Raw genomic sequence first — 56,318 nt, forward strand, 5'->3', positions numbered from 1 at the left:
ACCCGGCCAGCCGATGTCGCGCAAGGCAACGCCCCACGGAAACAGGAACGCGGTTTCAAGATCGAAAATAATGAACAGAATAGCGACAAGATAATAGCGCACATCGAACTTCATCCGCGCGTCTTCGAACGCTTCGAAGCCGCACTCGTAGGGCGCGTTTTTTTCTGTGTCAGGCTTGTTGGGACCGAGAATTTTACCGATGCTGACGAGAGCGATACCCAAACCGGTGCCCACGACGAGGAACAGCAAGACGGGATAATAGGCTGAGAGATTCACGACTATCCTCAAATCGGTTTGATCTGGTGTGCCGGCCAGGACGACTGCCCAACCGATTTTCAACTAAAGACGAATGATACGTAAGAACCCTTACATATTCACTCGCCAGAAGTGACAATGCCAGCCGAAGCAATGCATGCGGCTGGCATTGGATAACTTTTTTGGTGCCGACGGCGAGACTCGAACTCGCACAGCTTTCGCCACTACCCCCTCAAGATAGCGTGTCTACCAATTTCACCACGTCGGCACTGTCTTGCAATCCGGTAAATCAACTTCTAATTGCCGGGAATCGCTTCGAGAACAAAATTATAACTGGGTTAAGCAGTTTGTTCAACGCACAAAAGGTGCCTAAAGCGAAAATTATTTCGGAACGTCGGAGCCAGGGGCTGACGATGCAACCGGTGCCGAACTCGCGGCTGCAGCCGACGCGCCAAGGGTCGTGTTTGCAGCAGGCGCCGTTACCGAAGCCCCGCCCAGCACGCCTGCCGAAGCTGCAGGCTTGTAGCTTCCGAGGTAGGTCAGCGTCAACGTCGAGATGAAAAACACCGCTGCGAGGACAGCGGTTGTACGCGACAGGAAGTTCGCCGAACCGGTTGCGCCGAACAAACTGCCCGACGCGCCGCTGCCGAAAGCTGCACCCATATCGGCGCCCTTGCCGTGTTGCAGCAAAACCAGCCCGATAACGCCAAACGCCGACAACAACTGGACGACAATAATCAAAGTCTTTAAATACAGCATTCCGTTCACCCGACTCTTTAATGTTCGCGCGACACTTCTGTGCCCCGCCTTTAATGCTTACATACTCGAAAGCTTAAACTCGGTTATCAAACCGATCCGTTTTGTGCCGCCTGGCAGATCGCAAGGAAATCATTCGACTTCAGCGATGCGCCGCCAATCAATCCGCCATCAATGTCCTGCTGAGCAAACAATTCTTTCGCATTTTCCGGCTTGACGCTGCCGCCGTAGAGCACCGGCGCCTTCGCCGCACCTGCACCCTTCGATGCGAGTTGCGAGCGCAGGAAAGCGTGAACTTGCTGCGCCTGCTCGGTCGTCGCGCTTTTTCCTGTACCGATCGCCCAGACGGGTTCATATGCCACGACAATCTTTGCCGCTTGTTCTTGGCTCAGCACAAGCAGCACAGCTTCGAGTTGCGTTCCGATCACTTGTTCGGTCGAACCGTTTTCGCGTTGCTCCAGCGTCTCACCCACGCACACAATGGGCGTAAGACCGGCTTCCAGAGCGCGCTGCGCTTTCACCGCGACCAGGTCCGAATGCTCATGATGATAAGCACGCCGCTCGGAATGACCAACGATCGCGTAGGTTGCGTCGAAATCGGCAGCCATGCCGGCTGCGACTTCGCCCGTATAGGCGCCCTGCTTGTGAGCCGAGACATCCTGCACGCCCCACGCGACTTTCGAGCCTGCCAGCAACGCCTGCGCTTGTGCAAGGTATGGCGCCGGTACACAGATGCCCGTACGGACGTCGCTCGACAATCCAGCGGCGCCCGTGGCAACTGCTTGCAGCAAGGCCGCGTTCTCAACGAGCCGACCGTGCATCTTCCAGTTTCCCACTACCAGCTTTGCGCGTTTGGCTTGTTCTTTCGGCATTTGTCTCGTCATAGCAGCGAGGCTGCCGATCAGTAGGTGGAAAGGAACCAGAAAAATCAACCGGAAACGGAACTTTTGGACGCGTCGCCCCAGTACAACATGCGATTTTACTGTGCCTGGCAGAAAACGGTCAAACGCGTAAATCTCCCTGACAGCTTATTTCAGCTCCGTGCCGCGCTGGCGATCAGGCAACCTGGCTCCAGTCGAGCACGATTTTGCCGATATGCGTGCTGCCTTCCATCAGTTCGTGCGCTGCGGCGGCCTGATCGGCGGGGAAAACCTGGTGAATCACGGGCTTGATGCGTCCTGCCTCGATCTCCGGCCACACCTGCTCTTTCAACTGCACCGCCACCTTGCCCTTGAACGCAACCGCACGCGGGCGCAAGGTCGAACCCGTGATCACGAGACGACGGCGCAACACTTCATTCAGGTTGATCTCGGCTTTCGACCCGCCAAGCGTTGCGATGACAACCACGCGGCCGCCATCAGCCAGTGCTTTCAGTTCACGGGGAAGATAATCGCCCGCGACCATGTCCAGGATCACGTCCACGCCGCGGTCATTTGTGAGCGACTTCACGACATCGACGAAATCTTCCGTCTTGTAGTTGATCGCGCGCTCCGCACCGAGCTTTTCGCAGGCCTGGCATTTTTCATCGGACCCGGCTGTCACGAACACACGATGACCAAGCGCCTTGGCAATCTGGATGGCCGTCACGCCGATACCGCTCGATCCACCCTGGATCAGCAGCGTCTCCTCGGCGCCGTTCTCGCCCTTGCCCAGGTGCGCGCGCTCGAACACGTTGCTCCACACGGTAAAGAACGTTTCCGGCAACGAAGCCGCTTCGATATCCGTCAAACCCTCCGGCACGGGCAGGCACTGCTCGAGCGGCGCGCACGCGTACTCGGCATAACCGCCGCCCGCGAGGAGCGCACATACGCGATCGCCCGCTTTCAGACCGAATGGATTGTGCTTCGGATCGAAGTCCCCGCGCACGATCTCACCCGCCACTTCCAGCCCCGGCAGATCAGATGCACCCGGCGGCGGCGCATAGCCGCCCTTGCGCTGGAATACATCCGGACGATTCACACCCGACGCTGCAACCTTGATCAGCACTTCGCCGGCCTTCGGTTCCGGCATTGGACGCTCGCCCAGCTTGAGAACGTCGGGCGCGCCAAATTCGGTGATTTCGATCGCTTTCATCTGCAGATTCCTTAAAGTCGGACTTCGTGAAACAGCGACGTAACCTCATGGCTTTGCAGGCTCGAATAACCGAACCTGCAAAAACATGCTTCACATTCGAACCATCACATTCGAAAACGGCCGGCACGCAAGCTTCTCGCGCCGGCCATTCCAACTTACCGCATTACTGCGGTTGCGTCGGCTGGATCGGTTGAATCGGCTCGCCGCCTTCAGCCAGCAGTGCCTTGGCCGACAAACGCACACGACCCTTTTCGTCCGTCTGGATGACCTTGACCTTAACGACCTGGCCTTCCTTCAGGTAGTCGTTGATGTCCTTGATGCGCTCGTTGACGATTTCAGAGATGTGCAGCAGACCATCCTTACCCGGCAGGATGTTGATGATCGCGCCGAAGTCGAGCAATTTCAGTACCGGACCTTCGTAGACCTGACCCACTTCCACTTCGGCCGTGATGTTCTCGATACGCTTCTTCGCTTCCGCCATGCCTTCGCTGCTCGTGCTTGCGATGGTCACCACGCCGTCATCGGAAATATCGATGGTCGTGTTGGTTTCTTCGGTCAACGCACGGATCACCGAACCGCCCTTGCCGATCACGTCGCGGATCTTTTCCGGATTGATCTTCATGGTGATCATGCGCGGCGCGTAGTCCGACAGGTTCGTGTTCGTGCCCGGGACCGCGGTCGTCATCTTGCCGAGGATATGCATGCGGCCTTCCTTCGCCTGCGCGAGCGCGACCTGCATGATTTCCTTCGTGATGCCCTGGATCTTGATGTCCATCTGCAGTGCCGTCACGCCTTGCGCCGTGCCTGCGACCTTGAAGTCCATGTCGCCCAGGTGATCTTCGTCGCCCAGGATGTCCGTCAGCACCGCGAACTTGTTGCCTTCAAGGATCAGGCCCATCGCGATACCCGCGACGTGCGCTTTCATTGGAACGCCGGCGTCCATCAGCGCGAGACAGCCGCCGCAGACCGAAGCCATGGACGAAGAACCGTTCGATTCCGTGATTTCCGATACGACGCGGATGGAATAACCGAATTCGTCGGCGCTCGGCAGCACTGCCACCAATGCGCGCTTCGCCAGACGGCCGTGACCGATTTCACGGCGCTTCGGCGAACCGACGCGGCCCGTTTCGCCGGTCGCGAACGGAGGCATGTTGTAGTGAAGCATGAAGCGTTCGCGATACTCGCCTTCGAGCGCGTCGATATTCTGTTCGTCGCCCTTCGTGCCGAGCGTCGCCACGACAAGCGCTTGTGTTTCACCACGCGTGAACAACGCCGAGCCGTGCGTGCGCGGCAGCACGCCTGTGCGGATTTCGATGGGACGGACGGTGCGCGTGTCACGGCCATCGATACGCGGTTCGCCGTTCAAGATCTGCGTACGAACGATCTTCGCTTCGATGTCGAACAACACATTGCCGATGGTCGCCTTGTCAGCCGGCGCTTCGCCACGGGCAGCGGCTTCTTCGGTCAGCTTGGCAGTCGTCGATGCATACACTTCCTTCAGCTTGGCGCTGCGAGCCGACTTGTCGCGGATCTGATAAACCGACAGCAATTCGGCTTGAGCCAGCTCGGCCACGCGCGCGATCAGCGGTTCGTTCTTCGCAGCCGGCGCCCAATCCCATTCCGGCTTGCCACCTTCAGCGACCAGTTCGTGGATTGCATCGATTGCGACCTGCATCTGGTCGTGACCGAACACCACAGCGGCCAGCATGACTTCTTCGGTAAGCTGTTGCGCTTCCGATTCCACCATCAGCACCGCGCGTTCCGTACCGGCGACGATCAGGTCGAGCGCCGATTCCTTCATCTGCGGACGCGTCGGGTTCAGCACGAATTCGTTGTTGATGTATGCAACGCGGGCAGCACCCACCGGGCCGTTGAACGGCAAACCGGAGATGGCCAGAGCCGCCGACGCGCCGATCAGCGCGGGAATGTCGGCGGGCACATCCGGATTCAGCGACAGCACGTGGATGACGACCTGGACTTCGTTATAGAAGCCTTCCGGGAACAGCGGGCGCAACGGACGGTCGATCAGGCGCGAAATCAGCGTTTCGCCTTCCGACGGACGGCCTTCGCGACGGAAGAAACCACCCGGGATCTTGCCGGCTGCGTAGGTCTTTTCCAGATAATCGACGGTCAGCGGGAAGAAGTCCTGGCCCGGCTTTGCCGTCTTCGCGCCGACAACCGTCGCGAGCACCACGGTATCTTCCACATCGACGATCACGGCGCCGCTTGCCTGGCGCGCGATTTCACCTGTTTCCAGGCGAACGTTGTGTTGTCCCCACTTGAATTCCTTGACGATTTTCTTAAACATTCTCACTCCTTCTTCGTTATGCCCCGCGGCTTTCTGATGTGTTGTCGTGCTTGCCGGACCATCCGGAACGCCCGCACACACCGATAAAAACCGCGAAGCCAAGCGATGACCGGAACCGCGCAAGAGAGGGGTGTATGTCATTCCAACGCAACACGACACGCGATGCGCATGACGCGCTGGAATGACACAAAGCTCTGCCGCGAGGCCCGGCCCTGTAGTCGAATCGGTTTCCGATCCGGATTGGCTTTAATGCAAGCCTTCGATATTTCCCGCCGTTTTCCTGCTTGCGCGCGCGTACAGAGCGCGCCGTTCAAAAACAAAATGCCTGTATCAGCAAACTGACACAGGCATTTCGTTGTGAACGCTAGCCGCTTACTTGCGCAGACCCAGCTTTTCGATCAGCGAGCGATAACGGTCAGCGTCTTTGCCCTTCAGGTAATCGAGCAGCTTGCGACGGCGGCTCACCATGCGCAGCAGGCCGCGGCGGCTGTGGTGATCTTTCGTGTGGGCCTTGAAGTGAACGGTCAGTTCATTGATACGGGTCGTCAGCAGTGCGACTTGCACTTCAGGCGATCCGGTGTCATTTGCGGCGCGCGCATATTCTGCGACGACGTCGGACTTCTTTGCATGAGCAACTACGGTAGACATTTGATTTTCCTTTGATACGGACAGGCGGTCACGGAAGAAGGGCCGTGCCGTGGGTTTTCTGCATCTTTTCCTTGGCCTGAAAACCGGCTTCGGATTTCCTTGCCGGACGCATTTGAACCAGGATTGAGGCCCGGCCTTACATACGGCAAGTCGCGAATTATAGCACAGCGATTTTGCCCGTCGACACGGTCACGCCCGGCGGATGTATTTGCGCAATAGGCCGGGTCCCAAGCTTCTCTTAAGAGGCGGGACGTTTCATCTGGCAGGTTGTCGGCATTGCGGTATTGGCTGCAGGGACCTTCAGCAAGGTCCGAAAGCCAAAGCCCGAGCCTTCGTTATCGAAGCGCACGCCCGGCGTGCCCGACTTGTCCATCTCCATGACATACAAGGGTTGGATCAACTGATGATCTGCGGCGCGCATTTCCGTGGTTTGAAAACCCGTGTCGAGTTTCATGCCTTCCAGCGCGTGGGCGACTGCGGTCGGATCGGCGCTGCGGGCCTTTTGCATTGCGTTGGCGAGCATTTCGATCATCAGCGGCATGCGCAGGAAAAGGTAATCGTCGGCGGGAGCCGGAAAACGGGTCCGGAACGCACCGTAGTAAGCGTCCGACGCCGCGCCGCCCGCGTTTGGATGCCAGTCCGCCACCGCGACCACGTGTTTCACGCCGGCTTCGCCCAGCGCGGCAGGCGCGCCGAGACTGTTGCCGTAGAACGTGTAGAAGTGCGTGTCGAGGCCCTGCTCCCGCGCCGCTTTCACCAACAGCGTCAGGTCATTGCCCCAGTTGCCGGTGATGACGGCGTCGGCGCCGCTCGAACGGATCTTCGCGATGTACGGCGCGAAATCCTTTACGCGCCCGGCCGGAATGAATTCATCGGCGACGATTGCTATGTCCGGACGGCGCTCCTTCAGCGCGCGGCGCGCTTCGCGGCTGACATCGTGGCCGAAGCTGTAGTCTTGATTGAACAAATAGACCTTTTTCACCGATGTCTCGCGCTGGATGACATCGGCCAGCGCGTTCATGCGCATGCCCGCGTGGGCATCGAAGCGGAAATGCCAGAAGCTGCAATCCTCGTTGGTGAGGGCGGGATCATCGGCGGAATAATTCAGGAAGACCACCCGATGTCCAGGATCGCGGACGTTCTGCTTGTTGATCGCATCGACGAGCGCGGCGGCCACTGCCGAGCTATTTCCCTGCGTCACAAAGCCAATCCCCTGGTCTATCGCCGCGCGCAGTTGCACAAGGCTCGCTTCGCTGCTGCCTTTTCCGTCGAGCACGACAAGCTGCAAGGGATGCTTGCCATCGGGCAAAACCACGCCGCCATTGGCGTTCACGCGCTCCACGCCGAAGCGCAAGTTACGCTCGACGGACGCGCCCGCGTTGGCAAACGGGCCCGACATGCCTTCGATCATCGCGATGCGGATCGGCGCGAGATCGGCTGCCAGGGCCGGCGCAGCGAAAATACTCCCGAGAACGCCCACAACCACCGCCTTACTGCATTTCGCCAGCAAATCACGAAAACTCATACCGCCCATCCAAGATAAAAGCCGAACCGCGGATCATAGGCTGCAGGGTACGGCACGCGCAACATCTCGCCTGAATCCGCGATGAAATGGAATACCGGCACGGGTCCGCGCGTTTTCCTGAACAAGCGGGCGCGGACTGGACCGTGCCCCATGTCAAAATAACTACCACAGCAAAAACCCACGATAAATTGTGGACACGCACACGAAGGAGGCTTCAATGTTGATCAGTTCGATACGAAAACCGGCCGCAATGATTCTGGCCCTGTTGCTGACGGCGTGTGCGCAGCCGTGGCAGAACTATCAGGCGGGCGCGGATTCATCGACGGTGACAGCGCGCCTCGGTCCGCCAAAAGAGGTCTATGACCTGCCGAACGGCGGCAAGCGCCTGATGTGGCCGACCCAGCCGCTAGGCGAAGTGACGACGGCGGCGGACATCGATGCATCGGGGAAGATCGTGAACGTGCGTCAGGTCCTCGATGAAAACGAGTTTTATAAAGCGCAGATCGGCACATGGACGCGCAAGGACGTTCTGCTCAACTTCGGGCGGCCGGTCGAGACGTCCTACTTTCCGCTCATGAAGCGCGAGGTATGGACGTATCGGTACATGGAGGCGGGTTACTGGTACATGATGTTCAGCTTCTATTTCGATGACCAGGGCATCGTGCGCCTGACACAAAAAACGCCGGACCCGCTGCACGACCCCGATCGCCGGAACTTCTTCTGAAGACCTCACAGACACACGCCTCTCGCGCCCATCGGGCGATTTATTTCTCGTCCGAAAAAAATGCCGCCGCCGAACGCGGCATTTTTTTATGGCTGGACGTCCGGAACCTTTTCATAGAAAGTAATTCGTAAGCTTACGACTACGTTGTGTCAGTGAATCGGAAAATCGTTTCGTTGTAGATCGCCTACCATTACGTTTTTGGAGCTGGATTGGACTACACCCCATGACTCGACCCAAACGCATGCTTGTTGAAAACGTTGGCTGGGCGGCAGAAACCGCCGCCAGCGACCCGCCTTTCTTCGAAACCCTCGCGCAGGGACAAAGCCCGACCGTGCTGTGGCTTGGCTGCTCCGACAGCCGCGTGCCGGCCGAAACCATCACGCACTCGAAGCCCGGCGATCTGTTCGTCCATCGCAACATCGCGAACCTGTTTTCCGCCGACGACGACAACACCATGAGCGTCCTCGAATACGCGGTAAACGTGCTGAAAGTGGACGATGTGATCGTCTGCGGACATTATGGATGCGGCGGCGTGCGGGCGTCGTTGTTGCCCATGTCGCCCGCCCTTCCCCACGTCAACCGCCGCATTGCGCCGCTGTGCGCGCTGGCGCAAAAACACAGCGGCGAACTCGACGCCATCGAGCCCGGCGATGGCCGCATCGACCGGCTTGCTGAACTGAGCGTGCTGGAACAAGTTCGCGCGATCCGGCGCGTGTCGACCGTACGCGACGCCGAGCGCCCACCGCGCGTTCACGGCTGGATATTCGGCCTGCGCGATGGCCGCATCAAAGTCCTTTCATCCGGCGATCCGGCTGACGCAGAGGCTGAACCTGCCCCGAGCGCCGTCCAATATATGACCGAAACAGCCGGCGACTAGCCGGCGAGACTCTCCCTGCATAAAACCTCTTCTGTGCGACGCCCCTCGGGACATCGCATGGTTCAACTCGCGCCCCAAAAAGCCTATGAACCTACGCCAGACGTTTGCCAATTTCCCTCGCGACATGTTCGCTGGGACCGTCGTTTTCCTTGTCGCCATGCCGCTTTGCCTTGGCATTGCCAACGCTTCCGGCGTCGAGCCGTTCGCAGGGCTGCTGTCAGGCATTATCGGCGGGCTGGTGGTGGCGCTTTTGAGCGGATCGCAACTGAGCGTGAGCGGCCCGGCGGCGGGACTCGTCGTGATCGTCGTCGATGGCATTGCCAAGCTCGGCAGCTTTTCCACCTTCCTCATGGCCGTGATGCTGGCGGGCGCGATCCAGTTCGGCTTCGGCATGCTGAAGGCCGGGCGCTTCGCGGCGTACGTGCCGTCATCGGTGATCAAGGGAATGCTCGCGGCAATCGGCTTGCTGCTCATCATCAAGCAAGTGCCGCTCGCCGCCGGTTTCGCCAACGATGGCGCCCACGTCGCCGCGGCAGCGCCAGGCACGATCGCCACACCCTTCGGCGCGATGTCGCTCGCCGCGTGTCTGGTGGCCATTGTGTCTATCGCGATCCTGGCAAGCTGGGAAACGAAGGCCATGCGCCGCTTCGCGTTCGTACGCGCGGTGCCCGCGCCGCTTGCCGTGGTCGTGCTCGGCATCGCGATCACGCTTGCGCTCGATTTCGCTGCGCCGGGTTTTGCGCCGCCGGCGGAGCATCGGGTTTCACTGCCATCGCTGGCGACGTTCGCCGCGTTGAACGCCGCGCTCGACTGGCCCAACTTCGAGCAACTCATCAATCCCGATGTCTGGCGGCTCGCGATGACGCTTGCCATCGTGGCGAGTCTCGAGACCTTGCTGAGTCTGGAAGCTGTCGAACAGATCGATCCCAAGAAGCGTACCGCGCATCCGGATCGCGAACTGAAGGCGCAGGGCATCGGCAACATGATGGCGGGCGCGATCGGCGCGTTGCCCATCACCTCCGTGATCGTGCGCAGTTCGGCCAACGTCCACGCGGGTGCGCAAAGCCGATGGTCGGCCGTCATTCACGGCGTTCTGCTGCTGGCGAGCGTGTTCGCGCTGACGGCGGTGATCAACCTCATTCCGCTTGCCTGCCTCGCCGCGATCCTGATCTTCACCGGACTGAAGCTCGCTAAGCCGTCGCTGTTCAAGGCCGTCGCGAAACAGGGTTTCGAGCGGTTTGCGCCATTCATCGTGACGATTGCCGGCGTGCTGATGACCGATCTGCTGATCGGCATCCTGCTGGGGATTGCGTGCAGCATCGCGCTTGCGATCCACGCGAATCTGCAGCGGCCGATCACCATCGCGCAGCACGACGATCACTTCCTGCTCTCGTTTCGCAAGGACGTGTCGTTTCTCGGCAAGGTGTCGCTCAAGCATCACCTGAAGCAGATTCCCGACAACGCAACGTTGATCGTCGATGCAAGCCGCGCGGATTTCATCGATCAGGATGTGCGTGAACTCATCGATAAATTCATCGCCGATGCCCCCGCCCGCGGGATTCACGTCGAGTGCCGTCAGCTCGAACGCGCGGCGCGGGAACGGCACGGCTTTCAGCAGCGCATGGCGCTTTTCAGACGGGCTTTCCGCTAATTAACATCGCAACGAAAAACGGCCCTCGCTTCTGGCGAGAGCCGTTTTCAATCAGCGAGGCGGCTGGATCAAGCGCCTTGCTGTGTGTGCATCAAAATCACGAAAGCTGCGGGTTGAGCTTTTCGACTTTCGAATGGAGCTTGTTGAGCGCGGCAAGATACGCTTTCGCCGATGCCGCCACAATGTCCGGGTCCGTGCCCACGCCATTGACAATCCGGCCGCTCTTCGACAAGCGCACGGTCACTTCGCCCTGAGCCTGCGTGCCCGTGGTAATGGCGTTAACCGAATACAGCACCAGCTCGGCGCCGCTCGTCACTTTCGATTCGATCGCGTGAAGCGTCGCATCCACCGGACCGTTACCACGCGACTCGCCGTGCACTTCGATGCCATCGACAGCAAACACCACGCGTGCATGCGGCTGCTCACCCGTTTCCGAACGCTGAGCCAGCGACACGAAGCGGAACGTTTCCTTCGCCTGCATTTCCGCCGACTCTTCGGAGACGATCGCCATGATGTCTTCGTCGAAGATTTCCGACTTGCGGTCGGCGAGTTCCTTGAAGCGCACGAACGCTGCGTTCACGTCCGTTTCCGACTCCAGCGTCACGCCCAGGTCTTCGAGGCGCTGCTTGAACGCGTTGCGGCCCGACAGCTTGCCGAGCACGATCTTGTTCGTTGCCCAGCCTACGTCTTCGGCGCGCATGATTTCGTAGGTATCGCGCGCTTTCAACACGCCATCCTGGTGAATGCCCGATGCATGCGCGAACGCGTTTGCGCCCACCACAGCCTTGTTCGGCTGCACGACAAAACCCGTGATCTGCGAGACAAGCTTGGACGTCGGCACAATGTGCGTGGTGTCGATACCCAGTTCCAGCCCGTAATAATCCTTGCGCGTTTTCATCGCCATCACGACTTCTTCCAGCGCCGTGTTACCCGCGCGCTCGCCGAGACCGTTGATGGTGCACTCGATCTGACGCGCGCCGCCGATATGCACGCCAGCGAGCGAATTGGCGACGGCCATGCCAAGGTCGTCGTGGCAATGCACGGACCAGATCGCCTTGTCCGAATTCGGCACGCGTTCGCGAATGGTCTTGATCAGGTTGCCGTAACCTTCCGGCACGGCATAACCCACGGTGTCCGGAATATTGATGATGGTCGCGCCTTCGTCGATCACCGCTTCCAGCACGCGGCACAAGAAGTCGAGATCCGAGCGGCTGCCGTCTTCCGGCGAGAATTCCACGTCGTCCGTGAACTTGCGCGCGAAACGCGTGGCGAGACGAGCCTGCTCGTAGACCTGATCGGCGCTCATGCGCAGCTTCTTTTCCATATGCAGCGCGGACGTCGCGATGAACGTATGAATGCGGAAGTGATCGGCGGGTTTGAGGGCGTCGGCGGCGCGCTGGATGTCTTTGTCGTTGGCGCGGGCGAGCGAGCAGATCGTGCTGTCCTTGATCAGGCCGGCAATAGTGTGGATTGCATCGAAATCGCCGTTGGAACTGGCTGCAAAGCCCGCTTCGATCACATCGACTTTCATCCGTTCGAGTGCTTTTGCGATGCGGATCTTCTCGTCTTTCGTCATCGACGCGCCGGGGGATTGCTCGCCATCGCGAAGCGTCGTGTCGAAAATGATGAGTTTGTCTGCCATGTTCGGGCTCCAGTGGGGAATTTTGGATTGATTAAAACGGTGGAGAAAGGCGATATGGAATTCGGGTGTTCGCGCCACCGCTGGCGTCGAAAACCACGAACGAGCAGACGGGAGGCGGGAAGCTTAGCGCGGCAGGCGCGCTAGTAGCGGTAGCGCACGTAGCGGCGCACCGGCTAGGGACAACGAGAGGAGATGGGCGAAAAAATTCATTCGCAAACTATAACTACATTTTTGAGCGCGTGCAATTGGGCTTTCCGATCGGGGCGATTGGTGCCTGGTTCGGTGTTCAGTTCGACCTTCCTGCAGTCGAAAAAAACGCGCACCGGCTGTAAGGACCGATGCGCGTTGATATCAATGCGCTTTTTCCGATGACCGGGCCGGATTCGGCCGGCCTCGCAAACTCATGTATCCCCACCAGGCGTAGCCCGAAAAGCCGTAGAGAACGAAGAGTCCGAACAGCATCAACGGCGGATCGGACGATACCAGCACGAACGCCACAACCACCAGCAATACGCCGGCGAACGGGACGCGGAACCTGACATCCAGCGCCTTGCCGCTGTAGAACGGCGCGTTCGAGACCATCGTCACGCCTGCATAGATGGTCAGCGCGAATGCCACCCAGGGCAGCCAGACCAGCTTGAGCGGCACGCGGTTATCGGTGGCGAGCCACACGAAACCCGCGATCAACGCCGCCGCAGCCGGGCTCGGCAAGCCCTGGAAATAACGTTTGTCGACCACGCCGACGTTCGTATTGAAGCGCGCCAGACGCAAAGCCGCGCCCGAGCAATACACGAAAGCCGCGAGCCAGCCCCATCGGCCAAGATCCTTCAGGATCCATTCGTACATCACCAGCGCGGGCGCAACGCCGAACGACACCATGTCGGACAAGCTGTCGAACTGCTCGCCAAACGCGCTCTGCGTATGCGTCATGCGAGCGACACGGCCATCCATGCCGTCGAGCACCATGGCCACGAAGATCGCGATGGCGGCGATTTCGAAGCGCACGTTCATTGCCTGAACGACGGCGAAAAAACCGCAAAACAGCGCGGCGGTGGTGAATGCATTGGGCAGCAAGTAAATGCCGCGTTTTCTAAGGAACTGTTGCCGCTTCGCACGCCTCGTTTCGAGCACGCCGAGGTCCTGCGCCGATTTGTTGCGTCGAAACGCCCGCGGGGGTGTTGTCGTGCTTCGTGTCCGGCGCGGTTTGAGTGCCGCCATCGAGTCCTCCGTTGTGCAGCCTGGTTTTACCGCTTATCTATGCTTACTCTGCAAACTCGGCAAGAATCGTGGACGACGCCGATACCTTCTCCCCAATCGCCACGCGCGGACGGCTTCCAACCGGCAAATACACGTCGACACGCGATCCAAAACGGATAAAACCATAGCGCTGGCCACGATTGAGCGGCTCGCCCACGTGGACATAGCACAAAATGCGCCGCGCGATCAGGCCGGCGATCTGCACCGACGTCACCGTATGGCCCGCCGCGGTCTGGATCACGATGGCGTTACGTTCGTTCTCGGTCGATGCTTTGTCGACGGCCGCGTTCAGGTACGAACCCGGGAAATACTCGACCTTGCTGATCGCGCCATCCACCGGCGAGCGTTGCGAGTGGACATTGAACACGTTCATGAACACGCTGATCTTGAGCGCTTCGCGGTTTGCGTATGGGTCATGCGCCGTTTCCACAGCGACGATGCGGCCGTCCGCGGGGCACAGCACGGCATTCGCCTGAACCGGGATGGGGCGCGCGGGATCGCGGAAAAACTGCACGACGAAGATCGCAAGCAGCCAGAACGGCCAGGCAAACCCAAAGCCGCCGATGGCCTGGATCAACACGGCAATGACAACCGCAATGGCAATAAACGGCCAGCCTTCGCGCGCGATGATCGGATGTGGATAGTTCATGAACGAGTTCTATATTTTAGTAAAACCGTAGGATAGCAAAAGCCGTCCGGCGCCAAGCGACCCCGGACGGCTTTCGGTCTTCACTAAGACCGGCAAACAACACCGGTCGTTCAAGCGATATCAGGCAATATTTAGTTCTTCGACTGATCGACCAGCTTGTTTGCGGCAATCCACGGCATCATTGCGCGCAGTTTGGCGCCAACCGTTTCGATCTGGTGCTCGGCCGTGAGGCGGCGGCGCGATTGCAGCGTCGGCGCGCCCGCACGGTTTTCGATGATGAAGCTCTTCGCGTATTCACCCGTCTGGATGTCCGTGAGAACCTGCTTCATCGCTTTCTTCGTTTCAGCCGTCACGATCTTCGGACCCGTTACGTACTCACCGTATTCGGCGTTGTTCGAGATCGAGTAGTTCATGTTGGCGATACCGCCTTCATAGATCAGGTCGACGATCAGCTTCAGTTCGTGCAGGCATTCGAAGTAAGCCATTTCCGGCGCGTAGCCGGCTTCCACCAGCGTTTCGAAGCCGGCCTTGATCAGGTCGACCGTACCGCCGCACAGAACAGCCTGTTCGCCGAACAAGTCGGTTTCGGTTTCTTCGCGGAAATTCGTTTCGATGATACCGGCACGGCCGCCGCCGTTAGCCACCGCGTACGACAAGGCCACGTCGCGCGCCGAGCCCGACTTGTCTTGCGCCACTGCAATCAGGTGGGGAACGCCGCCGCCTTGTGCGTAGGTGCCGCGAACCGTGTGACCCGGCGCCTTCGGGGCGATCATGATCACGTCCAGATCGGCGCGCGGGATGACCTGGCCATAATGCACGTTGAAGCCGTGAGCGAATGCCAAAGCAGCGCCTTCCTTGGCGTTGTCGTGCACTTCGTTCTTGTAGACTTCAGCGATCTGCTCGTCCGGCAGCAGCATCATGACGACGTCTGCGCCCTTCACGGCTTCGGCCACTTCCTTGACCTTCAGTCCGGCCTTCTCAGCCTTGCTCCACGATGCGCCGTTCTTGCGCAGGCCGACCGTCACGTTCACGCCGCTGTCCTTCAGGTTCAGCGCGTGTGCATGGCCTTGCGAGCCATAGCCGATGATCGTGACCTGCTTGCCCTTGATGAGGGAGAGATCGGCGTCTTTGTCGTAGAAAACTTTCATGTCGGTTCCTTTGCCTTGAATAGATTCGTTGATTCGTTTAAGGGGTACTGATAACTGCGAGTTCGTTGCGGCGAGTCTCAAACCTTCAGAATGCGCTCGCCCCGGCCAATGCCAGAACTTCCGGTGCGCACGGTTTCGAGAATCGCCGTCGCATCAAGCCCCTGAATAAAGGCGTCGAGCTTGTCGCTCGCGCCTGTCAGTTCCATCGTGTAGCTTTTTTCGGTGACATCGATGATCCGGCCGCGGAAGATATCCGCCATCCGCTTCATCTCTTCCCGCTCCTTGCCGACTGCCCTTACCTTGATCAGCATCAGCTCGCGCTCGATGTGGGCGCCCTCTGTCAGGTCGACCACTTTCACCACCTCGATCAGGCGGTTCAGGTGCTTCGTGATCTGTTCGATCACGTCGTCCGAGCCAATGGAAACGATGGTCAGCCGCGACAGCGAACTGTCTTCGGTCGGCGCCACCGTCAAGGTCTCAATGTTGTAGCCGCGTGCGGAAAAGAGCCCGACGACACGCGATAACGCGCCCGGTTCGTTTTCCAGCAGCACGGAAATGATGTGTCTCATGATTTGCGTTCCCGATTAATCCAGTTGGATGGCGTGTTCTCGTCAGACCCGCGCGCAATCGAACGTCTTTTGTGAAGACGGGCGCGCGCGAATCCGCACAGGAAACAGCCGTTATAGATCTTCCGATCCGAGCAGCATTTCCGTGATGCCCTTGCCTGCCTGGACCATCGGAAAGACGTTTTCGGTGGGATCTGTCTGGAAGTCGAGGAATACCGTGCGATCCTTCAGGCGCAATGCTTCTTTCAACGCCGGTTCGACATCGCGCGTATGTTCGATGCGCATGCCTACATGGCCGTACGCTTCGGCGAGCTTCACGAAATCAGGCAGCGCGTCCATGTACGAACTGGAATAACGCTTCTTGTATTCGATCTGCTGCCACTGGCGAACCATGCCGAGATAGCGGTTGTTCAGCGAGATGATCTTGATCGGCGTGTTGTACTGCTTGCACGTCGACAATTCCTGGATGCACATCTGGATCGAGCCTTCGCCCGTGATGCACAGCACTTCGTCGTCCGGATGTGCCATCTTCACGCCCATGGCAGCCGGCAAACCGAAGCCCATGGTGCCGAGCCCGCCCGAGTTGATCCAGCGGCGCGGCTCGTTGAACCGGTAGAACTGCGCGGCCCACATCTGGTGCTGGCCCACGTCCGAACAGACGTACGCTTCGCCGCCGGTGAGCTCCCAGGCTTTTTCGACCACATATTGCGGCTTGATGATCTCGCTCTTGCGGTCGAACTTGAGGCAGTCCTTCGAACGCCATGCTTCGATGTCCTTCCACCAGTCGGCAAGCGCCGCGGTATCGGGGCCATGGTCGGCCGTCTGCAATTGCTCGATCAGTTCCTTCAGCACTTCCTTCACGTCGCCGACGATGGGGATATCGACCTTCACACGCTTGGAAATGGACGACGGATCGATGTCGATGTGAATGATCTTCTTCGCGTGCGACGCAAAATGCTCCGGATCGCCGATCACGCGGTCATCGAACCGCGCGCCGATCGCGATCAGCACGTCGCAATGCTGCATGGCCATGTTGGCTTCGTACGTGCCATGCATGCCGAGCATACCGAGGAACTGCTTCTTGTCCGCGCGATACCCGCCGAGACCCATCAGCGTGTTTGTGACCGGATAACCGAGCAGATCGGCGAACTGGTTCAGCTCGCGCGCCGCATTCGCCAGGATGATGCCGCCGCCGGTATAGATATACGGACGCTTGGCCGACAGCAAAAGCTGCACGGCCTTGCGGATCTGGCCCGAATGGCCTTTGGTGACCGGATTGTACGAACGCAGCGAGACGGATTTGACCGGCTCGTATTTGCACGGCGTCTTTGAAACGTCTTTCGGAATGTCGATCAGCACCGGGCCGGGACGGCCTGTGCGCGCGATATAAAACGCTTTCTTGATGGTGGAGGCCAGTTCACGCACGTCCTTCACGAGGAAGTTGTGCTTCACGCACGGGCGTGTGATGCCGACCGTGTCGCACTCCTGGAACGCATCCTGGCCAATTGCCGCAGTCGGAACCTGACCGCTGATGACGACGAGCGGAATGGAGTCCATGTAAGCCGTGGCGATACCGGTCACCGCGTTGGTGACGCCGGGGCCCGAGGTCACGAGGCACACGCCGACGTTGCCGGTGGAACGCGCATAGGCGTCGGCGGCATGAACCGCGGCCTGTTCGTGGCGCACGAGGATATGCTGGATCTGGTCCTGCTTGTACAACTCGTCGTAGATATAGAGTACCGAGCCGCCGGGATAGCCCCAAATGAACTCGACGTTCTCGTCAGCCAGCGCGCGCATGAGCACGGTGCCGCCAATGGATTGCGCTTCGAGTGGGGAAGTCGTATCCGACGTGGAGAATTCCGCGCTGGGCATATTCATACATTCACCTTTCGAATTTTCGGCAAAAAATTGATTGGGTGCTCTCTGCCGGGCTTATGGCTCGGGTTCAAGCGGCGCGTCTAAATGGGAAGCGGGCTTCTTGGGCTCGCCTCAAAGAGACAGTTCACTGATGATGCGAGTCGGAAACGATAGCCCGAGGCAATAAAGACAGTCAAGCAAAAACTTCTTGGACCCCAACCGGAATGCGCTGAAAAGGGGTGAAAAAAGGCTCGGAACTCTCCGAAATGATGCGGAAAAGTCTGCTTCTCGGGCCGCCGTCTGAGGCATTTCCTCGCTGTTCACCCAAAAGTTTGTTAGCATCCGCAGGTTTTTAACCTCTCACCAACCCTTATCGACGCACACTCGTTGCGCCGGGCCTCACGGATGGCATCAGACAAGGAACTCGCCGATTTTCTGGCGGGCGTCGAAAGACGCGCGTTCAAGCAGACGGTGTACACCGTACGTGACGACGACGCGGCGCTCGACATCGTTCAGGATGCGATGATCAAGCTCGCCGAAAAATACGGCGACCGCCCTCCGGCTGAATTGCCGCTTTTGTTTCAGCGTATCCTGCAAAATGCAACGCACGACTATTTCCGGCGCCAGAAGGTCAGGAATACGTGGGTGAGCCTGTTTTCGTCGTTCGGGAACGCAGACGACGACGAATTCGACCCCCTCGAAACCTTCGAATCGCAGGATGGCACGGTCGGTGCGGAGAGCAGCGAAAGCCGGCTCGAGCGCGAACAGGTGCTCAATCTGATCGACGCGGAAATCCAGAAATTGCCAGCACGTCAACGGGAAGCGTTTCTCATGCGTTACTGGGAGGATATGGATGTCGCCGAAACCGCCGCTGCAATGGGCTGCTCTGAGGGCAGCGTAAAAACGCATTGCTCGCGGGCCACGCATGCGCTGGCACACGCGCTGAAGGCGAAAGGAATCACGCTATGAGCAACGCTCTCGATCAGAAAGAAGCCGAATTCGCGCTGAAGGTACGCCGCGCGCTCGACGAAAGTATTACAACGCTACCTGCCGCGTCGCTCGACAAGCTCGCGGCGGCCCGGCGGACGGCGCTCGCCCGCAAGAAGCCGGAAAAAGTCGCAGTGCCGGTTTTTGCCCCGGCGCTCGCAGGTGCGGGCATGGCGCCAAGCCTCGGCGGCCCGGTTCCCGGTCCGTCAGGCAAACGCGGCCGCTTTTCGCGGTTGGCGCTTGCGTGGCCGTTGCTGGCGCTTGCGATCGGACTGGCGGGTATTGCTTATTGGGAAGATCAGCAGCGTACCGCCGAACTCGCCGATATCGACGCGGCCATGCTGAGCGACAACCTTCCGCTCGACGCCTATCTCGACCACGGTTTCAACGCGTACCTGACGCGTAATCATTAAGTCTGCAGGAGTTATCGGGTGAGTTACAAGCGCGGCCTCGCGATTGTCTTTGGATGCGCAATTGCGGGACTCGTCGCGTTTGCCGCCACCTATCCGCGATTCTACTCGGCCGCTTCCGCGGTTACCGTTGCTGCCGCGCCTTCCGGCGCGAGCGCGGCGGACGTGTTGTCCCCGCTTTCATCGCTCTCCCCCGACAGCCCTCTCGCCTGGAATCGGCTCACCGAAACCCAGCGAACCGCACTCGCGCCCTTTGCAAAACAATGGGATCAGTTCAGCGAAGAGCGCAAGCTGAAGTGGATGAAGATCGCGTCGCGGTATCCCAAGCTCTCGCCCGAAGGGCAAAAGCGCTTGCACGAGCGGATGGCCGAATGGGTCCGCATGACGCCGGACCAGCGCAAGGTCGCGCGGGAAAATTACCAGGTCTCCAAGTCCGTGCCGGTTGAAAAGCGCGAACGCGCCTGGGATGCGTATCAGAAGCTTCCCGAAGAGCAAAAGAAGAAATTGGCGGCAGCCGAGAAACCTCGCCGGCCGACCGTCGTCAGCGCGCCGCCCTCCGGAAAAACCGAAGTCAAGGACATCAACCGGCTGATTACCGGCCGGGACCACTGGCATGCGTCCGACGCTATGGGAGCAGACATCGGCACGCCTGCGTCTGTAGCGCCCGCCATTCCGAGTGCGGCCAGTTTTGTTCCCGCCACGCCGATTCCGGTTTCGCCTCAGCAGGCACCATCGATCTTCAACGGTTCCTGAGCCATGGTGAGTGCTTCCTTCGAGTCACTCGCCGCAGCCCCATTGGTCGCGCCCAAGTTGCGCCGCCGCCTCGCCACCATGGTCTACGAGGGCGTGATCCTCTTTGGGATCGTGTTCATCGCCGGATACCTGTTCAGCACGCTCACGCAGCAACGCAACGGACTCACCCATCACAACCTTTTGATGACGTGGATCGGGATCGTGCTCGCGATTTATTTCGTCTACTTCTGGACCCATGGCGGCCAGACGCTGCCCATGAAGACGTGGCGCCTTAAAGTGGTCGATGCCCGCGGCGCCAAGGTCTCGACGGCGCGCGCCGTGTTGCGGTTCGTTTTAGCCTGGTTATGGTTCTTGCCGCCGCTTGCGCTGCATCCGTTGCTCGGCTTGAGTGTGCCCGTCACGCTGTGTCTGTGCGCCGGGTGGATCGTGCTATGGGCAGCGGCCGTATGGCTTGATCCGTCGAGACAGTTCCTGCACGACCGGATGGCAGGCACGCGCGTGGTGGCTGTGTCGCCGACGGTCCCTGCTTGATCGATGGCCCGGCGCCTTCGTCCTTACTCCAAATCAACTCAGCCAGTCCGGATCATTGTTCAACGCCATATGCAGGTTGTCGTTGAAGTGATGCACACGAAAACCTTCCTGCGCGAATAACGTGTCCAGCGCGCGTCGCGTGTAAATGGTGATGTGGCCATTACGCGGCGCGATGTACCAGTGGTCCATACCGCGTGGCGGCACGTGATCGATGGTCAATGTCGAGAACAGCAGCACGCCGCGCGGACCCAGTAGCCCCAAGGCTTCCCGGACGGTCGCGACCGGCTCCGGTGTGTGTTCGAGCACTTCGAAAGCGCTGACGAAGTCGAAGGAATCGGAGGGCGGCGGCGCATCGGCCGCGTCCATCGGGTCCCAGCTCCGGGCGTCCAATCCACCTTTTCGTAACAGTCCCGCCAGCTTTCCATTCCCGCCGCCGTAGTCCAGGCATTTCAGGTCTTTGCCCTTCTTGACGAAATCAACAATGAAGGCGGCGTTACTGGCCGGCCGCGCAGCGACATAATCAGGGTCGATCAGCACGTAGTCGTCGTTATAGATGTGCTGCACGTATTCGGCCTTGCTCCAGTCGTCGAACGCTCGTGTGAAGACAAGACCGCATTCATTGCATCGGTGGTAATAGATCGGCACGCCCGTGAGCGGCAGATAGTGGCCGCGCGCTTCTTCACAACTCTTTTGAAAATCGGTGACACCGTAAAGAGGCGCCTGCGCGTTGCAGATCTTGCAAGTCGATACGCATTCGACGGGACGTACCGTTACGTTAAGCATTAGTTAGGATTCCGCTGGAAACCAGCGAGTATAGAGTCGAATGTCGCTCCATTAGGCGACCGCGTGCGCAGTTTTTACAGATCCTGCAATAGATGCAACAACTGTGTATCGGACACCCGATCAAAAAGAAGTTTTTGTGACTGTCATGGCACCGTCACGCTGGCATGGCGCAATGGGCTCACTGCAACCCGTTGCGCGTGCCCATGGCCACCAAATCGTCTGCGAGTAACCTCAGTGATCTGTTAGGCGTTACCCTCCGCGATGCAGAAGCCATTGCGTTTCGCACCGGCGCCGCGCCATCTGCACCACCCGAAACGACCGGCGCGAACCTCGCGCCACAAGGCACTTCACGTCTCGACGATGCCCCCGCCGACCATCGGTACCGCACCATCTGGCTCTCCGATATCCACCTCGGCTCCGGCGGCTGCCAGGCGAACTACCTGCTCGACTTTCTTCGCTACAACGACTCGGAATACCTGTATCTGGTCGGCGACATCATCGACGGATGGCAGCTTCGCAAAGGCTGGTTCTGGCCGCAGGCGCACAACGACGTGATTCAAAAGATCCTGCGCAAAGCCCGCAAAGGCACGCAGGTGGTCTACATCCCCGGCAATCACGACGAAGCCGCGCGCCAGTTCTGCGACCTTGCATTCGGCGATATCCACGTGCGCCAGGAAGCTTTCCACACCACGCTTGCCGGCAAGCGCTTGTGGATCGTTCACGGCGATCTCTTCGATGGCGTCATCCAGCACGCCAAGTGGCTCGCCTACCTGGGCGACACGCTCTACACGATCATCCTCTTGCTCAACCGCTGGTTCAATCGCGTGCGCAGCCGCTTCGGTTTCAACTACTGGTCGCTCTCGCAGTATCTCAAGCATCAGGTCAAGAACGCGGTCAATTTCATCTCGAAGTTCGAATCCGTGATGACCGATGAAGCCCGCCGGCGCGGCTGCGATGGCGTGGTCTGCGGGCACATTCACAAAGCGGAGATTCGCGATATAGACGGCGTTCTTTATTGCAACGACGGCGACTGGGTCGAGAGTCTGTCGGCGCTCGTCGAGACGTTCGAAGGCGAACTGAAGATCGTCTATTGGACCGTATTGCGCGCACCAGAACACCACGCACAAAAGGCCGGGGCAACCGCCTGAGCATTTCACTTAACCGAGAGGCCATCGAATGAAAATCATGATCGTGACCGATGCTTGGGAACCTCAAGTCAACGGCGTCGTGCGGACACTGAAGAGCACGAGCCGCGAACTGACGGCTTTGGGGCACCGCGTGGAGTTGCTGACGCCGCTCGAGTTCAAGACCATACCGTGCCCGACGTATCCCGAGATCCGGCTGTCCTTGCTGCCGCGCCGCCGGGTGGCGCAGCGCATCGAAGAATTTGCTCCCGATGCGCTGCATATCGCAACGGAAGGTCCGCTCGGCATGGCGGCGCGCGCCTTTGCCATACGCAACAAGCTGCCCTTCACGACCGCGTATCACACGCGCTTTCCTGAGTATGTACAGGCGCGTTTCGGCATTCCGCTTGGCGTGACGTACAAGTTCCTGCACTGGTTTCACAAGCCGTCGCAAGCGGTGATGGCGCCGACGCCCGTGGTGAAAACCGACCTCGAGAAGTTCGGTTTCACGAACGTCGTGCTGTGGACACGGGGCGTGGATCTGGATATCTTCCAGCCGATGGACTCGAAGGTTCTCAACACCACGCGCCCGATCTTCTTGTACGTGGGACGCGTGGCGGTCGAGAAGAACGTCGAGGCATTTCTGAAGCTCGACTTGCCCGGTTCGAAATGGGTGGCGGGCGAAGGTCCTGCGCTCGCCGAGCTAAAATCGCGCTATACCAACGTGAACTATCTCGGCGTGTTGTCGCAGGCTGAACTCGCGAAGGTGTATGCAGCGGCAGACGTCTTTGTGTTCCCGAGCCGCACGGACACCTTCGGGCTGGTGCTGCTCGAAGCCATGGCATGCGGCACGCCGGTGGCGGCGTATCCGGTGACGGGTCCTATCGATGTATTGGGAACAGATGGACCCGGCGCACTCGATGAAGACCTGCAGGAAGCCTGCCTGCGAGCGCTTAAAATAGAACGTGCCGATGCGCGCGCGTGGGCGGAAAAGTTTTCGTGGCGCGCGGCATCGGAGCAATTTGCTTCGCATCTGAAACCGCTCGGCACACGCGGCGCGACGCAGGAACAGGCCGCCGCGTAGAGAGGTAACGCGCAACGCCAACGCAACATCAACGCATCACCACCGAAGCCGCAATGTGAAAGCCAAACCTTCAGTACAAGCGGACTCATTGCTCTATGCTCATCGCGAACCCTTCGACCAGGAAGAGGACGCCGGCGAACCATTGAGCCCCGACGACATGCTTGCCCCGCTGCCCTTCAACCCTTACAAGGGCAATCGCGGCCTGACACGCGCCTGGCACGCGATGAAAAACTCGCTGAACGGCTTTCGTGTGGCGATCCGCGAGGAAAGCGCGTTCCGCCAGGAACTGACGCTCGCGGCCATTCTCTTGCCATGCGGGATTTTCGTGCCGGTTACGCCGGTCGAACGCGCGGTGTTGATGGCATCCGTGCTGCTGGTGTTGATGGTGGAGCTGCTTAATTCGAGCGTGGAAGCGGCCATCGACCGAATTTCGCTGGAGCGCCACGAACTGTCCAAACGCGCGAAAGACTTTGGCAGCGCGGCGGTGATGGTTGCATTGCTCGTGTGCCTGCTGACCTGGGGGCTGATAGTCGGCCCGCTTCTGTGGCAATGGACCCTAGCATTGTTTTAAGCCCGCGCCCGACTCCGACCCGTCCGGGAACCACCCGTTTATAATCGTCCGATATACAAGATAGCCTCCGGTTCCGGGGCTCGAAGCGCTGCCGTCCAGGCGACGCTCAGCCGGAGCCGGTCAACCAGGTCGGACGACATGGAAGCAAAACCTCCCCGCCGCACCCGTGAGCGCATTCTCGAACTGTCGCTGAAGCTCTTCAACGATATCGGGGAGCCGAACGTCACGACCACGACCATCGCGGAAGAGATGGAGATCAGCCCGGGCAATCTGTACTACCATTTCCGCAACAAAGACGACATCATCAACAGCATCTTCGCGCAGTTCGAGCAACTGATCGAAAAGCGGCTGCGATTTCCGGACGACCATCGTCCGACCATCGACGAAATGTGGTCTTACCTGCAGTACATGGCGGATTTCCTTTGGCAGTACCGTTTCCTGTACCGCGACCTGAACGACCTGCTCGCCCGTAACCGCACGCTCGAAACCCATTTCAAGCAGATCATCACGCACAAGGTCAACTTCGCGCAGCAGCTCTGTGACGCGCTTGTCACCGACGGCGAAATGGTCGCGACGCCCGCGGAAATCAAGGTGATCGCGACCAACATGGGGATCATCGCGACGTACTGGCTGTCGTATCAGTTCGTCATGAACCCGCGCAAATACAACGAGCAGGACACGATTCGCGCGGAATTGCATCAGGCAAGCCTGAATATCATCTCGGTGATGGCGCCGTATCTACGCGGCCGGTCACGGCAGATTTTCGATGACCTCGTGTCGGGGAAAATGCCTGAGCGCGTCTTTGCCGACTACCGCGCGCCGAAGGAAGACGGCGCGCCCAAGGAACCCCTCTAATGAAAGCAGTTTGCGTATATTGCGGCTCCTCGAACGGAGCCCGCCCGATCTATGCCGAAGCCGCCAAGGCGTTCGGCCGCGCATTGGTTGAAGCGGATCTCGCGCTGGTCTACGGCGGCGGGAGCGTGGGACTGATGGGCACGATTGCCGACGAAGTGCTCGCGCACGGCGGCCGCGCGATCGGTGTGATTCCCGAATTGCTGATGAACAAGGAAGTCGGCCATAAAGGGTTGACCGAATTGCACGTGGTGCCCGACATGCATCAGCGCAAGAAGAAAATGGCTGATCTGTCGGATGCGTTCGTATCGATGCCAGGTGGCGTCGGCACGTTCGAAGAGCTGTTCGAGGTTTATACGTGGGCGCAACTTCGATACCACGACAAGCCGGTCGCGCTCCTGAACATCGACAACTATTACGACCCGCTTCTTGCCATGTTGCGGCATACCGTAGAAGAAGGTTTCATGCGCGCACCGTTTCTCGACATGCTTCAGGTCGCGTCCGATCCGGTGAAGCTGATCGGCGCGCTCAAGGCTTATACGCCGCCGACGATCGATCGCTGGCCCGAGAAACGCGACGCTGTCTGAACGAGGACATTGAATATGTCGAAGGTTGTTTTGATCACGGGCGGCAGCCGCGGTATCGGGCGTTCTGCCGCATTGTTGTGCGCCGCTCGCGGCTGGTCTGTCGGCGTGAATTACGCGACGAACCGCGCCGCGGCCGATGACACCGTCACCCGCGTGCAGGCCGCGGGTGGCCGCGCAATCGCCATAGAAGGCGACGTGAGCGTGGAAGCCGATGTCATCGCCGTGTTCGATGCCATGGCGAAAGCCTTTGGCCCGATCGATGGCTTCGTGAACAATGCGGGGATCGTCGCACCGGGCTCGGCGCTGGCCGACATGGACGTGGACCGCATGAAACGCGTCTTCGATACCAATGTGCTCGGCGCCTACCTTTGCGCGCGTGAAGCGGCGCGGCGGATGTCGACAAAGCGCGGTGGTACTGGCGGGTCCATCGTCAATATTTCGTCAGCGGCGGCGCGGCTCGGATCGCCTAACGAATACGTGGATTACGCGGGCTCGAAAGGCGCCGTCGATACGCTGACCATCGGCCTTGCAAAGGAGCTTGGTCCGGAAGGCGTGCGCGTGAACGCCGTGCGCCCCGGCTTGATCGATACCGAGATTCACGCGAGTGGCGGCAAACCCGATCGCGCGGCGCAATTGGGCGCGCTGGCCCCGCTCGGCCGTCCCGGCACCGCCGATGAAGTCGCGGAATCGATCGTGTGGCTGTTGTCGGATGCGTCGTCTTATGTGACGGGCGCGTTGCTGGATGTAGCCGGCGGACGGTAGGTCCCTGCGGTTTCAGAAGCCGCGATTCATTTTCAACCACTCAAGCTCTTCGGCCGTCGACTCGCGGCCGAGGATCGCATTTCGATGTGGAAAGCGTCCGAATGTCTCGATCACTTCAGCGTGAAGGATTGCGTACTTCAACCCTGATTCGATGTCCTTATCGCGGGTTTCATCGAAGAGGATTTGATGGAGGCGCACGGCTTCTCGCTGGCTTTCGAGGTTCTCGTCGTGCTCGAACGGCATGGCGACGAACATGCGGTGACAGGGTGTCGGCAAGCTGCGTTCTTTGCCTGTATCGACCAGTTCCCGGGCGAGCTTCAGCGCCATCATGTCGCCGGAAAACGCGCGCTGCGTTCCGCGAAAACAATTGCGCGTGAACTGATCGAGCATCACGATCAACGCCAACGCGCCGGGCGGCGTGGCCTGCCACGATGCAAGTTCTCCCCTCAACGCCGATTCAAGCATCGGGCCGAAACGCTCACGGAGTGAGGCATCGAAAGCGGGGCTTTTCTTGAACCACTGCCTGCGCGCATGGCCGAATCCGGGCGAATCCGGCGTGCCGAACCAGGCGTCCAGCACTGCCTGAGCGTCAGGATCAAGGGTACTCATGGGCGTTGCCTTTGCGCTCAGCCCGGACGATTGCGCATCCAGTCGGCGGTATCGAAGAAAGAGGTGAGGAGGCGCTCGCGCATGATCTCGGTGAGGCCGATGTCCTCCATTGCCCATGCCATGCAGCGCAACCACTGATCGCGTTCCGGCGATGCAATCGCAAAAGGCAGATGCCGTGCGCGCAGACGCGGATGGCCAAACTTGGCTATGTAGTAATCGGGGCCGCCCATCCAGCCGCACAGGAACCAGAAGAATTTATCGCGAGAATTGTCGAGCGTGGGCGGATGCAAACCGCGCAGCACGGCGAATTCCGGCTCCAGGTCCATCAGGTCGTAGAACCGGTCGACGAGCGCGCGGACACGCTCCTCGCCGCCAATCAGTTCGAATGCCGTCGGTTGCGGCGTTTCTTGAGTCGTTGCGTCGGAAGTTGCTTCGGTCATGCGTATCTTTTGAAAATATCTCAGGCATCGCGCAGCGATTGCAGCGCCGGACGCGACAGCACGCGGCGCAGGCTCAACCAGCCACCGAGCCCCGAACAGACCACGCCCGCAGCAATGCCGGCCGGCACGAGCCATGGATTGAAGTCGATGTGAAATTCGAACACGCGCGTCGCAAGCAAAAAGCCGATGCCTTGCGCACCGAGCGCCGCCATCAGGCCGCTTAACGCACCCACCGCGATGAACTCCGCCGTCTGCACCGAGCGCACCTGCTTGTGCGAAGCGCCGAGCGCGCGCAGCAGCGCGGACTCGCGCATGCGTTCGTCGCGCGTACCGGCGAGCGCGGCGTACAACACGAGCACGCCTGCTGCCAGCGTGAAGATGAAAAGGAACTGCACGGCGCCAATGACCTGTTCCAGCACGCGCTGGATTTGCGCGAGGATCGGCGCGGTATCGATGGCGGTCACATTCGGATACTGCCCGACCAACCCGTCGATCAATCCCTGCTGCCCCGGCGGCAAATGGAAACTCGTGATGAACGTGGCGGGCAGGTCGCTGATGGACGGCGGCGGCATCAGAACGAAGAAGTTCACCTTGAACGAATTCCAGTCGACCTTGCGCAGACTCGTGACCGGCCCTTCCACATGCATGCCGGCGACATCGAAACGCAACGTGTCGCCGAGCTTCACGCCTATGGTCTTGGCGAGGCCCTGTTCTATCGATACTTGTGCCTTGCCGTCCGTGCCGTACCAATCGCCGCCAACCAGACGGTTATCGCTTGGCAGCTCCGTGGTGTACGACAAGTTGAATTCGCGGTCGACCAGCCGTTTTGCATCGGCTTTCTCGTAGTTGTCGGGGCTGACCGCTTTGCCGTTGACGGCGACGAGACGGCCTCGCACCATCGGCGACAGGGCGGCATCGGCCTGGCCATGCTGTTGCAGATAGCTCATGACGCCGGCGCGCTGGTCGGGCTGGATATCGATGAGAAACTGATTCGGCGCATCGGGCGGAGTGGATTGCCGCCATCCGGCGATCAAGTCGCTGCGTGTCATGGCAATCAGCAACAGGCACATCAAGCCGATACCCAACGCCGTGATCTGCAACGCGCTTGCGCCACTGCGCCGTTCAAGCGATGCGAGTGCATAACGCCAGCCCACGCCCGCGCCCACGCGCTCGCTGCGAACGAAGCGCGCCGCCGCCCAGAGCGCCACACGCGCAACCAGGCCGAACACGAGCAAGCCGCCCGCAAAACCGCCGGCAACGATCCCGCCCAGCTTCCATTCGCCCGCCGCGACAACAAGCAATCCGGCGAAGAGCAGCACGCCAACGGCATACGCAATCCACGCGATCCGGCCTGCATCGCCGAGTTCGCGGCGAATCACGCGTACCGGCGGCACGCGTGTCAGCGGCAACAACGGCGGCACCGCGAAGCCGAGCAGCAGTACGAGTCCGGTCGCCACGCCCTGCACTGCCGGCCAGATGCTGGGCGATGGCAATTCGACATCGACGAGTGTTCCGAGCCAACTGAGCAGCACCAGATGCCCACCGAAGCCGAGCACGACGCCAACCACGCTGCCCAGCACGCCCACCAGCAAGAACTCGCCTATGAACAACGATCGCAACGTCGCCTGGCTGACACCCAGGCAGCGCATCGCGGCGCAACCATCAAGATGACGACGCGCGAACCGGTGCGACGCCATCGCGATCGCGACCGCTGCAAGCAGTGCGGTCAAAAGCGAAACCAGCGTAAGAAAGTGACTTGCCCGGTCGATCGTCTGGCGCACCTGCGGCTGGCCGTCCTGCAGCGACTCAAGCGCCACGCCGCGCAATTTGCTGCCTTCAGTCGCAGCGCCGTTCGCCCCGGCAACCGGTTTTCCATCGACCTTGTTGCGGGCAAATTCGGCGAATTGCTTGACCTGTGCGTCCGGCCCGGCCACCAACAGCCGATACGTCACGCGGCTGCCAAACGTAATGAGGCCGGTGGACGGGAGTTCATCGGCACGCATCATCAGGCGCGGCGAGAAGCTCACGAACGAAAACCCGCGATCGAGTTCGCGCGTGATGATCGCGGACACCTTGAACGCACGCGTGCCGACGCGAACCGTGCCGCCGACCGGGACTTTGAGCGCATCGAGCAAGGCAGGATCAGCCCATACGGTGCCGGGAGCGGGGATGGAAGTGGCGGGGGCGTCGGGCTGACCGACCGCCGGCGCAATACGCAGCGCGCCTCGCAGCGGATAACCGGGCGATACAGCCTTGAGCGCCGATAGCCGGGCAACAGGCGCGGAACCCGCACCGGCGACACCGGCGCTGATCATGCTGGGGAAAATTGCGGTGGTTGCGGTCTGGAGCTTGAGTTGCGCTGCTTCGGCGGCAAACGATGGATCGACGGGATGATCGGCGCGAACGACAAAGTCCGCTGCAATCATCTGGCGCGCATCGCGCTCGAGTCCCTGCCGCATCCGGTCGCCGAGGAAACCAACGCTCGCGAGCGCGGCAACCGCAAGCACGAGCGCAAGAATGAGCATGGTCAGCTCGCCGGCGCGCCAGTCGCGCGCCGTCATGCGTAGCGACTGCCGCGCAATCTGCCCGATACCCAGTCCACGCTGACTCAAATCCCGCTTCGATCCCTGCTTCGAATCCGAACCGCTGCTATCCACGCTGCTGGTGCTCAATCGTGCTTGCTCCTGAACGGTCCGCCAGAATTCACGCGTGCCGTGACGCTCGGGGCCGCCACCATGTGTTTGGCCATCCGGCCGAATCCGCCGCGCACGCCTCTCACGAGCCGCGGCAGCGCCCATCCGGCGCACAGCAGGAACGCGATGATCAATAGCAGACACAACAACGGCACGAACAGCGCGAGCGTGATGCCGAGCAGCGCGCCGAAGTCTTCGGTGGCGGAGGCAACCCAGTTCGATACCGGTTCCGGCGACAAATTGATGAGCGCGCGCGTTCCGGCCTTAGCCAGATGCGCCGCACCCGCGAGCGTCCCGCCGGCAAGCGCCGCGATGGTCAGAAGGGCCGGATCGGCGTGACCGAACGCGCCGACGGCAAGCACGGCGCCGGCAGGAATGCGGATAAAAGTATGAATGGCGTCCCAGAGGGAGTCGAATGCGGGGATTTTATCGGCGAAAAATTCGACGATGGTCAGCGCCGCTGCCACGCCGATCACCCACGGAGACGCAAGCACCGAGAGCGTTTCGGGCAGGTGGATCAGACCCAGCCGCTCGAACAATCCCGCCACGAATACCGTCAGATATAGTCGCAGCCCGCTGGCCCACGAGAGTCCCGCTGCCAGCGAAAGTGCTTCAAGCATCACCGCCTCCTTGCGCGCTGCTCACCCCGCGCCAGGCATCAGGACCGTCACGGCGTTCCTGAATTGAGTGTTTTACCCTTCGCCTGGATGAAGCATCGGGTGGGGATAATGGACAAAACATGAAGCATTCGGGCGCCAGGCACCGGTTACTCCGGACCCGCTGGCTGTCTGAACCCATTATAGCCACGGCTGGCCCGCCGATGCAGCGCGTCATATTTCCGATGTGTCGAGCACCCAAGTTCGCGATTCAACCCTTAAAGCCGAAGAACCGGTGAAGCGGAATGCACCACTGTTTAACGGCCGATTTATTGATTGTTTGAGCCGTTAATGCAGCAGGAACCGTTGCAAGAGCACTGCAATATCCGTTGCGATCAATGTCCCGAGGACAATTTCAACCCAATAAGCCCGACCACGATTAGCGCCGCGCTCGCGACCCGCGCCACGGTAAGCGCCTCGCCCATCATCACGATGCCGAAGATGAACGCACCGACCGCGCCGATGCCCGTCCAGACTGCGTAAGCGGTCCCGAGCGGCAATTGACGCATGGCCATGGCGAGCAGCACGAAGCTGCCGGTCGCCGTCACGATGGTGAAAACGGATGGCCACAGCCGCGTGAACCCCTCGGAAGTCTTGAGGCCCGCGGCCCACGCGACTTCGAGCAAACCGGCGATAAACAATAGAAACCAGGACATGGACATTCCCCTGAACGAAAATGGGGCCGTCCCCGGTGTGATCGATGCGTGCGTGGTCGTCCACGCAGCGTGTAATGAAAGCGTAATTATATCAACGATGACAAAACGCCGCATGTGACGCGTTTGATTACGCTGTTACGCGGCCCGCCGGGTTCTCATTCAGAAGGCGCCCTAAATAAAACCGTCGTTTATCGAAATCCTGGTTTAATCTAAGTCGTCAATCGCGCCATAGAAAACTTCTCATGCGGAGTGTTCATGGAATTAGATGCCGTTTTGCTGTCCCGTTTTCAATTCGCGTGGGTCATTGCTTTTCATATCCTGTTGCCGGCGTTCACCGTTGGCCTGTCATGTTTTATCGCGACACTGGAAGTGCTTTGGTGGGTGACCAAACGCGACGTCTACAGGCGGCTCTCGGCGTTCTGGCTCAAGATATTCGCGGTGTCGTTCGGCATGGGCGTGGTGTCCGGGATCGTGATGCCGTTCCAGTTCGGCACCAACTGGAGCCGCTTCACCGATGCCACCGCGAGCGTGATCGGCCCGTTGATGGGGTACGAAGTCCTCACCGCGTTTTTTCTCGAAGCCGCGTTTCTCGGCGTGCTGCTCTTCGGCCGCAAGCTCGTGCCGCAATGGGCGCACGTGTTGGCCGCGTTTTTCGTGGCGTCGGGCACGGTGATCTCGTCGTTCTGGATTCTCGCGGTCAATAGCTGGATGCAGACGCCGCGCGGCTACAAGATCCTGCCCGACGGCCGCTTCGAAGTGACCAGTTTCTTCGACGCCATCTTCACGCCCTCCTTCCCGTACCGCCTCGGCCACACGGTCAGCGCTTTTCTCGTCACGGCCGCGTTCGTCATTCTGGGCGTGGGCGCCATGTACTTGCGCCAGCGCCGGTCGCTGGAAGAAAGCCGCGTGATGACGAAGATGGCGCTGATCTTCCTGATGATCATGGTGCCGGTGCAGATGGTTATCGGCGATATGCACGGTCTCAATACGCGCGAGCATCAGCCCGCAAAACTCGCCGCCATGGAAGGACTGTGGGAAACCGGATCGCGCATTCCCGCCGCCATCTTCGCCATTCCCGATCAGGAGAATGAACGCAACCGCTTCGAAATATCGATACCCGTGCTCGGCAGCATTTATCTCACGCACGATCCAAACGGCGTCGTGCAAGGGCTGAAAGACTTTCCGCGCGAGGACCGGCCAAACGTTGCCGTGGTCTTCTTCGCGTTCCGGATCATGGTCGGCATCGCCGTGCTGATGTTCGTGCTGGTGCTCTCCGGCATCGTGCTATTTGCGCGCGGCAAGCTCGAAACCAGCCAGCGCTGGCTGCGATGCGCCACGTATGGCATGCCGCTCGGGTTTATCGCCGTGCTGGCCGGCTGGACCACCACTGAAAGCGGTCGTCAGCCGTGGACCGTCTATGGCCTGATGCGCACGAGCGATTCGGTCACGCCATCATTGAAGGCCGGCGATGTCGGGCTCTCGTGGCTGCTTTACGTGCTGGCGTACATCGTGATTTTCGGCTCCGGCTACATCCTGCTGCGACGCCTCGTGCGCCTCGGTCCCGCCGACGAACACATCGAAACCGATCACGACCTGCTGCAACCAGAGACACGTGCGGCGCGGCCTTTATCGGCGGCATCGGCGAGTGCTGCGGGGGCTTCGGGCGCGGTCAAAGCCGTCCGGGCCGACGATGTCGTTCCGCCAGCCAGGAGACCATGATGCTCGACCTCGTGCCGATGTGGGCCGCCATCCTGGCGCTTGCCGTATTCATGTACGTGCTGCTCGACGGCTTCGATCTCGGCGTCGGGATGGTGTTCCTGCTCCGCCGCGACCCCGTAGAGAGGCAGTTGATGATCAACTCGGTCGCCCCGGTCTGGGACTTCAATGAAACGTGGCTGATCCTCGGCGGCGGCGGCTTGCTGGCGGTGTTTCCGCTGGCGTTTTCGATCATCGTGCCGGCGGTTTATTTTCCGATCCTGCTGATGCTGCTCGGGCTGATCTTTCGCGGCGTCGCCTTCGAATTCCGCGAGGTGGTCGGCGCGCGCAAGTGGATCTGGGACGGCGCGTTCGGATATGGATCGCTGATCGCGACGTTTTCGCAGGGCGTGGTGCTCGGAATGTTCATCCAGGGCTTTCCGATACACGGCCGCGTTTTTATCGGCACGAGCTGGGACTGGATCGCGCCGTTTCCGCTCTTGACGGGCATCGGGTTGATCTTCGGTTATGCGTTGCAGGGCACGACGTGGCTCGTGCTTAAAACCGAGGGCGAACTGCAGGAATGGGCGCGCGGCATGGCAAAGAAGGTGTTGTTCGGCGTGATCGCGTTCATCTTGCTGATCAGCATCTGGACGCCGCTCAAGGACGCACGGATTTCGGAGCGCTGGTTCAGTTTTCCCGCAAGCTTCGTGTTTGCGCCGGTGCCGGTGCTGACAGTACTGCTCATATGGACGTTATGGTCGGCGCTCGGCAAGAGAAAGGAAGTCGTGCCGTTCATGTGTTCGATCGGCTTGTTCTTCCTCGCGTTCACGGGCCTTGTGATCAGCTTGTGGCCGTTTATTGCGCCGCCATCGGTGACGTTATGGGATGCGTCCACAACGCCGCTTTCACAGCAGTTTTTGCTCATCGGAACGATGTTCCTGCTGCCCGTGATCGTGCTCTATGTAGTCTGGTCGTACTGGGTATTTCGCGGCAAAGTGCGCGGTGACATGGGTTATCACTAGGCGGTCACAGTTTTGGATCCGTGGCCTTTTGCAAGATCCGGCTCCACTTGTGTGCCTCGCGGCGATCGCGCATGGGCATTACCCATTTCGCTTGCGTGGTGTCGGCGACATCGAGCACGACCTGCCACGCCTGGCCCGCAGAACCTGCTTCCATGCGCGCGCCACGCAGGTCGGCAAAGATGTACATGCCGGTGCGCTCACCCACGCGAATCTCGCACAGGCGCTTGACCGCCGCTACCCTTACACCGCCCCAGTCGCCCTTTATCTCGTGCGTCCAGTCGCCGTCGCGGACATTGGGGGCGACTTCTTTCCATCGGAACCAGAAGTAGGCGGCAACGGCCACCACGATCAAACCCGCCACGATCGCGGCGCCGAGGGCAACGCCGAAACCGAACGCCGCCGAGATTTCGTGGAAGGACCAGAACGCGCCGTAAATCACAGCGACAAGAACGACAAGTGCAACGATGATCGGCATCGGCAAACAACCTTAAGTGCAAAGGATTTACTGCGTCTTGTGCTTCGCGTTCCAGTCCTTCAACGCCTGCAACGTATTTGCCACGTGCTGGTCCGGCGAGAGACTCGTGTATTCGTAGATCACCTTGCCATCGGGCGCGATCACGTATGAAACGCGGTTTGCCATGGAGTTGATGAGCGGCATGGACGCGTCATATTGCTTGATGATTTTCGAGTCGGCATCCGCGGCAACCGGGAATTTGCTGCGGCACTCGCTCACCGAAAACCTCTTCAGTGTGTCGATGTTGTCATGCGACACGCCAATCACGGTTGCGCCTTGCGCCTTGTATTCATCGACGGCATCGGCGAATTCATGCGCTTCAATCGTGCAGCCCTTCGTGAATGCGGCCGGATAGAAATACAACACGACCGGGCCCTTCTTCAACGCGCTCGCGAGTGAATAGTCGAAGACATTCCCGCCCAGCGACGCCTGCGTCGTGAAAGACGGCGCCTGATCGCCCGGCTTCAGGGTTGCATAGGCAACCAGCGCATAAGCCCCGAGCGCGGCGCCTAGCGACAAACCCAGCAACTTCCCCGCAAACTTTCGTTTCATGACACTCCCTTCGTTTTGATTGGGTATTTTGTTCGGGTAATACGTGCGCGCTACTCCACCCGATGCGCGCCGAACCACGTGGCGGCCTCGAACTGCAACTCGGCAAGCACGACCGGCGTCAGTACAGCAAACCCGGCATTCGAGCCGGTACTCGAATCGAGCTCCGGCGCATCGCCCCGTTCGGCTGCCTGCGAGATCCGTAACAACGCGCCAAGCGGTCCGCTGCCTTCGACGATCGCGTCGCAAATCTCCCTGGACAACTTCAGCAACTGGATGATCTCGACGGGCGGCAGATCCACGACTACATGCACGAGCGAAAAGATGCCGGTCATGAAAGCCGCATCGGCGAATTCTTCATTCGATGGCTGCATGACGCGCGCCGCCAGCTCCATGAAGCGCGCGCGTGTGCCCACGAGCTGCACGAGCGGGTCCGAGCGCCACGGCAAATGGCGTCCATCGGCGTACAGCAGCAACTGCGTCCAGCGTGAAATCTGCCGCGTGCCGGTCGCCGCAATCGCCTCGCGCAGCGATGAAACCGGACGTGCCAGCTTGAACGCGCTTGAATTGGCAAGACGCAGCAACTGCACGACCACATTTGGATTGAGCTTGAGTTCGGCTTCGAGTTCCGCAATCCCGGGTTCGCCCGACAACACGCCGAGCAATCGCAACAGCGCGGTGCGCGATGGATTCGAGCGTCGCGTCACGAGCACCTGCGGACGCGCGAAGAAATAACCCTGGAACAGGTCGAAGCCGAGCTTGCTGGCTTCATCGAAGTCCTGGTGGGTCTCGATCTTCTCTGCAATCAAGGTCTTGCCATGACGCTTGAGCGTGGCCGCGAGTTCCGGAATATGGGCACGGTCAGCGGCGAGAAAGTCGATCTTCACGTAATCCACGTAAGGCAGCGCTTCGTGCAGCGGTTCGGTCAGCGCGACGACATCGTCGAGGGCGAACTGAAAGCCTGCCGCGCGCAATTGCTCGCAGCGCTTGAAGAGCCTGGCGTCGAAGGTGACGGTTTCGAGGATTTCGAGCACGAAGCGCTCGGGCGGCATGATGTGGACGATGTCATCGAACAGCAGGTCGCGGTTCATGTTCACGAAGCCGCGATGATCGCCGAGCACGGCCGACAGACCGATCTCACCGACCGTTCGCGCCACGACATGAGCTGTGGCCTGGACATCGTCGAAAATGCGCGCGCGATTGTCGGGGCTGTCGCGAAAAAGCAGTTCGTACGCATGCAGCGCGCCCTTGCGATCGATGATCGGCTGGCGCCCCAGATAGACACTTTCCGGTTCGCGGGGTGCGGACGAATCAGCGGACAGGTCAGCCTGTCCATCAGCAGAATCGCCTGGCGGTGGCGTGCGATCAACCGGCTGCATTGATCGATCCGATGGCTTCATTCCGTGCCGCGTGCTTGCAGGCGCACCCCGGACACGCCGGAGACCGGCGCGGCGTGATGCTGGCGTTGGCGGCGCGCGGCTTGTGGTCCGGCTGTGACGATCGGCTTGGGGACACGGTCATGGCGTACGGCAAATGGAACGGTAACAACTGGATAACGGCGACGGAGGATGAATGATTCGTGCCTCCTCCAGCCCCACTCTACCCCAAATCCGGGTAGTGACAAATTGCTTCAAACCCGCTGGCATGAAGGCTTTCAGCCGCGCGGCCATTCTTCTAAAGAATTCAGCGACACAACCGTTAACTTGCAAAGAACAGTCCGACTCGCGGCTGCCGGCACTTCCGGCGGCTTGCGTCAGCATCGCCGGCAATCCTCCAGCACTACGATGCGGCGCGCGCGCCGGACAGCGCGTGCCGCGCTTCCGAAGGCCAGGCGCGCGTTCAGACAGGCCAAACCAGACAACATGCAAGTAAAACGGACACGCGCTCAGCGCTTCAATGCATGGCTTGCCGTCGCCGCCCAGACCCGCAGCGCAGTGCGCCGGGCTGCCGCGACGCTGGCCGCAGCCGCGCAAGCCAGTTGCACTCCCAAGCTCGCTACCGTCGATGCTCCCGCCGCCGGTGTGAAACCGTATGTGCCGCTTCCGCTGAACGCAGTGCGGCTCGTCCAGGTTTCGTCGGCGCGCGGCGAAGATGCACATCCAGTCGCCGCAATCGACGCGCCCGAGCGGGTCCCATCAGGCATCGCAAACGAAGCGACGCTTGCCGCCGTCGACTTTCTTGCCCAAGTGGATGCGTCGCTGCAGGTCGGCTATGTATCGGAGAGAAGTGTCGAGTTCCTCGGCTATCACCGTGACTACCTGAGCTCCTTGACGCTTCACGAGCTGGTGGCAACGGAGGAAATCGATGAACTCGATGCCCTCGTCGTCCGTGCACGGCAAAGCGGCAAGCTGGAGACAGCGACACTCCACTTGCTCAAGTCGCTGACAACGCCGATTCTTGTCGAGCTGCGGATCCTCTCGACGCCCGACGATGGCTTCGCCGTCTCCGCCTTCGAAGTCTCGCACTGGCGTGAGACCGAAGCCGCCTTGCGGCACGCGCTCAATCACGATCCGCTCACGGGCCTGGAAAACCTGACAGCCTTGCAAGCGGCACTCGATGCCGCCCAGGCCGAAGCCGTGCACACGCAAACGCACGCGGCGCTGCTGCGGGTGGATATCGATGATTTCCAGCGCATCAACCGCGCGCTCGGTTATGACGCCGGCGACGACATGCTGCGCGAGACCGCACGCCGGCTGCAGCATGCTGCGCGCGCGGGCGAGCGCGTGGCGCGGGTATCGAGCGACGAATTCGCCGTATTGATGGCGGCAGGGACGGCGCACGAAGCAATCGCAGCGGCCGAAGATCTCGGCCGGCGTTTGCTGAGCGCGGTGGCGCAGCCCTATAAATATCGCGGGCAGCACACGCATTTGTCCGCGAGTATCGGGGCGGCGATCTACCCCGATGCCGTCGAGCATACCGGCAGCAGCCTGTTGCGCATGGCCGATCATGCGCTCGCCCAAGCCAAGGGCTCGGGCGGCAATATCGTCGTGTTCCATGCGCCCGACAACGATCCGCGCGACGCCGAACGCCTGAACCTGGAAGCCGATTTGTACGAAGGCGTGCGCAACGGCGAGTTTGCGCTGCATTTCCAGCCGATCACCGAAAGCCGTCACGGCGGCGTGGTCGGCGTAGAAGCGCTGATCCGCTGGCAGCATCCGGTGCATGGCCTGGTGCCGCCGGCGGCTTTCATCTCGCTGGCGGAATCGATTGGCCTGATCAACTATCTCGGCAACTGGGTTCTGAAAGCAGCGTGCATGCAACTGGTGCAGTGGGACAAGGACGGCATCAGGCTGGATTACGTGTCGGTGAACGTGTCGCCGCAGCAGTTCCGCGACAAACGCTTCACCCAGAACGTGAAGGACGCGCTCGATCTGACGGGCCTGGACCCGAGCCGGCTGGTCTTCGAAATCACCGAAAGCCTTTTGATGCACGATCCCGAAGAAGCCACGCTGCTGCTGGAAACGCTGGCGGCGCTCGGCATCCACTTTGCCGTCGATGACTTCGGCACCGGCTATTCAAGCCTGTCCTATTTGCAGCGCTTTCCGCTTTCGAAGCTCAAGATCGACCGGAGTTTCATCGAAAACTTGCTGACGTCCCGTAATAATCGGGCGATCGTCACCGCCGTGGTGGGACTCGCCAAATCCCTCGGGCTGGAACTGGTCGCGGAAGGCGTCGAGACGCAAGCGCAGCGTGATCTGCTGATCGAGATGGGCTGTGATCAAATACAGGGCTGGCTGATCAGCAAGGCGCTTCCCGCCACCGAACTGAAGCGTTGCTTTGAGGATAAAACGCTCTTTCTCCAGGCGTCTTTATGAGATACCGTCACGTGGTACGGCAAGTCTCGCGTCTCGCTTAAAGCTTGTGTGCTGTTGCGCCGTTATAAGGCATAGACGCCACGGACTTGCGTACCTGACTCATGCAAGTTTTTCCGCGCATTACACATCGGCTGAGTCAAACGCGCGTTGCCGGCCTCAACACCGCCAACGCGCCCGACCCAAGCTGGCTCAGCCAACTGGACTGGAACCTGCAAGGCATTACACCAATCGCATGGCAAGCAATACCAAAGCCGAATTACTGGACAAACTGTGGGCGCGCATGAGCGAGCGCGGGGATTTCCCCATGCTCTCGCAGGCCTTGCGCACCACGGTATCCGCCATGGGCGACGACGACCTGGACTTTACGGCCCTCGTCCAGGTCGTTCTGTCTGACTTCGGCCTCACGCAGAAGGTGTTGCGGCTCGCCAATTCCGCGATGTACATCTCGTTCGGCGGCAACATCACGACCGTCACGCGCGCGCTGATGGTCCTCGGCATGGACGCGGTCGGCCATCTCGTGGTCGGGCTGAAACTCGTCGATCACTTTCATCACAGCGCGCCGCGCCGTATCGATGCCAAGCTCGAACTGAACCGCACCCTGCTCTCCGGCGCGGTCGCGCGGCAAGTGACCGAGCGCAGTGAATTCCGTACATCGGAAGAAGCGGTGGTCTGTACGCTGATGCGGCAGATCGGCAAGCTCCTGGTTGCGTTTTATCTCGAGACCGAATGGGACCAGTTGCGCCGCAAAGCCGCCGCCGAGCATATCAGCGACAGCATTGCATGCGGCGCGCTGCTGGGCGTCACATTTGAGGAAATCGGCATCGAGGCCGCGGACCGCTGGCGTTTGCCGGAGACCATCCGTACCGGCATGCTCACGCGCGACCCGCTTGCACCAATCGACGAAAAAACGCCGCGCCACGTACGCTGGCTGCAGGCAGTCACGAACTATTCCACCGAAGTCGCCGATGCGCTCACTGCGCAGCATGTCGATGAAGCCCATCGCGAGAATTCGTTGATCGACATTGCGAACCGCTACAGCCGCGCGCTTGCGACCGATGCGGCGACGCTTGCCGAGATGAGCCTCGCGCTCGCGAACGAGGATTCGAACGATGGTGTGATGCGCGAGATCGTGGAACTGCGGGCGGACGCCGATGCCATCGCGCGTGCGGAGTTGTCGGCAGAAGCGCGGATTGCGGCGAGCCTCGACGACTTGCGCTCGCTGCCATCGAAGAACGCATTGGCGCCCGTGCTCGCACTTGCGTCCGAAGCCGTGCTCGCCGGGCTTTCGTTTTCGCGCACTGTCGTGTTCGTGCGTCAGGTCAACGATGAATTCCAGGCGCGGCTTGGACTCGGCCCGGGCGTGGAATCGCTGTTGCCGTCGCTGACATTCCCGGCGGCGTTCCAGCCGGACGTGTTCCATCTGGCAATCTCGAATCCGGTGGGGATTTTTATCGAGAATGCGCGCGACCCGCGTATCGATGCACGCCTGCCGCGCTGGTTCAAATCGTCTTTCAGCGATGCCCACGCGTTCGTCCTCCTGCCGGTGAAAGCAAACGGCTCGACGGTGGCAATGCTTTACGGCGACTGGACCGACGCGCAGCACGTGCGGAAGATCACATCCATGGAAATGTCCGCGTTGAACGACCTGATGCGAGAGCTAAGCCGTTTTTTTAGCAACGCCGACTGGAAAGAAATGGAATTGATCTAGTCGGCGCGGCTGAACCTGGCCCGGCTACTCGCGCCAGAGGATTGCAACCGCCTGATCCCCGTACTCCACGATGTAACCCCCATGCTCGCGCTGCCAGTCACGGCTTTCAGCAGCGCTTGCAAACCACACTTTTTCGTAATCGCCGAAAGCGCCGGCATCGAAGCGGTATCTGTCGATGACGGCGGGCGCTTGCGTATCCACCACGGCTTGACAGGCATCCCAGCCAAAATGTCCCAGCTCGACGGCGAGCATGTTCAGCACATGCTTGAGCTGGATCGCCGCGCGCTTTTCGTGCAGTTGCGTAAGCGTCGTTGCCTCGCGCATCACGCCCGCTGCGAGCAGACGGCGAAGGACGGGCATCGCGGTGCTCGTGCTTTCTCCGCGGGCGAGACGAAGCAGCCGGCGCGCATGGCGTCGAAGGAACTCGGTATTGCACGAATCTGTATTGGCAGTGCGAGGTGCAGATGTAGACCACATGACGTTTCTCCTTAATGCGCCGTTCTCGCTGCGGCTAAAGGTTCAACGTTGCGGTTTATCCAGATGAAGAGATAACGCGTGACAGGTGCTTTCACTTTCGCGAGACCGGGCGCCCTGCCGCGCCCGTCGCGAATTCTAGAACGAAGACCCGCTTTCGGGCAAGCCTTCGTTCTATCGAATACAACGTTACATCACTTCAACTGAAACTTGCCGACGAGTTGTTTCAACGCGTGCGCCTGATCGTCGAGCGATTGCGCCGCGGCCGCCGCCTGTTCGACGAGCGCCGCATTTTGCTGCGTGCCGGCGTCCATCTGCGTGACCGCGTGATTGATCTCTTCGATACCGCTGCTCTGCTCCGCCGACGCCGCCGATATCTCGCCCATGATGTCCGTCACGCGCTTCACCGCGCGCACGACTTCGTCCATGGTCGCGCCAGCTTCGTGGGCGAACGTGGAGCCATCGGATACACGCGAGACCGATGTATGGATCAAACCCTTGATCTCCTTCGCCGCTGCCGATGACCGTTGCGCCAGGCTTCGCACTTCACCCGCGACGACCGCGAAACCACGCCCTTCTTCGCCGGCCCGCGCGGCTTCCACAGCCGCATTGAGCGCGAGGATATTCGTCTGGAACGCAATCCCTTCAATCACGCCGATGATGTCGCCAATGCTCTTCGCGCTGGCGTTGATCTGCTCCATGGTCGCGACCACGCGGCCCACGACCTCGCCGCCCTTCTCCGCGATCTCCGACGCGTTGTGCGCGAGCGAGCTGGCCTGCTTCGCGTTCTCGGCGTTCTGGCGCACGGTGGACGTCAATTGCTCCATGCTCGACGCTGTCTTCTCCAAGGCGACGGCCTGCTGTTCCGTGCGCTGCGACAAGTCCACGTTGCCTTGCGAGATCTCACCCGATGCCGATGCAATCGCCTCCGCGCTCGCCGCAATTTCGCCGACCGTCGTCGATAAACCCGACTGCATGCCCGAAAGCGCGTAGAGCATGCTGGTGTTATCGCGCTTGGCGATGGTGATGCGGTTGGACAGATCGCCCGCGGCGATGCGGCTTGCGATCTGCATCGCGTAGACGGGTTCGCCGCCGAGTTGCCTGGAAAGACGCCGCACGACCCATTCGCTCACTAAAAACGCCAGCGCGATCAGCGCCAGCGTCAACACGGCAACCATCACGAACGACACGTGATAAATCGATGAAGCGGTATCGATGGTCGCCTTCGCCGCCACTCCGCGCTGCTCGATCAGCACGTTGACGAGTTTCTCGAGCTTGCCGGTCGCCACCAGCAGCGATACGTCCTGCATGCCGACCTGCCAGTTCATCTGCGACAAGTCGAGCGGCTGTTCCTTCATCAGCTTCACGAACGCGCGCAAGTCGCTGCTCCACGCGCCAACGGCTTTCGCCATCGCCTTCTGGCCGCCGGTTGGATCGGCGAAACCTTGCAACTGGGTTTGATCGCGGCCAATGTCGGCCAGCGCATGTTCTATGTCCGCGCCGAGTTCGTCGCGCTCCTTCGCCGTCGTCGCGGTCAGCAACATCTTTTGCGAGCGGCTCGCGCGCAACATGGCCGCGCGCAGGTCCTCGGCCGCGCGGCTCGCCACATACCCTTCGCGATAAATCGATTCCGTCGAGCCGTTGAGCCGGCTGATCTGCGTCAGCGCAATCACGCCGATAACCAGCGTCCCGATCAACAGCAATGCGAAGGCGAGCCGCAGCGATGCTTTGACGGACAGCGAACGGCCGCTTGTCCCGACGGCCTGATGCAGCGAAAGCAATTTCATCGATTGAAATCCCAGGTTTTGATTGGTCACTCGCGTAACAAACCGCCTTGTAAGCGGCAAGCGCGAGTACATCAATGGTCAACGGCGGGAACCGGCAGTTCTTTAGCGCTGTTTTCAGCGTTTGTTGCAAAGCCGGCTTTGATGAGCAAAACGCATGGAAAACCCGGATGAGATCGGCATCTACTGTCCTGTTCGCAACAAAACTTGGCCGGACAATGGATAGAGGACACTTTAAAATTACAAAAACGGGTTATCTGCTTCAGCTCAGGTGGATAACGAATGCAACGCGAGACCTCCCCAGCCCTTCACCATGCAGACGAGTATCGATAAAAACGCGCTTGGCGCCGCGCCGTCCTTGAGTCCGGCGAGTTCGTCGATCACGGCCGTTCCCCGCACCGTATTTTCAGTATTGGGCGCGATCAGTTTTGCGCATTTGCTCAACGACATGATCCAGTCGCTGATCCTTGCCATTTACCCAATGTTCAAAAGCGAGTTTTCGCTCTCGTTCGGGCAAATCGGGCTGATCACGCTGACGTACCAGATCACGGCGTCGTTATTGCAACCGCTAGTCGGGCTTTACACCGACAAACATCCGAAACCGTATTCATTGCCCATTGGCATGGGATTTACGCTGTGTGGCCTGTTATTGATGTCGATGGCAGGAAGCTTCCCGGTCTTGCTGATCGCGGCCGCGCTTGTCGGGTGCGGTTCGTCGATCTTCCATCCGGAATCGTCGCGTGTGGCGCGCATGGCGTCGGGCGGCCGGCACGGCCTCGCGCAATCGGTGTTTCAGGTCGGAGGCAACGCGGGCAGTTCACTCGGGCCTTTGTTGGCGGCATTGGTCATCATGCCCCACGGACAACGCAGCATTGCATGGTTCTCCGCCGCCGCGCTGCTTGCGATCGTGGTGCTGTTCGGCATTGGCCGGTGGTATCAGAGCCATCCCGCAGTCAAGAAATCGCGTCATTCCGCCGTGGTTTCTGCATTGCCTCGCAAAAAGGTGATGATCGCGATGGCAGTCCTGATGCTGCTCACGTTCTCGAAGTATTTTTATCTCGCCAGCATCAGCAGCTACTTCACTTTTTATCTGATCAGCAAGTTTCATTTGGCCGTAGAGACGGCGCAGGTTCACCTTTTCTGGTTCCTCGCGGCAGTCGCGGTGGGCACCATTGTCGGCGGCCCTGTTGGTGACAAGATCGGCCGCAAGGTCGTGATCTGGGTATCCATCCTGGGCGTCGCGCCCTTCACCCTCATGCTGCCGTTCGCCAACCTGTTCTGGACCGGCGTGCTGTCCGTTGTGATCGGTTTGATTCTGGCGTCGGCGTTCTCGGCCATTCTGGTCTATGCGACCGAACTGGTTCCCGGCAAGGTTGGCATGGTTGCGGGGCTCTTCTTCGGCTTTGCCTTCGGCATGGGCGGAATCGGCGCGGCAGTCCTTGGCCATCTGGCTGACGCGACGAGCATCAACTATGTCTATAAGGTTTGTTCGTTCCTGCCGCTGATCGGAGTCCTGACTATCCTGTTGCCCAATACCCGCGAGAAACCGGTATCGGCGCACATGTGATGCTCCCGGTCGCGTGAGCAGGACAGGCACACGACCGGCGAAAGCACGACTCCAAAACGAGTTTTCGTTTCGATGTTCCAGCGCTGCCTCTGGTTGTCACTTGACAACCAGAGGCAGCGCTTCTATTATGGAGCTAAGGATGACTCGTTCAAAGCATCACAAGAAGGAAATTGAAGAGGCCCTGCGGCATGCTGAATCATACGGCTGGCGCGTTGAAGAAGGCGGAAGCCATGCCTGGGGACGGATGTACTGTCCATTCAACGAGGCCACTTGCCGTTGCGGCGAGTTTTGTATCACCAGTATCTGGAGCACACCTAAAAACGCTGTCAATCATGCGCGGGCTTTAAAACGCGTAGTGGACAACTGCGCGATCCAGATAGAAAAGCCTTCCCATCAAACAGTGGTCTTATTTAAAACGACGCCATGGAATACACGTTCACATTGAAATACCGGCTCTCGGAAACCGACTGCGATCACGAGGAGTTGATTGGGCGCCTTGCCGCCGCCGGATGCGACGACGCGCTGATTGGCATTGGACAACCGGGCCGCATCGCGCTGGCATTCACGCGGGAAGCGGACAGCGCGGAAGCCGCGTTGATGAGCGCCTTGGCGGACGTCAAGTCAGCCATTCCAACGGCCGCGCTCGTGGAGGCATCGCCTGATTTTGTCGGCCTGACGGACGTCGCCGATACCATCGGCGTCACGCGCCAGAACATGCGCAAGCTGATGCTCGCGAATCCCTCGACCTTCCCCTCGCCGGTTCATGAAGGCAGCGCCGTGGTATGGCATCTGGCGGAGATCCTGGACTGGCTCGACGCTCGCGGAACGTATCAACTTGAGCAAGCCGTGCACGAAGTCGCGGCCACCACCATGCAGATCAACCTGGCGAAGGAATCAGTGCATGGATCGCCGAAGACGCAATCGGTGCTGCAGAAGCTGGTTCGTTGAGAAAGCCGAAGCGTTCCGGGCGGCGCACCTGGAACCGGGTCATTGGCGTGTCAAAGCCTCTTTCACCTGCACCAGCGCTCCGGCATCTTCGATCATCGGGAGATCACCCGGGTCGCGGCCTTCAGCGAGTGCCGCGATCGCGCGCCGCAGTAGTTTGCCTGAGCGCGTCTTCGGCAGCATCGCGAGGAAATGCACACGGGCGGGACGGGCGATCGCTCCCAACTGTGAGTCGACACTGCGCGCAAGCTCCGCTTCAAGCGCTTCGCGGGCGCCTTCTTGGTCCAGCGCCTGGACATCGCGCAACACAACGAATGCGAGCGCGACCTGGCCTTTGACCGGATCGGCAACGCCTACAACCGCCACCTCGGCCACCGACCTGTGACTGCTGATCGCTTCCTCGATCTCACGCGTGCCCAGCCGGTGTCCCGCCACGTTGATCACGTCGTCGGTGCGACCGAGGATCGACACGTAGCCGTCTTCGTCGGTCACGCCCCAGTCGAATGTCGAATACAACTGATGCCCGGGAATGCTCCGCCAATACGTCTTGATGAAACGTGAATCGTCGCCCCATACGGTCTGCATGCAGCCCGGCGGCAACGGATAATCGAGCGCGATCACGCCCTTCTCTCCAGGCGCGCAAACCTCACCGGTTGCTTCGTTACGCACGGTCAATGCGAAGCCCATCGATGGCACGCCGGGAGAACCCAGTTTCGGCGGCAACGGTTCGATCCCTCTGGGAATCGCGATCATGGGCCAGCCGGTTTCGGTCTGCCAGTAATTGTCGACGACCGGTTTTTTAAGCGCGCTCTGGATCCATTGCGCCGTGGGTTCATCGAGCGGTTCGCCGGCCAGGAAGAGCGTTCGCAGACTCGATAAATCCGCTTGCTCCATCAGCTTCGGGTCCTGTTTCTTCAGCACGCGCAGCGCGGTCGGCGCGGTGAACATCAGGTTGATCTTGTGCTGCTCGATGATGCGCCACCAGATCCCGCCGTCGGGGCGAACAGGCGTGCCTTCGTACATGACCGTGGTCAGCCCGGCAATCAGCGGCGCGTAGATGATGTAGCTGTGCCCGACCACCCAGCCCACGTCGGAAGCGGTCCACATGGTGTCGCCAGGTTTGCCCTGGAAGATGTGTTCCATCGATGCCGCCAGCGCCACTGCATAGCCGCCCACGTCTCGTTGCACGCCCTTCGGCTTGCCCGTCGTCCCCGACGTGTAGAGCACGTACGAAGGTTCGTTCGACTCCAGCCATACGCATGGAACCTGGGCATCGAAGAATTGTGCGCGCAGCGGTTCGTATTCGACCAGATACGGCGCCTGCAACCGCTCAGGCGCGAGTTGCCGGTCGATCAGCAACACGTTCGCGACCTTGTGTTCGGCGCGCGCCAGCGCTTCATCCACGAGCGGCGTGTAGTCGATCACCCTGCCCGCACGCGCGCCGGCATCGGCGGTGACGATCAGAACGGGCGTCGCGTCGTCGATGCGCGCCGCGAGGCTCGGCGCCGCAAAGCCGCCGAACACGACCGAATGAACCGCGCCGAGCCGTGCGCACGCGAGCATGGCGAACAGGGCTTCGGGGATCATCGGCAAGTAGATCAGCACGCGCTCGCCCTGCTTCACGCCAAGGGAGCGCATCACGGCGGCCATGCGATTCACTTCAGCGTGCAGTTCGGCGTAGGTATAACGCCGCTCGATGCCCGTTTCCGTCGATACATATACGAGCGCATTCTGCTCGCCGCGCGAGGCGAGATGACGGTCGACGGCGTTGTAGCAGAGATTGGTCTTGCCGCCGACAAACCAGCGCGCAAACGGCGGATTGCTGCGGTCGAGGACCTGATCGAATGGCGTTTCCCAATGGATGCGCCGTGCCTGTTCGCCCCAGAACGATTCCGGATCGTCGATCGAACGGCGGTGAGCTTCACGATAAGTCGGCATTCGAACCTCTGTCGGGTAGCGGAATCGCCGCGTCCGGATCATCCGGGCGCGGCGAATTGCACCTGAGCATAGTTCAGCCGTCAAGGCCGTGCTAGAGAGGGACGGCCCTGATTCGTGCGGGTGTCACGGCATTTGAAGGCGGGGTTTAGCGATGGAAGGCGGTTTCGAGAGGTCCGGGCCCAAGTGCTTGAGCAGCACCGGCGCGAGTTCGTTGGCGACCCGCATGCCCGATACCACGACCAGGCGCATTCCGCTGCCGCTGCACATGCCGCGCACGATCTCCCGCGTCGATGCACGCGCCTCGATGCGCGGTTCGATCACGATCAGGCCGCGGCAGTACATTGCGAGGGCGCTCCGGTTCGATCGCAGCCATGCGGAGCGCAGGCGCAGATCGTCGGCGGGTTCGTCGGCGCAATACTCCGCGACGATCACGAACGGCGCTTTCAGCGCAAGCAGACGCTGCATTTCGGCGCCCCAGGCAAATGCGTAGCCGGGCTGTACCGAGCGGCGGCGCAACCGCACGAGCGGGAAACGACTGGCGTCGTGCATGCGCTGATTCGGGACATCGGAACGATGGATTGTTTCCGCTGCGGGCGTTGCCAAGGTGGCCGGCGTCGCAGTTTGAGATTGGGTGGCGATCACAGCGGTCTCGTACTCCAGAAATTCATTACCAGCGCCAGGTTGGCGATCATCGGGCGGCGCTGAAAGCGCGGCCGGCGAGCTTGCCTGGCCGTGTCTCCGATCTGCGGCGTTGCGTTGCCGAGCCACGCATGGCGGGTGGTCTCGATCACACGTGCGGCGTTAGTGGATATAACCTGCGCTGCCCGGCCGGAATCAGGCAGTGAATCAGCCAGCGAATCAGCCAGCGATCCGGGCGAGAAGCCGGTCAATCTATCGAGCGTCGTTTGGGTCAAAGTGGACCTCCTGTCGTCCGATGTATTGTAATTGCGAATCATTCTCAATTACAAGCAGGATTTTTGGGGCAGGACCGATGCAAAGATCTGGGATCGTTGGTGAGCGAAGCCGATGCGCGAAGCGCCGCCATGAGCGGGGCTACGGCCGTTGGAAAGACAAGATGAGGCGGATTGCCGCGCTCAGACGCGCGCCGTCAAGAAGCGCCGCAGAATCCCCGACGAATACGCGCCGCCGAGCGCGTGAAGGAACTCGAGGAATGACTCGGGCGCGTCGGCATCGGCGGTATCTGATACGGTGCGCACCACGGCGCACGGCACGTCGTGTTCGTAACAAACCTGGGCGATCGCGGCGCCTTCCATCTCGACGGCGAGCGCTTCAGGCAAAGCGTCGCGAAGCGCGTTCACCTCGGCATGACTCGATACAAACCGGTCCCCGCTCACAATCAGCCCGCGATGCAACCGTGGAGGATGCACACCGAAACGCGCCTCGAGCGCCGCGTGTTCATCGGCGAGAAAGGCGGTGCAGGCCTTGGCCAACGCGTCGCTGAGCCCGGCGTTCGCGGCAAAACGCGCCATGCCGAGCAACGGCACCTCGAAGCGCGGAAACAGCGGCGACGCGTCCAGATCGTGCTGCATCAGCATATCGCCGATCACGATATCGCCCACGCGCACGTCTTCCCGAACACCGCCCGCGACACCCGTGAACACGATGGAATCGACGCTGAACACGTGGATCAGCGCGCTCGCCGTCGCGGCCGCGGCCACTTTGCCCACGCGCGCCAGCGTTACCACGCACGGCACGCCATGCGCCGTTCCGACGTGATATTCGCGACGGCCGATGATCTCGGTGCGGACATTCCCGGCAAGGCGCATTGCATCGGTGAGATCGCCCAGTTCCTGCGGCAACGCCGCCATGATGCCGAGCCGGTCCATCTTCATTCCACTGCCTGCAGTTTAGCCACCGCCAACGCGAGCCATTTCTCGCCATGGCGTTTGAACCGGACCTGGGCTTTCGCGTCCGTCCCTGCTCCTTCCAGCGCGATCACCGTGCCCTCGCCGAACTTGTTGTGGAACACGGGCTGGCCGATCTTGAATCCGGTGTCAGCCGCGCGCTGGTTGTTGGCGAACGCGGGCAACGGCTTGCCGGCATCCGGGTCCGTGTAAGCGGCGCGTTCTCCGCGTTCCTGCCCCGGACGCGCGAACCAGTCCCGGCCCCAGCCGGCGTTATCGGCCCGGCCGCCCCAGCGCGCGCCTGCTTCCACTTTGGGCGTGAGCCATTTGAGCGACTCTTCCGGAAGCTCATCGAAGAAACGGGAGCGGATGTTGTAGCGCGTCTGGCCGTGCAACATCCGGCTCTGGGCAAACGACAGATACAACCGCTCCTTCGCCCGCGTGATCGCCACATACGCGAGACGCCGTTCCTCTTCGAGCCCGTCGCTTTCCTGCGCGCTGTTCTCGTGCGGGAACAAACCCTCTTCGAGCCCCGTGATGAACACGGCCATGAACTCCAGCCCCTTGGCTGCGTGCACCGTCATCAACTGCACGGCGTCCTGGCCGGCTTGCGCCTGGTTGTCGCCGGCTTCCAGCGATGCATGCGACAGGAAACCCGCCAGCGGCGTCATGGTGTCGGGGTTTTGCGCAGGATCGGCGGGACTTTCGGGATCGAGCACATCGACAGCGGGATCATCCGTCGCCACGCCGATTTCCGGCGCGTTGGTCGCGCCCGGGCGCAGCGGAATGGAACGCGCGGGGGTATCGAGCCCGTAGCCTTCTTCCTGCACGAATGCAGCCGCCGCGTTCACCACTTCCTGCAAGTTCTCGAGCCGGTCCTGGCCTTCGCGTTCATTCTCGTAATGCGTCGCGAGACCGCTCGCGCGGACCACGTACTCCACCGTTTCCGGCAAGCTCATGTGCTGTGTTTCGGCGCGAATCTTGCCGATCAACTGCGCGAAATTCGCGAGACTCGAACCTGCCTTGCCGGCCACGTAGGGCACGGCCGCGGCCATTGAACAGTTGTAGAGACGGGCGGCGTCGGCGAGTTGTTCGATCGACCTTGCGCCAATTCCACGCGTCGGGAAATTCACGACGCGGGAAAACGCGGTGTCGTCGTTGGGGTTGTCGATCAGGCGCAGATACGCAAGCGCGTGCTTCACTTCCTGGCGCTCGAAAAACCGCAAGCCGCCATACACGCGATACGCAATGCCCGCATTCACCAGCGTATGTTCGATGGTTCGCGACTGCGCATTGCTTCTATACAGGATCGCGATCTCGCCACGCGCCGCGCCTGCATGAATCAGCGCCTTGATCTCCTCGACGATCCACCCGGCTTCCTGCGTATCGGTCGCGGCCTCGTACACGCGCACGGGTTCGCCGTGACCTGCATCGGTGCGCAGATTTTTGCCGAGCCGGCGCGAGTTTTTCGCGATCAGGAAGTTGGCGGTATCGAGAATATGACCATGCGAGCGATAGTTCTGCTCCAGCTTGATCATGTTGCGCACATGGAATTCGCGCTCGAAGTCATGCATGTTGCCGACGTTCGCGCCACGGAATGCGTAGATGGACTGGTCGTCGTCGCCCACGGCGAAGATGGCGTTATGCTCGCCCGCCAGTATCTTGAGCCACGCGTACTGCAGCTTGTTCGTATCCTGGAACTCGTCGACCAGAATATTGCGAAAACGCGCCTGGTAATGCGCGCGCAGCGGCGGATTGTGCGCGAGCAGCTCGTAGCAGCGCAGCAGGAGCTCGGGGAAATCCACCACGCCTTCGCGCTGGCATTGCTGCTCGTACGCCGCGTACAACTCGACGAACTTCATGTTGAAGGCGTCGGTCGCGTCGACGTCTTTCGGACGCAGCCCTTGTTCCTTCGCGTTGTTGATGAAGTACTGGAGATTCTTGGCCGGATATTTTTCGTCGTCGATATTCAGGCCCTTCATCAGCCGCTTGATGGCCGAAAGCTGGTCTGCAGTATCGAGGATCTGGAATGCCTGCGGCAGGCCGGCATCGCGGAAATGCGCGCGCAGCATGCGGTTGCACAAGCCGTGGAAGGTGCCGATCCACATGCCGCGTGTATCGATGGGCATCATGGCCGTCAGCCGCGCCATCATCTCTTTTGCGGCCTTGTTCGTGAACGTGACCGCGAGAATGGTCTGCGGCGACGCATAACCCTGCTGGATCAGCCACGCGATGCGCGTGATCAGGACGCGCGTCTTGCCGCTGCCCGCGCCCGCCAGGATAAGCGCCGGCTCGTTTGGCAACGTGACGGCGGCAAGTTGTTCGGGGTTCAGATTGGCAAGCAAATCGGGCATGGGCGAGTCTTCCGGTGGGTCGAACATTATAAGACCGCGCGGGCGGACACGTTTTCGAAACAACCGCTTTGAAAGCTCGCTTTGCGCTCGATTGAGGCCGATCAGGCGCGCCTAAATCGGCTGCAGGTTCGGTAAGACCTTATAATTCACCGATGTCGCTGGTCGACCCCCGCTTCTTTTTTACGCAATTTTCGGCAGATCCCACCCCATGAGTGACAACACGCTTGCGAAGAGTTTCGAGCCCCAGAACATCGAGTCCCACTGGGGACCCGAATGGGAAAAGCGCGGGTACGCCGCGCCGAGCCTCGACGAAGGAAAAAAAGACTTCTCGATCCAGCTCCCGCCGCCAAACGTCACCGGCACGCTGCACATGGGTCATGCGTTTAACCAGACCATCATGGACAGCCTCACGCGGTATCACCGCATGCTCGGCGAAAACACCCTGTGGCTGCCGGGCACGGACCACGCGGGCATCGCCACGCAGATCGTGGTCGAGCGCCAGCTCGACGCCAAGGGCATCTCGCGCCATGACCTCGGCCGCGAGGAATTCCTGAAACGCGTCTGGGAATGGAAACAGCAGTCGGGCTCGACCATTACGGGGCAAGTGCGCCGACTGGGCGCGTCCATCGACTGGTCGCGGGAATATTTCACGATGGACGACAAGATGTCGACCGCCGTGCAGGATGTTTTCGTCACGCTCTACAAGCAGGGCCTGATTTATCGTGGAAAGCGGCTGGTGAACTGGGATCCGGTGCTGGGCACGGCTGTATCGGATCTTGAAGTGGTGAGCGAGGAGGAAGCCGGCAATCTGTGGCACATCAACTACCCGCTGACGGACGGCTCGGGACACCTGACAGTTGCCACCACGCGCCCGGAAACCATGCTCGGCGACACCGCCGTGATGGTCCATCCGGAAGACGAGCGTTACGCGCATCTCATTGGCAAGACGGTCACCTTGCCGTTGTCGGGCCGTGAAGTTCCGGTGATCGCGGACGACTATGTGGATCGCGAGTTCGGAACCGGCGTGGTCAAGGTTACGCCGGCGCACGATTTCAACGACTATCAGGTGGGCTTGCGTCACAAGCTGCCCATGATCGAAATCCTTACGCTCGACGCAAAAATCAACGACAACGCGCCGGAAAAATATCGTGGCCTGGATCGTTTCGATGCCCGCAAGCAGGTCGTGGCCGATCTCGAAGCGCTCGGCGCGCTTGAATCGGTCAAGCCGCACACGCTGATGGTACCGCGCGGCGACCGTACCAGCGTGGTGATCGAGCCCATGCTGACGGACCAGTGGTTCGTGGCCATGAGCAAACCGGCGCCGGAAGGCACGTTCAATCCGGGTAAATCGATCGCGGAAACGGCGCTCGACGTAGTCCGCAGCGGCGAAATCAAGTTCGTGCCGGAAAACTGGTCGAACACGTATTACCAGTGGCTTGAAAATATCCAGGACTGGTGTATTTCTCGCCAGCTCTGGTGGGGCCATCAAATCCCCGCGTGGTACGGTGAGAACGGCGAAATCTTCGTCGCCAAGACGGAAGCCGAAGCGCGCGCGGAAGCCTCCCAAAACGGCTATACCGGCACGCTACGACGCGACGAAGATGTGCTCGACACCTGGTTCTCGTCCGCGCTGGTGCCGTTTTCGTCGCTTGGATGGCCGAACGAAACGCCGGAGCTGAAGCATTTCCTGCCGTCGTCGGTGCTGGTGACGGGGTTCGACATCATCTTCTTCTGGGTTGCCCGGATGGTGATGATGACCACGCACTTCACGGGGAAGATCCCGTTCGACACGGTCTACGTCCACGGTCTCGTGCGCGACGCGGAAGGCCAGAAAATGTCGAAGAGCAAGGGCAACACGCTCGACCCCATCGACATTGTCGACGGAATCGATCTGGAAACGCTCGTCGCCAAGCGTATTACCGGCCTGATGAACCCGAAGCAGGCCGAGAAGATCGAGAAAAAGACCCGCAAGGAGTTCCCGGACGGAATTCAGCCGTTTGGCACGGATGCCTTGCGCTTCACGATGGCGTCCATGGCCACTCTCGGTCGCAACGTGAATTTTGATCTGGCAAGGTGCGAGGGATACCGTAATTTTTGCAATAAGTTGTGGAACGCTACACGGTTTGTGCTGATGAACACCGAAGGCCACGATTGTGGTTTCGGCAAACCGGAAGAATGCGAAGCGGGCGACTGCGGCCCAGGCGGCTACCTGCATTTTTCGCAGGCGGACTTCTGGATCGTCTCGCTGCTGCAGCGTGTGGAAGCGGAGGTCGAGAAGGGTTTCGCTGATTACCGGTTCGATAACGTGGCAAGCGCCATCTACAAATTCGTCTGGGACGAGTACTGCGACTGGTATCTCGAACTGGCGAAGGTACAGATCCAAAACGGCCTGCCCGAGCAGCAGCGCGCGACACGCCGGACCCTGCTGCGCGTGCTGGAAACCGTGCTGCGTCTGGCTCACCCGATCATTCCGTTCATCACGGAAGCCTTGTGGCAGAAGGTTGCGCCGCTGACCGACCGGTATCCGCAGCCGGCCAATGGCAGCCAAACGGCATCGATCATGATCCAGCGCTATCCGCAGGCGCAACCGTCGAAAATCGACGAATCGTCAGAACAGTGGGCGGCCGAACTGAAAGGAGTCATCGATGCATGTCGTAATCTGCGCGGCGAGATGAATTTGTCACCGGCAGTGAAAGTGCCGCTGCTGGCAACGGGCGACGAAGCGCAGTTGAAGTCGTTCGCGCCTTATGTCCAGGCACTGGCGCGTTTGTCGGAGGTAAAGATCATCACCGACGAAAATGCGCTCGACGCAGAGGCAAGTGGCGCGCCAGTTGCTATTGTAGGATCGAACAAGCTGGTGCTTAAGGTCGAGATCGACGTCGCCGCTGAACGCGAACGCCTCACGAAGGAAGTCGATCGGCTGACACAGGAAATCGGCAAGGCGCGCGTCAAGCTGGAAAACGAAAGTTTTGTAGCCCGTGCGCCGGCCGCGGTGGTTGAACAGGAACGCAAGCGGCTTGCCGAATTCGAGTCGACGGCTGACAAGCTGAAAGCGCAGCTTTCACGGTTGCCGGCGTAAACTTCATTCAGACGCGGCGGTGTCAGACCTGGAAACTAACCTATAGCTTGTTCCGTCTATAGCAAAGTGCAGTTTGACGCTGGAAGAATTCACTCGTCGCACTTTTTTATTCACGGATCAACCTGCATCATGGCAGTGGCTCTCGGGCCCACGAAATTCAGGCTTGACGTTTAAACACGATAAGAGGATCAGGGTCATCAAATGCTAAAAGTTACGAAAGCGGTTTTCCCGGTTGCGGGTCTCGGTACCCGGTTCCTCCCCGCAACCAAGGCCAGCCCGAAGGAAATGCTGCCTGTGGTCGACAAGCCGCTCATCCAGTACGCGGTCGAAGAGGCAATGGCAGCCGGCATTACGGAAATGATCTTTGTGACGGGGCGCAGCAAGCGCGCCATTGAAGATCACTTCGACAAGTCGTATGAGATCGAGGCCGAACTGGAAGCGCGCGGCAAGCAGAAGCTGCTCGATCTGGTCCGCAGCATCAAGCCGAGCCATGTGGACTGTTTCTACGTGCGCCAGGCCGAAGCGCTCGGTCTTGGGCACGCGGTGCTGTGCGCCGAAAAGCTGGTGGGCGACAACCCGTTTGCCGTCATCCTCGCCGATGACTTGTTGTACGGCACGCCGCCGGTCATGACGCAGATGATCGAAGTGTTCGACCACTATCACAGCTCGGTAATTGGCGTAGAAGAGATCCCGGCTCAGGATTCGAAGTCGTATGGTGTTATCGACGGGAAAGAGTGGGAAGACAATATTTTCAAGCTGTCGGGCATCGTGGAAAAGCCGGAACCGGCTGTGGCGCCGTCGAATCTCGGCGTAGTCGGCCGTTACGTGCTGAAGCCGCGTGTTTTCGACCATATCCGCGCGTTGAAGCCGGGCGCAGGCGGTGAACTGCAACTGACGGACGCGATCCAGTCGCTCCTCGCGGACGAACAAGTGCTCGCGTACAAGTATCACGGCACGCGTTTCGACTGCGGCAGCAAGCTCGGTTATCTGAAGGCGACGGTGGAATTCGCGCTGCGTCACCCGGAAGTTGCCGCCGACTTCCAGGAATACCTGGATACGCGCTCGCCGCATTTGGTTGGATAAGTCTGGCTTCGGGCGCCCGTCGTGGCGCTTCGAAAATAAAAATGCCCATGATCTTCGTCATGGGCATTTTTTCGTCCGGCTGACCTGCTTAACGCCGCCGCATCAAAAAAGTGAAGACCTTGTCGTGCGAGGTCGATTCCACCAGTTCATTGCCGGTCTGCTTCGAAAACGCGGCAAAGTCACGTTGGGAACCCGGATCGGTCGCGAGGACCTTCAGAATCTGACCGCTTTGCATGTCGGACAGCGCCTTCTTCGCCCGCAAGATGGGCAGCGGACACATGAGCCCGCGCGCATCGACTTCCTTGTGCACTTCCATCGAATGAGCCTTGTTCGAATCTGCTTTTTGTAAGAGTCCGATTTTACCCCACTGCCTAAAAATTCACCGCTTCTCCCTTGGCCAGGGATTCCCTCATCGCGATGCCGATGCGCGTGGCTTCCCGCGCGTCTTCAAGCGTGAGGCCCGTCGCGGGGCCACCGTTGAGCGACGCC

General features: G+C 60.4%; 54 protein-coding genes and 1 tRNA gene (2 of these 55 cut by a window edge). 23 read left to right on the top strand and 32 right to left on the bottom strand.

All coding sequences use genetic code 11. From position 1 onward, the window contains the following. The 8 genes from AXG89_RS00300 to AXG89_RS00335 all read right to left on the bottom strand — a co-directional run. Positions 1-276, bottom strand: the 5' portion of a protein-coding gene (locus AXG89_RS00300) for an NADH-quinone oxidoreductase subunit A (RefSeq protein WP_056353980.1). The gene continues 84 nt to the left of window position 1, outside the view; only the first 276 of its 360 coding nucleotides appear in the window; its start codon is at positions 274-276; its stop codon lies beyond the left edge, outside the window. Between the two features lie 162 nt (positions 277-438). Continuing rightward, positions 439-523 (bottom strand) — tRNA-Leu (locus AXG89_RS00305). A 113-nt stretch (positions 524-636) separates the two neighbouring features. Beyond that, the gene (secG, locus tag AXG89_RS00310; protein ID WP_062167085.1) at positions 637-1,014 is read right to left on the bottom strand and encodes a preprotein translocase subunit SecG; all 378 of its coding nucleotides are present in this window, start codon (positions 1,012-1,014) and stop codon (positions 637-639) included. A gap of 86 nt (positions 1,015-1,100) precedes the next feature. Continuing rightward, on the bottom strand, positions 1,101-1,883 hold the full coding sequence (tpiA, locus tag AXG89_RS00315) for a triose-phosphate isomerase (RefSeq protein WP_062000913.1): 783 nt from the start codon (positions 1,881-1,883) through the stop codon (positions 1,101-1,103). Between the two features lie 184 nt (positions 1,884-2,067). Continuing rightward, complete coding sequence (locus AXG89_RS00320) at positions 2,068-3,084, bottom strand: NAD(P)H-quinone oxidoreductase (protein ID WP_062167087.1); 1,017 nt, start codon at positions 3,082-3,084, stop codon at positions 2,068-2,070. A gap of 163 nt (positions 3,085-3,247) precedes the next feature. Then, complete coding sequence (gene pnp, locus AXG89_RS00325) at positions 3,248-5,398, bottom strand: polyribonucleotide nucleotidyltransferase (RefSeq protein ID WP_172811941.1); 2,151 nt, start codon at positions 5,396-5,398, stop codon at positions 3,248-3,250. 366 nt (positions 5,399-5,764) lie between these two features. Beyond that, positions 5,765-6,040 (bottom strand): 30S ribosomal protein S15, encoded by a 276-nt coding sequence (gene rpsO, locus AXG89_RS00330; RefSeq protein ID WP_056353993.1) that lies wholly within the window; start codon positions 6,038-6,040, stop codon positions 5,765-5,767. 238 nt (positions 6,041-6,278) lie between these two features. Further along, positions 6,279-7,565 carry a branched-chain amino acid ABC transporter substrate-binding protein gene (locus tag AXG89_RS00335; protein WP_119024608.1) on the bottom strand — a complete coding sequence of 429 codons (1,287 nt, stop codon included), beginning with the start codon at positions 7,563-7,565 and terminating at the stop codon, positions 6,279-6,281. A gap of 217 nt (positions 7,566-7,782) precedes the next feature. On the opposite strand from AXG89_RS00335, the gene AXG89_RS00340 reads away from it, so the two are divergent. The 3 genes from AXG89_RS00340 to AXG89_RS00350 all read left to right on the top strand — a co-directional run bounded on the left by AXG89_RS00340 (position 7,783) and on the right by AXG89_RS00350 (position 10,817). After that, positions 7,783-8,289 carry a hypothetical protein gene (locus AXG89_RS00340; RefSeq protein WP_062167089.1) on the top strand — a complete coding sequence of 169 codons (507 nt, stop codon included), beginning with the start codon at positions 7,783-7,785 and terminating at the stop codon, positions 8,287-8,289. A gap of 223 nt (positions 8,290-8,512) precedes the next feature. Continuing rightward, positions 8,513-9,166, top strand: a complete 654-nt coding sequence (locus tag AXG89_RS00345; protein ID WP_062167091.1) for a carbonic anhydrase — start codon at positions 8,513-8,515, stop codon at positions 9,164-9,166. A gap of 85 nt (positions 9,167-9,251) precedes the next feature. Continuing rightward, on the top strand, positions 9,252-10,817 hold the full coding sequence (locus AXG89_RS00350; protein ID WP_062167093.1) for a SulP family inorganic anion transporter: 1,566 nt from the start codon (positions 9,252-9,254) through the stop codon (positions 10,815-10,817). Positions 10,818-10,914: 97 nt separating this feature from the next. Here AXG89_RS00350 and AXG89_RS00355 read toward each other — a convergent pair whose 3' ends face one another. From AXG89_RS00355 to AXG89_RS00385, 6 genes are all read right to left on the bottom strand, one after another. Then, complete coding sequence (locus tag AXG89_RS00355) at positions 10,915-12,459, bottom strand: 2-isopropylmalate synthase (protein ID WP_061999842.1); 1,545 nt, start codon at positions 12,457-12,459, stop codon at positions 10,915-10,917. 351 nt (positions 12,460-12,810) lie between these two features. Then, positions 12,811-13,677: a CDP-diacylglycerol--serine O-phosphatidyltransferase gene (pssA, locus tag AXG89_RS00365; RefSeq protein ID WP_061999843.1), complete on the bottom strand. Its 867-nt coding sequence runs from the start codon at positions 13,675-13,677 to the stop codon at positions 12,811-12,813. 43 nt (positions 13,678-13,720) lie between these two features. Beyond that, positions 13,721-14,365 carry a phosphatidylserine decarboxylase gene (locus AXG89_RS00370; protein WP_060858501.1) on the bottom strand — a complete coding sequence of 215 codons (645 nt, stop codon included), beginning with the start codon at positions 14,363-14,365 and terminating at the stop codon, positions 13,721-13,723. Between the two features lie 131 nt (positions 14,366-14,496). Then, a complete protein-coding gene (ilvC, locus tag AXG89_RS00375; protein WP_061999844.1) occupies positions 14,497-15,513 on the bottom strand; it encodes a ketol-acid reductoisomerase in 1,017 nt (338 codons plus the stop codon). Positions 15,514-15,590: 77 nt separating this feature from the next. Further along, positions 15,591-16,082, bottom strand: a complete 492-nt coding sequence (ilvN, locus tag AXG89_RS00380; protein ID WP_047844600.1) for an acetolactate synthase small subunit — start codon at positions 16,080-16,082, stop codon at positions 15,591-15,593. Positions 16,083-16,193: 111 nt separating this feature from the next. Continuing rightward, positions 16,194-17,957, bottom strand: coding sequence for an acetolactate synthase 3 catalytic subunit (locus AXG89_RS00385; protein ID WP_062167097.1), 1,764 nt, complete (start codon positions 17,955-17,957; stop codon positions 16,194-16,196). A 384-nt stretch (positions 17,958-18,341) separates the two neighbouring features. On the opposite strand from AXG89_RS00385, the gene AXG89_RS00390 reads away from it, so the two are divergent. The 4 genes from AXG89_RS00390 to AXG89_RS00405 are packed head-to-tail and all read left to right on the top strand — an operon-like array spanning position 18,342 to position 20,617. Next, the gene (locus tag AXG89_RS00390) at positions 18,342-18,905 is read left to right on the top strand and encodes an RNA polymerase sigma factor (protein ID WP_056354030.1); all 564 of its coding nucleotides are present in this window, start codon (positions 18,342-18,344) and stop codon (positions 18,903-18,905) included. Beyond that, the gene (locus tag AXG89_RS00395) at positions 18,902-19,336 is read left to right on the top strand and encodes a DUF3619 family protein (RefSeq protein WP_061999846.1); all 435 of its coding nucleotides are present in this window, start codon (positions 18,902-18,904) and stop codon (positions 19,334-19,336) included. The genes AXG89_RS00390 and AXG89_RS00395 overlap by 4 nt, the downstream gene beginning before the upstream one ends. A gap of 18 nt (positions 19,337-19,354) precedes the next feature. Next, complete coding sequence (locus tag AXG89_RS00400; RefSeq protein ID WP_062167099.1) at positions 19,355-20,086, top strand: DUF3106 domain-containing protein; 732 nt, start codon at positions 19,355-19,357, stop codon at positions 20,084-20,086. A 3-nt stretch (positions 20,087-20,089) separates the two neighbouring features. Further along, positions 20,090-20,617: an RDD family protein gene (locus AXG89_RS00405; RefSeq protein WP_062167101.1), complete on the top strand. Its 528-nt coding sequence runs from the start codon at positions 20,090-20,092 to the stop codon at positions 20,615-20,617. Positions 20,618-20,650: 33 nt separating this feature from the next. On the opposite strand, the gene AXG89_RS00410 is transcribed toward AXG89_RS00405, so the two are convergent. Continuing rightward, entirely contained in the window at positions 20,651-21,400 is a 750-nt protein-coding gene (locus tag AXG89_RS00410) for a class I SAM-dependent methyltransferase (protein ID WP_062167103.1), read from the bottom strand. A 203-nt stretch (positions 21,401-21,603) separates the two neighbouring features. On the opposite strand from AXG89_RS00410, the gene AXG89_RS00415 reads away from it, so the two are divergent. From AXG89_RS00415 to AXG89_RS00440, 6 genes are all read left to right on the top strand, one after another. Then, positions 21,604-22,548 (top strand): UDP-2,3-diacylglucosamine diphosphatase, encoded by a 945-nt coding sequence (locus tag AXG89_RS00415; protein WP_062167105.1) that lies wholly within the window; start codon positions 21,604-21,606, stop codon positions 22,546-22,548. A gap of 28 nt (positions 22,549-22,576) precedes the next feature. Then, entirely contained in the window at positions 22,577-23,608 is a 1,032-nt protein-coding gene (locus AXG89_RS00420) for a glycosyltransferase family 4 protein (RefSeq protein WP_062167106.1), read from the top strand. Positions 23,609-23,696: 88 nt separating this feature from the next. Further along, positions 23,697-24,179 (top strand): diacylglycerol kinase, encoded by a 483-nt coding sequence (locus tag AXG89_RS00425; RefSeq protein ID WP_231941378.1) that lies wholly within the window; start codon positions 23,697-23,699, stop codon positions 24,177-24,179. Positions 24,180-24,317: 138 nt separating this feature from the next. Further along, positions 24,318-25,034: a TetR/AcrR family transcriptional regulator gene (locus tag AXG89_RS00430; protein WP_061999852.1), complete on the top strand. Its 717-nt coding sequence runs from the start codon at positions 24,318-24,320 to the stop codon at positions 25,032-25,034. Further along, on the top strand, positions 25,034-25,618 hold the full coding sequence (locus AXG89_RS00435) for a TIGR00730 family Rossman fold protein (protein WP_062167110.1): 585 nt from the start codon (positions 25,034-25,036) through the stop codon (positions 25,616-25,618). Before AXG89_RS00430 ends, AXG89_RS00435 begins: the two co-directional genes overlap by 1 nt. A gap of 15 nt (positions 25,619-25,633) precedes the next feature. Then, complete coding sequence (locus AXG89_RS00440; RefSeq protein ID WP_062167112.1) at positions 25,634-26,380, top strand: SDR family oxidoreductase; 747 nt, start codon at positions 25,634-25,636, stop codon at positions 26,378-26,380. Positions 26,381-26,392: 12 nt separating this feature from the next. On the opposite strand, the gene AXG89_RS00445 is transcribed toward AXG89_RS00440, so the two are convergent. The 5 genes from AXG89_RS00445 to sugE all read right to left on the bottom strand — a co-directional run bounded on the left by AXG89_RS00445 (position 26,393) and on the right by sugE (position 31,434). Beyond that, complete coding sequence (locus AXG89_RS00445; RefSeq protein ID WP_062167114.1) at positions 26,393-26,989, bottom strand: DUF924 family protein; 597 nt, start codon at positions 26,987-26,989, stop codon at positions 26,393-26,395. 17 nt (positions 26,990-27,006) lie between these two features. After that, positions 27,007-27,429, bottom strand: a complete 423-nt coding sequence (locus tag AXG89_RS00450) for a group II truncated hemoglobin (protein WP_062167116.1) — start codon at positions 27,427-27,429, stop codon at positions 27,007-27,009. A 20-nt stretch (positions 27,430-27,449) separates the two neighbouring features. After that, positions 27,450-29,990 (bottom strand): ABC transporter permease, encoded by a 2,541-nt coding sequence (locus AXG89_RS00455; protein ID WP_082771437.1) that lies wholly within the window; start codon positions 29,988-29,990, stop codon positions 27,450-27,452. Between the two features lie 107 nt (positions 29,991-30,097). Further along, on the bottom strand, positions 30,098-30,742 hold the full coding sequence (locus AXG89_RS00460) for a DUF4126 domain-containing protein (protein ID WP_061999857.1): 645 nt from the start codon (positions 30,740-30,742) through the stop codon (positions 30,098-30,100). 371 nt (positions 30,743-31,113) lie between these two features. After that, on the bottom strand, positions 31,114-31,434 hold the full coding sequence (gene sugE, locus AXG89_RS00465) for a quaternary ammonium compound efflux SMR transporter SugE (protein WP_062170154.1): 321 nt from the start codon (positions 31,432-31,434) through the stop codon (positions 31,114-31,116). Between the two features lie 255 nt (positions 31,435-31,689). Here sugE and AXG89_RS00470 point away from each other — a divergent pair, with 255 nt between their 5' ends. Both AXG89_RS00470 and cydB read left to right on the top strand, forming a co-directional pair. Continuing rightward, positions 31,690-33,153, top strand: a complete 1,464-nt coding sequence (locus AXG89_RS00470) for a cytochrome ubiquinol oxidase subunit I (RefSeq protein ID WP_061999859.1) — start codon at positions 31,690-31,692, stop codon at positions 33,151-33,153. After that, entirely contained in the window at positions 33,150-34,154 is a 1,005-nt protein-coding gene (gene cydB, locus AXG89_RS00475) for a cytochrome d ubiquinol oxidase subunit II (protein WP_205583053.1), read from the top strand. The genes AXG89_RS00470 and cydB overlap by 4 nt, the downstream gene beginning before the upstream one ends. A 4-nt stretch (positions 34,155-34,158) precedes the next feature. Here the strand turns inward: cydB and AXG89_RS00480 are convergent, their stop codons facing one another. From AXG89_RS00480 to AXG89_RS00490, 3 genes are read right to left on the bottom strand one after another with little or no spacing between them, the layout of a single operon-like run. After that, on the bottom strand, positions 34,159-34,629 hold the full coding sequence (locus AXG89_RS00480; RefSeq protein ID WP_062167119.1) for a hypothetical protein: 471 nt from the start codon (positions 34,627-34,629) through the stop codon (positions 34,159-34,161). Positions 34,630-34,656: 27 nt separating this feature from the next. Continuing rightward, entirely contained in the window at positions 34,657-35,220 is a 564-nt protein-coding gene (locus AXG89_RS00485; protein ID WP_062167121.1) for a peroxiredoxin, read from the bottom strand. A gap of 50 nt (positions 35,221-35,270) precedes the next feature. Then, positions 35,271-36,596: an EAL and HDOD domain-containing protein gene (locus tag AXG89_RS00490; RefSeq protein ID WP_082771296.1), complete on the bottom strand. Its 1,326-nt coding sequence runs from the start codon at positions 36,594-36,596 to the stop codon at positions 35,271-35,273. Positions 36,597-36,607: 11 nt separating this feature from the next. On the opposite strand from AXG89_RS00490, the gene AXG89_RS00495 reads away from it, so the two are divergent. The 3 genes from AXG89_RS00495 (at position 36,608) to AXG89_RS00505 (ending at position 40,740) form a co-directional block, all read left to right on the top strand. Next, the gene (locus AXG89_RS00495) at positions 36,608-36,793 is read left to right on the top strand and encodes a hypothetical protein (RefSeq protein WP_075357100.1); all 186 of its coding nucleotides are present in this window, start codon (positions 36,608-36,610) and stop codon (positions 36,791-36,793) included. Between the two features lie 286 nt (positions 36,794-37,079). Further along, complete coding sequence (locus tag AXG89_RS00500; protein ID WP_082771438.1) at positions 37,080-39,032, top strand: putative bifunctional diguanylate cyclase/phosphodiesterase; 1,953 nt, start codon at positions 37,080-37,082, stop codon at positions 39,030-39,032. A 232-nt stretch (positions 39,033-39,264) separates the two neighbouring features. Next, complete coding sequence (locus AXG89_RS00505) at positions 39,265-40,740, top strand: HDOD domain-containing protein (protein WP_062167124.1); 1,476 nt, start codon at positions 39,265-39,267, stop codon at positions 40,738-40,740. A gap of 24 nt (positions 40,741-40,764) precedes the next feature. On the opposite strand, the gene AXG89_RS00510 is transcribed toward AXG89_RS00505, so the two are convergent. Both AXG89_RS00510 and AXG89_RS00515 read right to left on the bottom strand, forming a co-directional pair. After that, complete coding sequence (locus tag AXG89_RS00510; protein WP_062167126.1) at positions 40,765-41,217, bottom strand: hypothetical protein; 453 nt, start codon at positions 41,215-41,217, stop codon at positions 40,765-40,767. A 191-nt stretch (positions 41,218-41,408) separates the two neighbouring features. After that, positions 41,409-43,001, bottom strand: a complete 1,593-nt coding sequence (locus AXG89_RS00515) for a methyl-accepting chemotaxis protein (RefSeq protein ID WP_062170158.1) — start codon at positions 42,999-43,001, stop codon at positions 41,409-41,411. Between the two features lie 310 nt (positions 43,002-43,311). On the opposite strand from AXG89_RS00515, the gene AXG89_RS00520 reads away from it, so the two are divergent. The 3 genes from AXG89_RS00520 (at position 43,312) to AXG89_RS00530 (ending at position 45,513) form a co-directional block, all read left to right on the top strand. After that, complete coding sequence (locus tag AXG89_RS00520; RefSeq protein WP_062167128.1) at positions 43,312-44,565, top strand: MFS transporter; 1,254 nt, start codon at positions 43,312-43,314, stop codon at positions 44,563-44,565. Positions 44,566-44,704: 139 nt separating this feature from the next. Further along, positions 44,705-45,010, top strand: a complete 306-nt coding sequence (locus AXG89_RS00525; protein WP_236873350.1) for a hypothetical protein — start codon at positions 44,705-44,707, stop codon at positions 45,008-45,010. Continuing rightward, positions 44,989-45,513, top strand: coding sequence for a helix-turn-helix transcriptional regulator (locus AXG89_RS00530; protein ID WP_062167130.1), 525 nt, complete (start codon positions 44,989-44,991; stop codon positions 45,511-45,513). The genes AXG89_RS00525 and AXG89_RS00530 overlap by 22 nt, the downstream gene beginning before the upstream one ends. Positions 45,514-45,552: 39 nt before the next feature. Here the strand turns inward: AXG89_RS00530 and AXG89_RS00535 are convergent, their stop codons facing one another. The 5 genes from AXG89_RS00535 to AXG89_RS00555 all read right to left on the bottom strand — a co-directional run bounded on the left by AXG89_RS00535 (position 45,553) and on the right by AXG89_RS00555 (position 51,667). After that, positions 45,553-47,448 (bottom strand): propionate--CoA ligase, encoded by a 1,896-nt coding sequence (locus tag AXG89_RS00535; protein ID WP_062167132.1) that lies wholly within the window; start codon positions 47,446-47,448, stop codon positions 45,553-45,555. A 123-nt stretch (positions 47,449-47,571) separates the two neighbouring features. Next, complete coding sequence (locus tag AXG89_RS00540) at positions 47,572-48,090, bottom strand: hypothetical protein (protein WP_236873351.1); 519 nt, start codon at positions 48,088-48,090, stop codon at positions 47,572-47,574. Next, positions 48,087-48,362, bottom strand: coding sequence for a hypothetical protein (locus AXG89_RS00545; protein ID WP_062167134.1), 276 nt, complete (start codon positions 48,360-48,362; stop codon positions 48,087-48,089). Before AXG89_RS00545 ends, AXG89_RS00540 begins: the two co-directional genes overlap by 4 nt. A 180-nt stretch (positions 48,363-48,542) precedes the next feature. Then, positions 48,543-49,295: a 5'-methylthioadenosine/adenosylhomocysteine nucleosidase gene (locus AXG89_RS00550; protein ID WP_062170161.1), complete on the bottom strand. Its 753-nt coding sequence runs from the start codon at positions 49,293-49,295 to the stop codon at positions 48,543-48,545. A gap of 2 nt (positions 49,296-49,297) precedes the next feature. After that, on the bottom strand, positions 49,298-51,667 hold the full coding sequence (locus AXG89_RS00555; RefSeq protein WP_062167136.1) for a UvrD-helicase domain-containing protein: 2,370 nt from the start codon (positions 51,665-51,667) through the stop codon (positions 49,298-49,300). A gap of 208 nt (positions 51,668-51,875) precedes the next feature. Here AXG89_RS00555 and AXG89_RS00560 point away from each other — a divergent pair, with 208 nt between their 5' ends. Next, positions 51,876-54,746, top strand: a complete 2,871-nt coding sequence (locus tag AXG89_RS00560; RefSeq protein WP_062167138.1) for a valine--tRNA ligase — start codon at positions 51,876-51,878, stop codon at positions 54,744-54,746. Positions 54,747-54,947: 201 nt separating this feature from the next. After that, complete coding sequence (gene galU / locus AXG89_RS00565; RefSeq protein WP_056354112.1) at positions 54,948-55,829, top strand: UTP--glucose-1-phosphate uridylyltransferase GalU; 882 nt, start codon at positions 54,948-54,950, stop codon at positions 55,827-55,829. An 88-nt stretch (positions 55,830-55,917) separates the two neighbouring features. Here the strand turns inward: galU and AXG89_RS00570 are convergent, their stop codons facing one another. Both AXG89_RS00570 and AXG89_RS00575 read right to left on the bottom strand, forming a co-directional pair. Then, the gene (locus tag AXG89_RS00570; RefSeq protein WP_031360613.1) at positions 55,918-56,145 is read right to left on the bottom strand and encodes a sulfurtransferase TusA family protein; all 228 of its coding nucleotides are present in this window, start codon (positions 56,143-56,145) and stop codon (positions 55,918-55,920) included. 55 nt (positions 56,146-56,200) lie between these two features. After that, positions 56,201-56,318, bottom strand: partial view of a Gfo/Idh/MocA family oxidoreductase gene (locus AXG89_RS00575; RefSeq protein ID WP_442861739.1) — the final stretch only. It continues 938 nt past the right edge of the window; 118 of the gene's 1,056 nt are visible here — the last part of the coding sequence; its start codon lies off the right edge, out of view; its stop codon occupies positions 56,201-56,203.

This window comes from Burkholderia sp. PAMC 26561 (genome assembly GCF_001557535.2).
In the GTDB taxonomy this organism is placed as follows: Bacteria; Pseudomonadota; Gammaproteobacteria; order Burkholderiales; family Burkholderiaceae; genus Caballeronia.

Excerpts from the sequence above, each read along its gene's own strand:
- secG (WP_062167085.1), bottom strand. The coding sequence starts at position 1,014 with ATGCTGTATTTAAAGACTTTGATTATTGTCGTCCAGTTGTTGTCGGCG.
- tpiA (WP_062000913.1), bottom strand. The coding sequence starts at position 1,883 with ATGCCGAAAGAACAAGCCAAACGCGCAAAGCTGGTAGTGGGAAACTGG.
- AXG89_RS00320 (WP_062167087.1), bottom strand. The coding sequence starts at position 3,084 with ATGAAAGCGATCGAAATCACCGAATTTGGCGCGCCCGACGTTCTCAAG.
- rpsO (WP_056353993.1), bottom strand. The coding sequence starts at position 6,040 with ATGTCTACCGTAGTTGCTCATGCAAAGAAGTCCGACGTCGTCGCAGAA.
- AXG89_RS00335 (WP_119024608.1), bottom strand. The coding sequence starts at position 7,565 with ATGAGTTTTCGTGATTTGCTGGCGAAATGCAGTAAGGCGGTGGTTGTG.
- AXG89_RS00340 (WP_062167089.1), top strand. The coding sequence starts at position 7,783 with ATGTTGATCAGTTCGATACGAAAACCGGCCGCAATGATTCTGGCCCTG.
- AXG89_RS00345 (WP_062167091.1), top strand. The coding sequence starts at position 8,513 with ATGACTCGACCCAAACGCATGCTTGTTGAAAACGTTGGCTGGGCGGCA.
- AXG89_RS00350 (WP_062167093.1), top strand. The coding sequence starts at position 9,252 with ATGAACCTACGCCAGACGTTTGCCAATTTCCCTCGCGACATGTTCGCT.
- AXG89_RS00355 (WP_061999842.1), bottom strand. The coding sequence starts at position 12,459 with ATGGCAGACAAACTCATCATTTTCGACACGACGCTTCGCGATGGCGAG.
- pssA (WP_061999843.1), bottom strand. The coding sequence starts at position 13,677 with ATGGCGGCACTCAAACCGCGCCGGACACGAAGCACGACAACACCCCCG.
- AXG89_RS00370 (WP_060858501.1), bottom strand. The coding sequence starts at position 14,365 with ATGAACTATCCACATCCGATCATCGCGCGCGAAGGCTGGCCGTTTATT.
- ilvC (WP_061999844.1), bottom strand. The coding sequence starts at position 15,513 with ATGAAAGTTTTCTACGACAAAGACGCCGATCTCTCCCTCATCAAGGGC.
- ilvN (WP_047844600.1), bottom strand. The coding sequence starts at position 16,082 with ATGAGACACATCATTTCCGTGCTGCTGGAAAACGAACCGGGCGCGTTA.
- AXG89_RS00385 (WP_062167097.1), bottom strand. The coding sequence starts at position 17,957 with ATGAATATGCCCAGCGCGGAATTCTCCACGTCGGATACGACTTCCCCA.
- AXG89_RS00390 (WP_056354030.1), top strand. The coding sequence starts at position 18,342 with ATGGCATCAGACAAGGAACTCGCCGATTTTCTGGCGGGCGTCGAAAGA.
- AXG89_RS00395 (WP_061999846.1), top strand. The coding sequence starts at position 18,902 with ATGAGCAACGCTCTCGATCAGAAAGAAGCCGAATTCGCGCTGAAGGTA.
- AXG89_RS00405 (WP_062167101.1), top strand. The coding sequence starts at position 20,090 with ATGGTGAGTGCTTCCTTCGAGTCACTCGCCGCAGCCCCATTGGTCGCG.
- AXG89_RS00410 (WP_062167103.1), bottom strand. The coding sequence starts at position 21,400 with ATGCTTAACGTAACGGTACGTCCCGTCGAATGCGTATCGACTTGCAAG.
- AXG89_RS00415 (WP_062167105.1), top strand. The coding sequence starts at position 21,604 with ATGGCCACCAAATCGTCTGCGAGTAACCTCAGTGATCTGTTAGGCGTT.
- AXG89_RS00420 (WP_062167106.1), top strand. The coding sequence starts at position 22,577 with ATGAAAATCATGATCGTGACCGATGCTTGGGAACCTCAAGTCAACGGC.
- AXG89_RS00430 (WP_061999852.1), top strand. The coding sequence starts at position 24,318 with ATGGAAGCAAAACCTCCCCGCCGCACCCGTGAGCGCATTCTCGAACTG.
- AXG89_RS00435 (WP_062167110.1), top strand. The coding sequence starts at position 25,034 with ATGAAAGCAGTTTGCGTATATTGCGGCTCCTCGAACGGAGCCCGCCCG.
- AXG89_RS00440 (WP_062167112.1), top strand. The coding sequence starts at position 25,634 with ATGTCGAAGGTTGTTTTGATCACGGGCGGCAGCCGCGGTATCGGGCGT.
- AXG89_RS00445 (WP_062167114.1), bottom strand. The coding sequence starts at position 26,989 with ATGAGTACCCTTGATCCTGACGCTCAGGCAGTGCTGGACGCCTGGTTC.
- AXG89_RS00450 (WP_062167116.1), bottom strand. The coding sequence starts at position 27,429 with ATGACCGAAGCAACTTCCGACGCAACGACTCAAGAAACGCCGCAACCG.
- AXG89_RS00455 (WP_082771437.1), bottom strand. The coding sequence starts at position 29,990 with ATGACGGCGCGCGACTGGCGCGCCGGCGAGCTGACCATGCTCATTCTT.
- AXG89_RS00460 (WP_061999857.1), bottom strand. The coding sequence starts at position 30,742 with ATGCTTGAAGCACTTTCGCTGGCAGCGGGACTCTCGTGGGCCAGCGGG.
- sugE (WP_062170154.1), bottom strand. The coding sequence starts at position 31,434 with ATGTCCTGGTTTCTATTGTTTATCGCCGGTTTGCTCGAAGTCGCGTGG.
- AXG89_RS00470 (WP_061999859.1), top strand. The coding sequence starts at position 31,690 with ATGGAATTAGATGCCGTTTTGCTGTCCCGTTTTCAATTCGCGTGGGTC.
- cydB (WP_205583053.1), top strand. The coding sequence starts at position 33,150 with ATGATGCTCGACCTCGTGCCGATGTGGGCCGCCATCCTGGCGCTTGCC.
- AXG89_RS00480 (WP_062167119.1), bottom strand. The coding sequence starts at position 34,629 with ATGCCGATCATCGTTGCACTTGTCGTTCTTGTCGCTGTGATTTACGGC.
- AXG89_RS00485 (WP_062167121.1), bottom strand. The coding sequence starts at position 35,220 with ATGAAACGAAAGTTTGCGGGGAAGTTGCTGGGTTTGTCGCTAGGCGCC.
- AXG89_RS00490 (WP_082771296.1), bottom strand. The coding sequence starts at position 36,596 with ATGCAGCCGGTTGATCGCACGCCACCGCCAGGCGATTCTGCTGATGGA.
- AXG89_RS00495 (WP_075357100.1), top strand. The coding sequence starts at position 36,608 with ATGGCTTCATTCCGTGCCGCGTGCTTGCAGGCGCACCCCGGACACGCC.
- AXG89_RS00500 (WP_082771438.1), top strand. The coding sequence starts at position 37,080 with ATGCAAGTAAAACGGACACGCGCTCAGCGCTTCAATGCATGGCTTGCC.
- AXG89_RS00505 (WP_062167124.1), top strand. The coding sequence starts at position 39,265 with ATGGCAAGCAATACCAAAGCCGAATTACTGGACAAACTGTGGGCGCGC.
- AXG89_RS00510 (WP_062167126.1), bottom strand. The coding sequence starts at position 41,217 with ATGTGGTCTACATCTGCACCTCGCACTGCCAATACAGATTCGTGCAAT.
- AXG89_RS00515 (WP_062170158.1), bottom strand. The coding sequence starts at position 43,001 with ATGAAATTGCTTTCGCTGCATCAGGCCGTCGGGACAAGCGGCCGTTCG.
- AXG89_RS00520 (WP_062167128.1), top strand. The coding sequence starts at position 43,312 with ATGCAGACGAGTATCGATAAAAACGCGCTTGGCGCCGCGCCGTCCTTG.
- AXG89_RS00525 (WP_236873350.1), top strand. The coding sequence starts at position 44,705 with ATGACTCGTTCAAAGCATCACAAGAAGGAAATTGAAGAGGCCCTGCGG.
- AXG89_RS00530 (WP_062167130.1), top strand. The coding sequence starts at position 44,989 with ATGGAATACACGTTCACATTGAAATACCGGCTCTCGGAAACCGACTGC.
- AXG89_RS00535 (WP_062167132.1), bottom strand. The coding sequence starts at position 47,448 with ATGCCGACTTATCGTGAAGCTCACCGCCGTTCGATCGACGATCCGGAA.
- AXG89_RS00550 (WP_062170161.1), bottom strand. The coding sequence starts at position 49,295 with ATGGACCGGCTCGGCATCATGGCGGCGTTGCCGCAGGAACTGGGCGAT.
- AXG89_RS00555 (WP_062167136.1), bottom strand. The coding sequence starts at position 51,667 with ATGCCCGATTTGCTTGCCAATCTGAACCCCGAACAACTTGCCGCCGTC.
- AXG89_RS00560 (WP_062167138.1), top strand. The coding sequence starts at position 51,876 with ATGAGTGACAACACGCTTGCGAAGAGTTTCGAGCCCCAGAACATCGAG.
- galU (WP_056354112.1), top strand. The coding sequence starts at position 54,948 with ATGCTAAAAGTTACGAAAGCGGTTTTCCCGGTTGCGGGTCTCGGTACC.
- AXG89_RS00570 (WP_031360613.1), bottom strand. The coding sequence starts at position 56,145 with ATGGAAGTGCACAAGGAAGTCGATGCGCGCGGGCTCATGTGTCCGCTG.